The organism is Cohnella nanjingensis, from assembly GCF_014212125.1.
Taxonomy (GTDB): Bacteria; Bacillota; Bacilli; order Paenibacillales; family Paenibacillaceae; genus Cohnella; species Cohnella nanjingensis.
This window is the reverse complement of record NZ_JACJVP010000030.1, coordinates 57,672-115,342: the sequence shown is the minus strand read 5'-3', so window position 1 is coordinate 115,342 and position 57,671 is coordinate 57,672. Positions and strand designations below refer to the sequence as shown.

At 61.6% G+C, this 57,671-nt stretch carries 53 protein-coding genes (2 of these 53 cut by a window edge); 34 read left to right on the top strand and 19 right to left on the bottom strand.

Features of this window, described 5'->3' with window-relative positions; all coding sequences use genetic code 11:
• Both H7C19_RS18915 and H7C19_RS18910 read left to right on the top strand, forming a co-directional pair.
• Positions 1-106 carry the 3' portion of an NHL repeat-containing protein gene (locus H7C19_RS18915; protein ID WP_185670609.1) on the top strand. 803 nt of this gene lie to the left of the window's left edge, so 106 of the gene's 909 nt are visible here — the last part of the coding sequence; the start codon falls outside the window, past its left edge; its stop codon occupies positions 104-106.
• Between the two features lie 271 nt (positions 107-377).
• The gene (locus H7C19_RS18910) at positions 378-1,310 is read left to right on the top strand and encodes a manganese-dependent inorganic pyrophosphatase (RefSeq protein WP_185670608.1); all 933 of its coding nucleotides are present in this window, start codon (positions 378-380) and stop codon (positions 1,308-1,310) included.
• A 243-nt stretch (positions 1,311-1,553) separates the two neighbouring features.
• On the opposite strand, the gene H7C19_RS18905 is transcribed toward H7C19_RS18910, so the two are convergent.
• Complete coding sequence (locus H7C19_RS18905) at positions 1,554-2,558, bottom strand: LLM class flavin-dependent oxidoreductase (RefSeq protein WP_185670607.1); 1,005 nt, start codon at positions 2,556-2,558, stop codon at positions 1,554-1,556.
• 501 nt (positions 2,559-3,059) lie between these two features.
• Here H7C19_RS18905 and H7C19_RS18900 point away from each other — a divergent pair.
• The 9 genes from H7C19_RS18900 to H7C19_RS18865 all read left to right on the top strand — a co-directional run bounded on the left by H7C19_RS18900 (position 3,060) and on the right by H7C19_RS18865 (position 13,123).
• Entirely contained in the window at positions 3,060-3,608 is a 549-nt protein-coding gene (locus tag H7C19_RS18900; protein ID WP_185670606.1) for a GNAT family N-acetyltransferase, read from the top strand.
• An 82-nt stretch (positions 3,609-3,690) separates the two neighbouring features.
• Entirely contained in the window at positions 3,691-4,758 is a 1,068-nt protein-coding gene (locus H7C19_RS18895; protein WP_185670605.1) for a M42 family metallopeptidase, read from the top strand.
• Between the two features lie 228 nt (positions 4,759-4,986).
• Positions 4,987-5,169, top strand: coding sequence for a hypothetical protein (locus tag H7C19_RS34880; RefSeq protein WP_246469601.1), 183 nt, complete (start codon positions 4,987-4,989; stop codon positions 5,167-5,169).
• Positions 5,170-5,214: 45 nt separating this feature from the next.
• Positions 5,215-5,709: an amidohydrolase family protein gene (locus H7C19_RS18890; protein ID WP_246469600.1), complete on the top strand. Its 495-nt coding sequence runs from the start codon at positions 5,215-5,217 to the stop codon at positions 5,707-5,709.
• Positions 5,710-5,821: 112 nt separating this feature from the next.
• Positions 5,822-7,747: an LTA synthase family protein gene (locus tag H7C19_RS18885; protein WP_185670721.1), complete on the top strand. Its 1,926-nt coding sequence runs from the start codon at positions 5,822-5,824 to the stop codon at positions 7,745-7,747.
• Positions 7,748-7,968: 221 nt separating this feature from the next.
• Complete coding sequence (locus tag H7C19_RS18880; RefSeq protein WP_185670604.1) at positions 7,969-9,126, top strand: type III polyketide synthase; 1,158 nt, start codon at positions 7,969-7,971, stop codon at positions 9,124-9,126.
• Positions 9,119-9,880: a methyltransferase domain-containing protein gene (locus H7C19_RS18875; RefSeq protein ID WP_185670603.1), complete on the top strand. Its 762-nt coding sequence runs from the start codon at positions 9,119-9,121 to the stop codon at positions 9,878-9,880. Before H7C19_RS18880 ends, H7C19_RS18875 begins: the two co-directional genes overlap by 8 nt.
• Positions 9,864-11,012, top strand: coding sequence for an NAD(P)/FAD-dependent oxidoreductase (locus H7C19_RS18870; protein WP_185670602.1), 1,149 nt, complete (start codon positions 9,864-9,866; stop codon positions 11,010-11,012). The genes H7C19_RS18875 and H7C19_RS18870 overlap by 17 nt, the downstream gene beginning before the upstream one ends.
• Positions 11,009-13,123, top strand: coding sequence for an MMPL family transporter (locus H7C19_RS18865; RefSeq protein ID WP_185670601.1), 2,115 nt, complete (start codon positions 11,009-11,011; stop codon positions 13,121-13,123). The genes H7C19_RS18870 and H7C19_RS18865 overlap by 4 nt, the downstream gene beginning before the upstream one ends.
• 3 nt (positions 13,124-13,126) lie before the next feature.
• Here H7C19_RS18865 and H7C19_RS18860 read toward each other — a convergent pair whose 3' ends face one another.
• A complete protein-coding gene (locus H7C19_RS18860; RefSeq protein ID WP_185670600.1) occupies positions 13,127-13,774 on the bottom strand; it encodes a metal-dependent hydrolase in 648 nt (215 codons plus the stop codon).
• A gap of 151 nt (positions 13,775-13,925) precedes the next feature.
• On the opposite strand from H7C19_RS18860, the gene H7C19_RS18855 reads away from it, so the two are divergent.
• The 8 genes from H7C19_RS18855 to H7C19_RS18820 all read left to right on the top strand — a co-directional run bounded on the left by H7C19_RS18855 (position 13,926) and on the right by H7C19_RS18820 (position 20,661).
• Positions 13,926-14,189 carry a YqkE family protein gene (locus H7C19_RS18855; protein WP_185670599.1) on the top strand — a complete coding sequence of 88 codons (264 nt, stop codon included), beginning with the start codon at positions 13,926-13,928 and terminating at the stop codon, positions 14,187-14,189.
• A gap of 14 nt (positions 14,190-14,203) precedes the next feature.
• Complete coding sequence (locus H7C19_RS18850; protein ID WP_185670598.1) at positions 14,204-14,710, top strand: metallophosphoesterase family protein; 507 nt, start codon at positions 14,204-14,206, stop codon at positions 14,708-14,710.
• Between the two features lie 102 nt (positions 14,711-14,812).
• Positions 14,813-15,424, top strand: a complete 612-nt coding sequence (locus H7C19_RS18845; RefSeq protein WP_185670597.1) for a TVP38/TMEM64 family protein — start codon at positions 14,813-14,815, stop codon at positions 15,422-15,424.
• Positions 15,425-15,481: 57 nt separating this feature from the next.
• Positions 15,482-16,366, top strand: coding sequence for a radical SAM/SPASM domain-containing protein (locus H7C19_RS18840; RefSeq protein ID WP_185670596.1), 885 nt, complete (start codon positions 15,482-15,484; stop codon positions 16,364-16,366).
• 96 nt (positions 16,367-16,462) lie between these two features.
• Positions 16,463-17,155: a GntR family transcriptional regulator gene (locus tag H7C19_RS18835; protein WP_185670595.1), complete on the top strand. Its 693-nt coding sequence runs from the start codon at positions 16,463-16,465 to the stop codon at positions 17,153-17,155.
• Between the two features lie 199 nt (positions 17,156-17,354).
• Entirely contained in the window at positions 17,355-18,716 is a 1,362-nt protein-coding gene (locus tag H7C19_RS18830) for a GntP family permease (RefSeq protein ID WP_185670594.1), read from the top strand.
• 24 nt (positions 18,717-18,740) lie between these two features.
• Positions 18,741-20,279 (top strand): gluconokinase, encoded by a 1,539-nt coding sequence (gntK, locus tag H7C19_RS18825; protein WP_185670593.1) that lies wholly within the window; start codon positions 18,741-18,743, stop codon positions 20,277-20,279.
• Positions 20,280-20,304: 25 nt separating this feature from the next.
• Entirely contained in the window at positions 20,305-20,661 is a 357-nt protein-coding gene (locus tag H7C19_RS18820; protein WP_185670592.1) for an antibiotic biosynthesis monooxygenase, read from the top strand.
• A gap of 82 nt (positions 20,662-20,743) precedes the next feature.
• Here the strand turns inward: H7C19_RS18820 and H7C19_RS18815 are convergent, their stop codons facing one another.
• Positions 20,744-21,640 (bottom strand): AraC family transcriptional regulator, encoded by an 897-nt coding sequence (locus H7C19_RS18815; RefSeq protein ID WP_185670591.1) that lies wholly within the window; start codon positions 21,638-21,640, stop codon positions 20,744-20,746.
• A gap of 175 nt (positions 21,641-21,815) precedes the next feature.
• Here H7C19_RS18815 and H7C19_RS18810 point away from each other — a divergent pair, with 175 nt between their 5' ends.
• The 7 genes from H7C19_RS18810 (at position 21,816) to H7C19_RS18780 (ending at position 33,133) form a co-directional block, all read left to right on the top strand.
• On the top strand, positions 21,816-22,913 hold the full coding sequence (locus H7C19_RS18810; RefSeq protein WP_246469599.1) for a glycoside hydrolase family 88/105 protein: 1,098 nt from the start codon (positions 21,816-21,818) through the stop codon (positions 22,911-22,913).
• A 114-nt stretch (positions 22,914-23,027) separates the two neighbouring features.
• Entirely contained in the window at positions 23,028-23,996 is a 969-nt protein-coding gene (locus tag H7C19_RS18805) for an ABC transporter permease (protein WP_185670590.1), read from the top strand.
• A 1-nt stretch (position 23,997) separates the two neighbouring features.
• Complete coding sequence (locus H7C19_RS18800) at positions 23,998-24,870, top strand: carbohydrate ABC transporter permease (protein ID WP_185670589.1); 873 nt, start codon at positions 23,998-24,000, stop codon at positions 24,868-24,870.
• 73 nt (positions 24,871-24,943) lie between these two features.
• Complete coding sequence (locus H7C19_RS18795; protein WP_185670588.1) at positions 24,944-26,542, top strand: extracellular solute-binding protein; 1,599 nt, start codon at positions 24,944-24,946, stop codon at positions 26,540-26,542.
• A gap of 24 nt (positions 26,543-26,566) precedes the next feature.
• Entirely contained in the window at positions 26,567-28,924 is a 2,358-nt protein-coding gene (locus tag H7C19_RS18790; RefSeq protein WP_185670587.1) for a helix-turn-helix domain-containing protein, read from the top strand.
• Positions 28,925-28,941: 17 nt separating this feature from the next.
• Entirely contained in the window at positions 28,942-30,675 is a 1,734-nt protein-coding gene (locus H7C19_RS18785; protein ID WP_185670586.1) for a DUF8769 domain-containing protein, read from the top strand.
• Between the two features lie 487 nt (positions 30,676-31,162).
• Positions 31,163-33,133, top strand: a complete 1,971-nt coding sequence (locus tag H7C19_RS18780) for an acyltransferase family protein (RefSeq protein ID WP_185670585.1) — start codon at positions 31,163-31,165, stop codon at positions 33,131-33,133.
• A 69-nt stretch (positions 33,134-33,202) separates the two neighbouring features.
• Here the strand turns inward: H7C19_RS18780 and H7C19_RS18775 are convergent, their stop codons facing one another.
• From H7C19_RS18775 to H7C19_RS18735, 9 genes are all read right to left on the bottom strand, one after another.
• Positions 33,203-33,517: a winged helix-turn-helix domain-containing protein gene (locus tag H7C19_RS18775; protein ID WP_185670584.1), complete on the bottom strand. Its 315-nt coding sequence runs from the start codon at positions 33,515-33,517 to the stop codon at positions 33,203-33,205.
• Positions 33,510-34,133, bottom strand: a complete 624-nt coding sequence (locus H7C19_RS18770; protein ID WP_185670583.1) for a hypothetical protein — start codon at positions 34,131-34,133, stop codon at positions 33,510-33,512. The genes H7C19_RS18775 and H7C19_RS18770 overlap by 8 nt, the downstream gene beginning before the upstream one ends.
• Before the next feature lie 45 nt (positions 34,134-34,178).
• Positions 34,179-34,925 carry an ABC transporter permease gene (locus tag H7C19_RS18765; RefSeq protein ID WP_185670582.1) on the bottom strand — a complete coding sequence of 249 codons (747 nt, stop codon included), beginning with the start codon at positions 34,923-34,925 and terminating at the stop codon, positions 34,179-34,181.
• The gene (locus H7C19_RS18760) at positions 34,922-35,860 is read right to left on the bottom strand and encodes an ABC transporter ATP-binding protein (protein ID WP_313731800.1); all 939 of its coding nucleotides are present in this window, start codon (positions 35,858-35,860) and stop codon (positions 34,922-34,924) included. The genes H7C19_RS18765 and H7C19_RS18760 overlap by 4 nt, the downstream gene beginning before the upstream one ends.
• A 99-nt stretch (positions 35,861-35,959) precedes the next feature.
• A complete protein-coding gene (locus H7C19_RS18755; RefSeq protein WP_185670581.1) occupies positions 35,960-36,394 on the bottom strand; it encodes a Dps family protein in 435 nt (144 codons plus the stop codon).
• A gap of 266 nt (positions 36,395-36,660) precedes the next feature.
• The gene (locus H7C19_RS18750) at positions 36,661-37,797 is read right to left on the bottom strand and encodes an ROK family transcriptional regulator (protein ID WP_185670580.1); all 1,137 of its coding nucleotides are present in this window, start codon (positions 37,795-37,797) and stop codon (positions 36,661-36,663) included.
• A complete protein-coding gene (locus H7C19_RS18745; protein ID WP_185670579.1) occupies positions 37,794-38,996 on the bottom strand; it encodes an MFS transporter in 1,203 nt (400 codons plus the stop codon). The genes H7C19_RS18750 and H7C19_RS18745 overlap by 4 nt, the downstream gene beginning before the upstream one ends.
• A 36-nt stretch (positions 38,997-39,032) precedes the next feature.
• A complete protein-coding gene (locus tag H7C19_RS18740; protein ID WP_185670578.1) occupies positions 39,033-40,160 on the bottom strand; it encodes a Gfo/Idh/MocA family protein in 1,128 nt (375 codons plus the stop codon).
• A 4-nt stretch (positions 40,161-40,164) separates the two neighbouring features.
• Positions 40,165-40,989 (bottom strand): sugar phosphate isomerase/epimerase family protein, encoded by an 825-nt coding sequence (locus H7C19_RS18735; RefSeq protein WP_185670577.1) that lies wholly within the window; start codon positions 40,987-40,989, stop codon positions 40,165-40,167.
• Between the two features lie 281 nt (positions 40,990-41,270).
• On the opposite strand from H7C19_RS18735, the gene H7C19_RS18730 reads away from it, so the two are divergent.
• The 5 genes from H7C19_RS18730 to H7C19_RS18710 all read left to right on the top strand — a co-directional run bounded on the left by H7C19_RS18730 (position 41,271) and on the right by H7C19_RS18710 (position 47,191).
• Positions 41,271-42,698, top strand: coding sequence for an aldehyde dehydrogenase family protein (locus H7C19_RS18730; protein WP_185670576.1), 1,428 nt, complete (start codon positions 41,271-41,273; stop codon positions 42,696-42,698).
• A gap of 36 nt (positions 42,699-42,734) precedes the next feature.
• Positions 42,735-44,507, top strand: a complete 1,773-nt coding sequence (locus tag H7C19_RS18725; RefSeq protein ID WP_185670575.1) for an ABC transporter ATP-binding protein — start codon at positions 42,735-42,737, stop codon at positions 44,505-44,507.
• Positions 44,491-46,353 carry an ABC transporter ATP-binding protein gene (locus H7C19_RS18720; RefSeq protein WP_185670574.1) on the top strand — a complete coding sequence of 621 codons (1,863 nt, stop codon included), beginning with the start codon at positions 44,491-44,493 and terminating at the stop codon, positions 46,351-46,353. Before H7C19_RS18725 ends, H7C19_RS18720 begins: the two co-directional genes overlap by 17 nt.
• A 59-nt stretch (positions 46,354-46,412) precedes the next feature.
• A complete protein-coding gene (locus H7C19_RS18715; RefSeq protein WP_185670573.1) occupies positions 46,413-46,622 on the top strand; it encodes a cold-inducible protein YdjO-related protein in 210 nt (69 codons plus the stop codon).
• Between the two features lie 116 nt (positions 46,623-46,738).
• A complete protein-coding gene (locus H7C19_RS18710) occupies positions 46,739-47,191 on the top strand; it encodes a divergent PAP2 family protein (protein WP_185670572.1) in 453 nt (150 codons plus the stop codon).
• A gap of 104 nt (positions 47,192-47,295) precedes the next feature.
• Here the strand turns inward: H7C19_RS18710 and H7C19_RS18705 are convergent, their stop codons facing one another.
• From H7C19_RS18705 to H7C19_RS18680, 6 genes are all read right to left on the bottom strand, one after another.
• Positions 47,296-48,909: an S-layer homology domain-containing protein gene (locus H7C19_RS18705; RefSeq protein WP_185670571.1), complete on the bottom strand. Its 1,614-nt coding sequence runs from the start codon at positions 48,907-48,909 to the stop codon at positions 47,296-47,298.
• Between the two features lie 261 nt (positions 48,910-49,170).
• Positions 49,171-49,860, bottom strand: a complete 690-nt coding sequence (locus H7C19_RS18700; protein WP_185670570.1) for a metal-dependent hydrolase — start codon at positions 49,858-49,860, stop codon at positions 49,171-49,173.
• Between the two features lie 147 nt (positions 49,861-50,007).
• The gene (locus H7C19_RS18695; protein WP_185670718.1) at positions 50,008-50,676 is read right to left on the bottom strand and encodes a TetR/AcrR family transcriptional regulator; all 669 of its coding nucleotides are present in this window, start codon (positions 50,674-50,676) and stop codon (positions 50,008-50,010) included.
• A 176-nt stretch (positions 50,677-50,852) separates the two neighbouring features.
• Entirely contained in the window at positions 50,853-51,872 is a 1,020-nt protein-coding gene (locus H7C19_RS18690; RefSeq protein ID WP_185670569.1) for an ABC transporter permease, read from the bottom strand.
• A complete protein-coding gene (locus H7C19_RS18685; RefSeq protein ID WP_185670568.1) occupies positions 51,869-52,615 on the bottom strand; it encodes an ABC transporter ATP-binding protein in 747 nt (248 codons plus the stop codon). Before H7C19_RS18685 ends, H7C19_RS18690 begins: the two co-directional genes overlap by 4 nt.
• 318 nt (positions 52,616-52,933) lie before the next feature.
• Positions 52,934-53,821 (bottom strand): DMT family transporter, encoded by an 888-nt coding sequence (locus H7C19_RS18680; RefSeq protein ID WP_246469598.1) that lies wholly within the window; start codon positions 53,819-53,821, stop codon positions 52,934-52,936.
• A gap of 204 nt (positions 53,822-54,025) precedes the next feature.
• Here H7C19_RS18680 and H7C19_RS18675 point away from each other — a divergent pair, with 204 nt between their 5' ends.
• The 3 genes from H7C19_RS18675 (at position 54,026) to H7C19_RS18665 (ending at position 56,668) form a co-directional block, all read left to right on the top strand.
• The gene (locus H7C19_RS18675; protein ID WP_185670567.1) at positions 54,026-54,940 is read left to right on the top strand and encodes a permease; all 915 of its coding nucleotides are present in this window, start codon (positions 54,026-54,028) and stop codon (positions 54,938-54,940) included.
• The gene (locus H7C19_RS18670) at positions 54,937-55,980 is read left to right on the top strand and encodes a TIGR03943 family putative permease subunit (RefSeq protein ID WP_185670566.1); all 1,044 of its coding nucleotides are present in this window, start codon (positions 54,937-54,939) and stop codon (positions 55,978-55,980) included. Before H7C19_RS18675 ends, H7C19_RS18670 begins: the two co-directional genes overlap by 4 nt.
• A 61-nt stretch (positions 55,981-56,041) precedes the next feature.
• Positions 56,042-56,668 carry a polysaccharide lyase family protein gene (locus H7C19_RS18665; protein ID WP_185670565.1) on the top strand — a complete coding sequence of 209 codons (627 nt, stop codon included), beginning with the start codon at positions 56,042-56,044 and terminating at the stop codon, positions 56,666-56,668.
• An 81-nt stretch (positions 56,669-56,749) separates the two neighbouring features.
• On the opposite strand, the gene H7C19_RS18660 is transcribed toward H7C19_RS18665, so the two are convergent.
• Positions 56,750-57,671: the 3' end of a heavy metal translocating P-type ATPase gene (locus tag H7C19_RS18660; RefSeq protein WP_185670564.1), read on the bottom strand. It continues 1,376 nt past the right edge of the window; the window shows 922 of its 2,298 coding nt (coding positions 1,377-2,298); the start codon falls outside the window, past its right edge; it ends in the stop codon at positions 56,750-56,752.

The window sequence follows — 57,671 nt, the reverse complement described above, 5'->3', positions numbered from 1 at the left end:
GGACCGTTTCAGCTCGCCGCACGGCGTGTGCGCAGATGCAGCCGGCAATCTTTACGTGGCGGAGTGGACGCAGGACGGCCGGGTCACGAAGCTCGTTCGCGGCTGATTCGCGGTATATACGATCTGCGATATCCATCGGACGGCGGCCCGGTGGCCCGTTCGCAGCCGGAGCATGCTGCGCGAGCTTCGCAACCGGCGGATCGCTAGCGTGAAACAGGTGCTGTACGCGGAGTGGTGCGAGGGCGAAGGTCTTTTATTGCAATCGAAATAGCGGCTAGAGCGGATTAGAAAAAGCGCCCGCAGCCGCTATTTTTCTTGCTTGTCCGTTTCATTATACGGTATAATTTGAACGCCAATATATAATAAGGAGTATGAAGATGGGAAAAGTATTGATCTTCGGGCACAAGAACCCCGACACCGACACGATCTGTTCCGCGATCGCATACGCCGACTTGAAGACGAAGCTCGGCCAAGACGTTGAAGCCGTACGTCTCGGCAACGTGAGCGCCGAGACCCAATTCGCGCTCGACACGTTCAAGGCCGCAGCGCCGCGCCTCGTGGAGACGGTCGCGAACGAGGCGAAGGAAGTCATCCTCGTCGACCACAACGAGCGTCAACAAAGCGCGAGCGATATCGATCAAGTCCGCGTGATCGAAGTCATCGACCATCACCGGATCGCGAACTTCGAGACGAGCGGCCCGCTGTACTACCGCGCTGAACCGGTCGGCTGCACCGCGACGATCCTGAAGAAGCTGTACAAAGAGAACGGCGTCGAGATCGGCAAGGACATCGCCGGCCTGATGCTGTCCGCCATCATCTCCGACTCTCTGCTGTTCAAATCGCCGACCTGCACGCCTGAAGACGTAGCGGCCGCGCGCGAGCTCGCCGAGATCGCCGGCGTGAACGCCGACGCTTACGGTCTCGACATGCTCAAAGCCGGCGCGAACCTGAGCGACAAATCGATCGACGAGCTGGTCTCCCTGGACGCGAAGGAATTCTCGATGGGCAGCGCCAAAGTCGAGATCGCCCAAGTGAACGCCGTCGACGTGAACGACCTGCTGTCCCGCCAAGCGGAGCTCGAAGACAAGCTGAACGGCATCATCGCGAGCAAAGGCCTCGACCTGTTCCTGTTCGTCGTGACGGACATTCTGAACAACGACTCCGTCGGCGTCGCGCTCGGCAAGTCCGCGGCGGTCGTCGAGCAAGCTTACGGCGTGAAGCTGGAAGGCAACAAAGCCGTGCTCAAAGGCGTCGTCTCCCGCAAATCGCAGATCGTACCGATCTTGACGGATACGTTCAATAAACAGTAATCGTCTCTTCCGGACATCGATCGCCGCCCGCTGCCCAGCAGCAGGGCGGCGATCGTCGTCTCCGGGCAATAGCGGGATCGGCGAGCCGTCGTCGATTCGCGAACGGTCCGGATTCGGCATGCCGTGATTACCTCAAGCGGTGCAGGGGGTCGAAAAGAAACGGCTCCGAACGAATTGGCGCGTCAACGGACAAACGAAAAAAAGCGTACGCCCGGCAGCCCGGCCGGCGCGTACGCTTTGTCGTTAGTCTTGCAGGCCGAAGGCTTCGGCCACGAGTTGGTAAGACCGGAGCCTCGCCTCGAAGTCGTGCGTCACGGTGACGATCATAAACTCGTCGATGCCGAGCCGCTCCGACATCTCCTCGAGCTTCGCCTTCACTTGGTCGGGCGTGCCGACGATCCGGCGATGGCTGCCGGCTTGGAGACGCGCGAGATCGTAGTCGGTATACGGATAGGCTTCCGCCGTCTCGACCGAAGGGAAGCGGTCCAGCAGCCGGCCGTTCTCCAGCGACAGGAAGAACAGCTCGGTGCTCGAAGCCAGGCGCTTCGCCTCGGCTTCCGTCTCGGCGCAGACGACGTAGACGGCGGCGAGCAGGTTCGGCGCATCGTTCAGTGCGGAAGGCTTGAAGCGTTCCTTGTAGTGATGGACGGATACTTCGCTGTCGGGCACGCCGAAGAACTGCGCATAGGCGTACGATGCGCCGATCTCGGCAGCGATGACGGCGCTGCCGTAGCTCGAGCCGAGCAACCACAGCTCCGGCACGGTCGGGATGACGGGCGAAGCCGTCAGCCCCGCGAAGCGGTGACCGGAAGGCAGCGCGTCGTTCAAATATCCGATTAAGTCTGCCACCTGCTGCGGATAGTTGTCGATATGCGCGACTTTACCTTCCTGCAGCGCGCGGGTCGAGATTGGCATGCCGCCGGGCGCCCGTCCGAGTCCGACGTCGATCCGGCCGGGGTTCAGCGCTTCGAGCACGCGGAAGTTCTCGGCCACCTTGTATGCGCTGTAGTGGGGGAGCATGATCCCGCCGGAGCCGACTTTGATCCGCTCCGTCTTCGCGGCCAGATGCGCGATCAATACTTCGGGGCTGGAGGAAGCGAGCGCCATCGAAGCATGATGCTCCGCGACCCAATAGCGGTGATAGCCGAGCTTGTCCGCGGCCTGCGCCAGCTTCGTCGTCTCGCCGAGCGCGTCGGCGGCGGTGCGGCCTTCGGCAATCTGCGATTGGTCCAATATACTAAGTCTCATGAACACACCTCTTCATTCCGGCATCTAAATCTACCTGTACTCATCTACAATAGCAAAGGATGCCGGACCGCTCAAATCGGAACCGACCGCACGCGGACGCGTAAACGGCCGGTCCGAAGCGTTTAAGCCTTATCTGTGCGGGATAATCGCACATTTCCGAGCAAGCAGCTCGCTGCATGTCCCTTGAGGATAAAAGCTAAGCCGGACCAGAAGACGATTCGCAGCGGTCCGGCTTCGGCGAGGGCGCCGAAAGCGCCAGGATCATCTGCGGCATGCTGGCTGCCAATCCGCACGGGGCGGAGCCGACGAGGAGCAGCGCGAGACCGGTCAGATACTTCGCGCGCCTGCCCCATAGATCCGCGAGTTTGCCTTAGATCGGCATCGTCGCATAAAAAAATAGACTTTTTGTTGTCGCTGAGATACGATGTAGATGAGATGCGCCCCGCGGAGCTATTAAGCTTCGTTTTTTGTTTTTCGCGGGGGATTGCAGGAGGGAACGCTTTGCGGTTCGAGACCTACGACCGATTGGAAGAGCGCATATGGCCGGAAGCCCGCCGCCTGTATCACCAGGCCTTCCCGGAAGGGCGGAAGCCGGACGGCATCATCGAAGCGATGTTCGCGCGCAAGCTCAGTCTGCTGCATATCGGAGAGACGGACGGCCTGGTGGCGGCGATGGCGATCACCGGCGTCATTCGGCCGGCGAACGCGCTCTTGATCGATTACTTGGCGGTCCGCCCCGACCGGCAGGGCGAAGGGCTCGGCACCGCGTTCGTCGAGGCGATGAAGACCTGGGCGAAGGACGAGCAGGGCCTGGACGGCCTGATCCTCGAGGCGGAGAGCGATCCGACCCCGGCGAACGAACGCCGGATCCGCTTCTGGCGGCGCTGCGGGTTTATCGCCACCGCATACGTTCATCAATATATTTGGGTGCCCGAGCCTTACCGGGCGATGTACCTGCCGTTCGGGGAGGCGCCGAATCTCCCGAGAGACGGCGAGGCGCTGTTCCGGCATATCGGCGCTTTTCACCGCCGGTCGTTCCGCAAGCCGTAACCGGCGGAGCGGATGCCGCGTCCGAATCGCGAGTCCCTATCGATCATTCCATCCGCTGCATAGCGCAAAAGGAGCTTGCCCCATGACCGAACCCATTCGACCGAAGCTGAACCGCGACTATATCTTGAACTTCCTGGAGCGACTGCTGGCCACGCCTAGCCCGAGCGGCTACTGCATGGCGGCCGCGCAGCTCGTGCGCGAGGAAGCCGCCAAGCTGGGCTACGCTTGCGAGACGACGCCCAAGGGCAATGTGATCGTGACCGTCGCGGGGGCCGAGGCTGGCGGCGGGGCGCTGGGATTGTCCGCGCACGTCGATACGTTGGGCGCGATGGTCCGCGCGATCAAGCCGTCCGGCACGATCCGGATGACGCCGATCGGCGGCTACGCGATGCAGACCGTCGAGGGCGAATATTGTCTCGTCCATACGCGGGACGGCCGGACCTACGAAGGCACCGTGCTGTCCACCAAGCCGTCGGTCCACGTCTACCCGGACGCGCGGGAGTGGAAGCGCGACGAGGAGAACATGGAGATCCGCCTCGACGAGGATGTCCGTTCGAAGGCGGACGCCGAAGCGCTCGGCATCGGCGTCGGGGACTTTGTCTCCTGGGATCCGCGTACGCGCCTCTTGCCGAACGGCTGGATCAAGTCCCGCCACCTGGACGACAAGGCGAGCGTCGCCGCGTTATTCGGCCTGTTGGAATGGCTGAAGCGGGAAGGCCGCTCGCCGAAGCGCACCGTGAAGCTGGTCATCTCCACGTACGAGGAAGTCGGGCACGGCGCCTCGTATTTGCCGTCCGACATTACCGAACTGGTCGCCGTCGATATGGGCGCGCTAGGCGACGATCTGTCGGCGACGGAGCGGGACGTCTCGATCTGCGCCAAGGATTCGTCGGGACCTTACGACTATGCCATGACTTCGCGGCTGATCGCGTTGGCGAAGCGCGAACAGATCTCGCATGCGGTCGATATTTATCCGTTCTACGGTTCGGACGCTTCGGCCGCGCTGCGCGGCGGGAGCAACATCCGCGCGGCGCTCATCGGGCCCGGCGTTCACGCTTCGCACGGCATGGAGCGAACGCATGCCGACGCGGTCCTCGGGACGACGGCGCTGCTGTTGGCGTACGTATTGGATGAACAAGTAGACGCATAAGCGGTTGGACGGATCGAGGGCGAATGATTCGATTGTCCTCCTGACGGAATCTAATTCACGAATAAGCGGCAGGCCTCGGGACCGAGGACTGCTGCTTTTTTATGACGACGCTCTGGGCGCTCAAGACCGAACCCGGCATCACGTACCTGCAGGCCGGCTTCTCGTACGAGCGGTTCCGCGAGCAAGTCAGGGAGATCAAGACGCGAAACGCATCTCGACACCGCGCTCGTGGCAGGCGAGCCGGCGTGGAATCGCAGCGGCACGCTGCTCGAAGGCATCCGGCTCTGGCAGTCCCGCAAGCAGCGGCTGACCCGGGAGGACGTGATCGACCGGGCGATGCGGGTGCTGCGCCTGCTGCTGGCGATCGGGACGCTGCACGTGCGGACGCACGCGGACGTCTCCGATCCGTAGCTCACCGCCCTGAGGGCGCTGCTCGAGGTCCGGGAACGGCTGGGCTTGTTGGTTCAGTCGCGGGTGAACGTCGTCGCCTGCCCGCTGATCAACAGCGCCATGCAAGGACGTTACGACGCTTGGCCCAAGGGCCGAGGCATCGCGCGCGTGAAGGACCTCTGGCAGGCGGGGGTGAACGTCAGCGTCGCGCATGACGATATCGCATCGCCGTTCTATCCGCTCGGCTCGGGCAATCTGCTGCAGGCCGCATGGATGAACGCGCATCTCTCGCACATGACGGGCGAAGAAGAGATAGCGGAGAGCCTGCGCATGGTGACGACGCGGGCGGCGGAGACGCTGCGGCTCGGCGAGCGCTACGGCCTCGAGGTCGGCCGGCCGGCAAGCTTCGTTCTCTTCGAGGCGGCGAAGCCGCTGGAGCTGCTCCGCCTGCAGCCGCCGTGCCGCTACGTGTTCAGCCGAGGGCGGATCGTCGCCGAGACGCGGCCGGCGCGCACCGTCGTCGCGATGGACGAAGCGGAGCGCGAGGCGCCGACGGGATAAAGGCCGGGAAGGCGCGCACGGCCCCCGGGATGAACTTGACCGCCGGATCGTGTATACTGGACAACATGAATTTACACTGTCTTTACGAAAGAAGCTGAATACCATGGAACCGATGCGCGCCAGCGGAAACCCGCTGTTCTTCAAGCCGGTCCTGTCTCGCCGCGTACCTTATCTCTATGCTTATGCCGTGCTATTGCTGCTCAAGATGATGCTGCTTCGCCATTTCTTCTTTCAGCAGATCGCCTGGACCCGCCTCGCGGCGGATGCGGCAGCGGTCCTGGTCCTGCTCTGCCTGCTGGAGCTGGCCGTTCCTGCGCGTTGGAGAGGCACTGCCTATTGGACGCTGAATCTGATCGTATCGTTTATCCTATTCTCGTCCACGCTCTACTTCGCCCACTTCAGCTCGGTGCCGACGTACACGGCGCTACTGCAGCTGCATCAAGTGCTGCAGATCAAATCGAGCGTCCAATCGACGCTGGATTACCGCTATTACGCCTACTTCCTCGACCTGGCGGTTATCGTCGTCCTCGCCGTCGCGGCTCGCGTCCGGCACGGCAGCCTGGACCGCATCGCTTCGCGGACGCGCCGCCCGGTCCGTCCCGGGGTGCGCCGATCGGTCGCCGCCCTCGGCATCGTGCTCTGTCTCGGGATCTCGGCCGGCTACATCCGCAGCGGCATCCCGATCGACAACGAGCTTGTCGCCGCGGAGCAGGAGGGGTTCTTGAACTATCAAGTCGCGTCCGCCATCAAGGCCGGCAAGAGCGCGTCGGAGGGCGGCAATCTGGCCGACGCGGAGCAGGAGGCCGCTTCGCTGATGGCGACCTATCCCTACCGCTCCGCCAAGGCGGGGGCGGCGCCCGCTTACTTCGGCCGCGCGGCCGGCAAGAACGTGATCGTCCTGCAGCTGGAGGCGTTCCAGAACTTTCCGCTGCATCTGAACCTGAACGGACAAGCGCTCACGCCCAACCTGAACAAGCTGGCGGACGAAGGGTTCTACTTTCCGAACGTCTACCAGCAGATCGGGCAGGGCAACACGTCCGACGCGGAGTTTATGTCGAACACGTCGATCTACCCGACCGGGAAGATCGCCATGTCGACGGGCTTCGGAGACCGCGAGCTGCCCAGCCTGCCGAGGCTGTTGGAAGGACAAGGCTACGAAGCGATCACGCTTCACGTCAACGACGTCACGTTCTGGGACCGCAATCAGCTGTATCCGGCGATCGGCTTCGACCGTTATTACGACAAGCCGTCGTTCGACAACGACCACTTCAACGACTTCGGCGCGTCGGACGAGGAGCTGTACCGCGTCGGAGCGGAGAAGCTGACGGCGCTCGCGAAGGCGGGCACGCCGTTTTATGCACAGTTCGTCACCGCCTCGAGCCATTTTCCGTTCAAGGTGCCCGAAGGACGCCAGCGCATCGAAGTGCCGGAAGCGATCCGCGGCACCCAGCTCGGCGATTACTTGATCGCGGCGAACTATACGGATTACGCCATCGGCACGCTGATCGACCGCTTGAAAGCGGACGGCCTCTGGGACGACACCGTGATCGTCGTCTACGGCGACCATTACGGCCTGCAGCCGGACGACAACGATCCGGCGAAGGTGAGCGAAGCCCTCGGGATCGACTACGACTCCCGCATCTCGCGCTTTAACATCCCGTTCCTCGTCCACGTGCCGGGCATGGCCCAGGGCAAGCGGATCGAGCAGACCGGCGGACAAGTAGACATGATGCCGACGCTCGCCAATCTGCTCGGCGTGCCGCTGCAGGACGGAGATGCGCCGTTCACCGCCTTCGGCCACGATCTGCTCAATATCGACCGCAACGTGGTGGGCAGCCGCTACTATCTGCCGACCGGCTCGTTCTTCAACGACGACGTTCTGTTCGTGCCGGGCAAAGGCTTCGAAGACGGCACGGCGATCTCGCTGAAGACGCACAAGCCCGTCGCCGACATTTCGCCGTACAAGCAGGATTACGACTATATCATGCAGCTGATGGGCGTGTCGGACCGGTACGTCCGGCTGCTGCCGCGGCGATAAAGCATCTTCCTCTACAACCCCGTTTCTCGGCGTCGACGCCGAGGAGCGGGGTTTTTGCTCGGGCATGGCGGACTTCGCGCAACCCTCACCGTCGCAGCCGGAGCTCCCGTTCCGCCAAATTGTCGGCGTACATGCTACATAAGCGGTGGCCAAGCTACATATTTTGGTAGGAAGACCCGTAAGTAACGGGTCAAGCCTGGAACGTAAAGGGGGAGCCGGTTATGGGACGAGTGGAAGGGGAAATCGCGATCAGGGGCATCGGTACGGCGCTGCCGCCTCATCGGCTGGACCAAGAGGACGTGACCCGCCGGCTGGGAGACGCGCTGGCGGATCGGCCGGATGCGATCCGGTGGGCCCGGCGGATCTTCAAACAGTCCGGCGTCGAGACGCGATATACGTGCGAGCCGAATCTGCTGGAGGCGGCGGGATTGTGCCGGTACGTCGCCGGAGAGGGATCGGAGGTGCCGGCGACCTCCGATCGGATGCGGCTTTACCGGGAAGCCTCCGTGCCGCTCGCCTGGAAGGCCGCGGCCGAAGCGCTTCAAGACGGCGGCGTCGCGCCCTCCGAGGTGACGCACCTGATCGCGGTCAGCTGCACGGGGATGTTCTTGCCCGGCCTGGACGTCCTCTTGACGCAGCAGCTCGGCCTGCGGGCCGACGTGAAGCGCATCCCGCTTACTTTTCTCGGCTGCGCGGCGGGATTAAGCGGCATCCGCCTGGCGCGGGAGTTGTCGCAAGGCGATCCGTCGGCGGTCATCCTGGTCGTCTGCGTCGAGCTCTGCACGCTGCATATCCAGAGCTCGGCCGAACGGGAAGCGCTGTACGCGACCGCCTTTTTCGGGGACGGCGCCTCGGCTTGCCTTGTCGGCCGCGCGACCGGGAACCGCAGGGCGCTGTTCGCCTTGGGCGAAGGAGAGCCTGTCCTGCTGCCAGACAGCAACGGAGAGATGGTGTGGACGGTCGGGGACCGGGGCTTCGACTTGATCTTGTCGCCTCGCATTCCCGCGTTGATCGGCCAATCCGTCCCGCCGCTCCTTCGCCGGAACTATAGCAGCGCCTTGGCGGAGGACGCGCTGTGGGCGATTCATCCGGGCGGCCGGGGGATCGTCGACGCGATTCAGCAGGCGTGCGGCTTGACGGACGCCCAGACCGATGCGAGCCGCGAAGTGCTGCGCAGGTACGGCAACCTGTCGTCGGCTACGATCCTGTTCGTGCTGCAGGAGCTTCGCCACGCCTTGGATCGGGAGGCGGCCGGCCGCAGGGAAGGGATCGCGGTCGCCTTCGGCCCGGGCGTCTGCGCGGAGTTTCTCCCGATCGCGTACTTGCCGCTCGCGCGGCAGGAGGCCGGCGCGTCCGGCAGACGCGAAGCGCATGTTTGACCGGCTGCGCGAGCGGGCGACGGCGCCGGAGCTGATGGACGACCGCGCAGCCGGCGGCGCGGAGCTGCGCGAGGCGCTGCGCCATCTGCGGCGGCTCAATCGCATCTTCGGCGCGGCGGGGCCAACGCTTCATGGGGTGAAGCGGCTGTGGGCGGAGGCGGGGCAGCCCGCGCGGTGGACGCTCCTCGATGTCGGCGCCGGCTCGGGCGACGTCAACCGGCGCTTGCTGCGCTGGGCGGACCGGCGCGGCGTGGAGCTGCGCATCGTGCTGCTCGACGAGACGGCGGAGGCGTGCGACGAGGCGCGCCGCTACTATGGGCGGGAACCGCGCGTCGAGGTGCGGCGCGGCGATCTGTTCGCGCTGCCGCCCGGCGCCGCGGACGTGGTGACCGCGACGCAGGTGCTTCACCATTTCACCGGCGACGACATGCCGGCCGCGGTGTCGGCGATGCTGCGCGCGGCGCGCGTCGGCGTCGTCGTCGGCGACATCCACCGGCATTGGATCGCCTGGTCGGCAGTTTGGCTCGTCACCCGGATCGTCTCCCGCAACCGCTATATTCGCCACGACGGGCCGCTCTCCGTCGCGAAGGGCTTTCGCGGCGCCGATTGGGAGACGCTCGGCCGTCTGCCGTTCGCATCGATTCTCCATTACGATTGGCGGCCGTTGTTCCGCTATGCGGTGACGATCCGGCCGGCCGTGGGCAAGGATAATCAACCGATGAACGGAGCTGGTGATCATGGGCACCCCCTATGACGCGATCATCCTCGGCGCGGGCATCGCCGGCAGCGGCATGGCAGGCGCGCTGGCGGCGCGCGGTTGGCGCACGCTGCTGCTCGATCGCGGCACGTTCCCGAAGCATAAGGCTTGCGGCGAATTTCTGTCGCCGGAGTCCAAGATCAGCCTCGCCTGGCTGGGCTTCGATCCTTCGCTCGGCGTTCTGCGGCCGGCCGTCATCGATCAAGTCCGCTTGATCGCGGCGGGCGGCGCGCGCATGGCGTTCCCGCTGCCCGACTCTGCGCTCGGGCTGAGCCGGTTCGCTCTGGACGAGGCGTTGCGCGCTTCGGCGGCGGACAAAGGCGCGGAGATCCGTTCGGGCGTAACCGTCCACGGGATCAGCCGCGTGCCGGAAGGTTATCTCGTGGAGGCGACGGGCGGCGGAGGCCGGGAGATGCTATGTGGACGCGCGGCGATCGGCGCATGGGGGCGGCAGCGGCGAGTGGAACTGACGGGCGGCCGGCAGGCGGCGGGCGACGCGTGGCAAATCGGGAGAAAAACGCAGCTAGAGGGACTCGAAGCGACGACAGCCGTGGAACTGTATCTGTTCGCCGGCGGTTATGCCGGCGTCGCGCCCGTCGAAGACGGACGCGTGAACGTGGCCGCCGTGCTGAACGCGCGTCTGGCCCGAACGCTGGATCTGCGCGGCAGCGAATGGCTGCGTTCGGTCGCCGCGCTGCACCCCGCCCTGGCGGACAGGCTCTCGGGCGGCCGGCCGGTGCCCGGGACGGACCAGAGCGCATCGCCGGTGCGGCCGACGCGCGAGCCGGTCGCCTGGGGCATCGTGCCGCACGTCGGCGATGCCGCGATCGTCGTGCCGCCGCTGTGCGGGGACGGGATGGCGATGGCGCTGCGGTCGGTCGAGCGCTGCGCGCCGCTCGCGGACGACTACCTGCGCGGCGCCGTGAGCCTCGCGGGCTGGCGGGAAGCGTACGAGCGGGCGCTGCGCCGCGATTTCCGCGCGCCCGCACGTTGGGGCAGCCTGCTCCAGGCCGCGCTGACGCGGCCGCTGGTGTCCTCCGCTCTGCTGCGTCTCGGCGCGCGCGCGCCGGCTGCTGCCGTCCGACTGTTCCAGGCGACCCGACCGAGCGGCGCGATATCGCCGGGATGAGCGGTGCGCTTGCCCGGCTCGCGGTACGCCGCGGACGCGGAATCATCTTCGGCTGGCTGCTGCTGCTGGCCGTCTCCGGCTGGTTTGCCGTCAAGCTCCCCGAAGCGGCCAAGGAGCCCGGCTTATCGGCACCGGGCACCCATGCTCAGGTTCAGCGCGCGTTGGCGGAGCGCTTCGGCATCCCGGCGCGTCCCGTCCTTCTCTTGTTCGAGCGGGAGACGGGCGTCGCGCGCTCGCGCTTCGATGCGTTCATCCGAAGCGCCCTCGCGCGGGTTGAAGCCGCGGGCGGCTTCGGACGGATCGACGCGCCGAACGAGGGGGCGGGGAGAACGTCGGGCCGGTATGCCTATGCGACGCTGTCGTTCGATGCGCCCGGAGCCGATCGCGCGGCGAACATCAGGCGCTTGCGCGCGCTGCTGCCGGTCGGCGAGGGGATCTCCGTCCGCGTGACCGGCGAAGACGCCGTGCAGGCGGACGTGAACGCGACCAGCCAAGCGGATCTCCGGCAGGCGGAGCGGATCGGCCTGCCGATCGCGCTGCTCATCCTCTGGCTCGCCCTGGGCGGTCTCGTCCCCGCGCTCATTCCCATCGCGTCGGGCATGGTCGCGGTCGTCGGCGCGATGGGCGTCCTCTACGCCGTCGGCAGGCATTTGGCGCTGTCGGTGTTCGTGATCGACGTCCTCCCGATGGTCGGGCTCTCGCTCAGCATCGACTTCGCCCTGCTCATGGCGAGCCGCTTCCGATCGGAGCTCCGCCGGCGTCCGATCGAAGAGGCGCTCGCGCGGACGATCGCCTCATCGGGCGGCGCGGTCGCCGCATCGGGTCTCTGCATGCTGTTCGGGCTAATCGGCATTCTGTGGATCCGCATGCCGATCTTCCGCTCGGTCGCGCTCGGCGCGATGATCGCCGTGGCCTTGTCGGTATTGGCCGCGCTGACGCTCGTTCCCGCGCTGCTCGCTTCCATGGGAGACCGGTTCCGGACGCCGGAGGCCGGCACTGGCCCGAAGGGGCACTGGCTGGCCCTCAGCGGCTTCGTGATGAGGCGTCCGGCAGCCGTCGCGTGCGCCGCCGCTGCGCTGTTGGCCGTCTGCATCCTCCCGGCAGCGGGGATGCGGCTGGCAATTCCGACCGCCGCTTCCTTGCCTTCGGAGACGCCTTCCCGGCAGGCTGCGGCCTTGTGGGAGCAGCGCTTCGGGTGGCCGGGCGCGACGCAAGCGTGGCTTCTGGCGGAAAGCCGCGGAACGGCTTTCGGTCCGGAGGACTGGCGGGACGCGCGCGAAGCGGTGCGCCGGCTCGCGGCGAATCCGCACGTGCTCCGGGTGGACACGGCGCTGCAGGGCGATACGGTGACCGCCGGCGCGGTGCGGGACCTTCCGCGGCCGATGTTGGCCCGGTTGGCGGGGATGGAGACGTCGCACTCTTTCAATCAAGGGAATTTGCTGCTGATCTCCGTCATGGTTGGCGGAGAAGCGGGTTCGCGGGAAGCGCAGGAAGGGATACGTTCGCTGGATGCGCAAGTCGGCGGGCTGCGTCTGTATGCAAGCGGGGAAGCCAAGTACCATCAGGAAGTGCTGAGCGAGATCCGGGTTCGGCTTCTGGACGCGCTGTCGTTCATCTTCGCGGCGAACGGGGCGGCGCTCGTCTGGATGTTCCGTTCGCTCGTCGTGCCGCTCAAAGCGATCCTGTTGAACTTCGCCAGCATCGCGGCCTCGTTCGGCTTGACGACATGGCTCTTCGCTTCGGGGCGCCTAGGCGGCGGCGATTCGGATATCGCGGTGATGATTCCGGTATTCGTATTCGGCCTTACGTTCGGCATCAGCATGGATTACGGCGTCTTTCTCTTCGCGCGGATACGCGAGATCTATACGCGGACGGGCGACAACGAGCGGGCGGTGCGGGAAGGGCTGGCGCAGACCGGCCCGGTCATTACCGCCGCGGCGGCGATCATGCTCGCGGTGACGCTGCCGTTCGCCTTCGGCGGCGTGGCGGGCGTCCGGCAGCTCGGCATCGGGATCGCCGCCGCGGTATTCATCGATGCGACGATCGTCCGCCTGCTGCTCGTGCCTGCGCTGATGAAGCTGCTGGGCAGGTGGAATTGGTGGCTGCCCTGACCGTTAGAAGACGCGGAGCTTGATGGATTTGCCGTAGAGCGGGAAGAGCCATTTGACGCCGCTCGGCGTTAACGTATCGGCGACCAGGTGAGAAGCGTAGCCGACGACGGCGGTCATGGCGATGCCGGGAACGCCGAGATAACGCTCCAAACCGAGGCCGATCCAACCCCAGAGTGCGGTCGCCCAGATCGTATGGGTCATGCCGCGGTGAGCCAGCCACGGCGCCCAAGCGACGTAAATTCCGAAGCCGACGAGCCAATCGAGCTGATCGCGGAAGCCGGCATACAGCAGGCCGCCGCCGCAAAGGCTGACGAGGGCGTTGCGGATCGCGCCGTTCCCCGCGACGAGCATGAGGAGAAAGACCGGGACGGCGAAGAGGACGAGCTTCGGGTCCGCCTGCTTCCCGGCGATGAGCAGATAGGCGGCGACCGCCATGGCCAGCGCGCTCAGTCCGAGCGCGCCGCGGCGAATGAGGCGGGACAGCTTGCCCAGCTTGGCGCTGAGCAGATTGTTGCCGTCCAGATCGGGGCTGAGCGCGGAGAAACCGGCGACGGTCACGTAATAGGCGGCGTGTTTGAGATCGAACGGATAATAGCAGGCGGCAGCGGCGCCGATGACGACGCCGATCGCCAGATGTGTCGAACCTTTCATGCGGTTTCCTCCGATGACTGACGGGATAGCGGATAGGCGAACATTTGTTTGACTATTATAGCGCCCATTTCAGCCATTGCACAATCTCTTTTTTTCTAGATTGGTGAAGGCCGCCTCGCATCGGCTATAATGTTCATCGAGGTGATTCATCATGGCGAAGAGAAAAACGAACCCGCGGACCCCGACGCCTGCCGCGAAAGACGACAAGCCGGCGACGCTCAAGGATTTGCTCGACGGCGATACGCTAAGCAAGCTTAAAGCCCGCGCGGATGCGCTCAAAGTAGACGCGCAGAAGGAAGCCGAAGCGCGTCGCGCTCAGGAGGAAGCGGCGCGTAAGGCCGAGCAGAAACGGTTGGAGAACGACTTCGGGCACTTGCTCGACAACAGCGGCATGGACTGGCGGAAATATAAATAACGGAGGCGGGAGTTATGAAGCTCGTCGTGGTCGCGGATACGCATATGCCGAGAATGGCGAAGACGCTGCCGCCCCGTCTGGTCGCGGAACTCCGGACGGCGGACGCCATCCTGCACGCGGGAGACTGGACGGATCCCGGCGTAGCCGATCTTTTCTCGGCGTACGCGCCGTTGGAAGGCGTCGCCGGCAACAATGACGGACCGAAGATCGCGCAGCGGTTCGGCTACCGCAAAGTGCTGCATTACGGGAGCCGTCGCATCGGACTGGTTCACGGTCACGGCGACGGCGGCCGGGGTCACACCGAGACGCGCGCCATGGAGGCCTTTCAGGACACGCAAGTGGACGGCATCGTTTTCGGCCATTCGCACATTCCCTTGCTGAAGACCAAAAACGGAATTCTGCTGTTCAACCCCGGATCGCCCACGGACAAACGGCGCCAGCCCCGCTATTCGTTCGGCATCCTCACGCTCGGTCCGGAAGGGCTCCGGGCCCGGCACGTCTTCTATGACGCCAAAAGTTAGCCAGTCTTTAGCCTTTGCATCGCAAGACCGGTTCGTGGTAAGGTTAGTTTACATGGTACGACGATTCGTCGTAGGGTTGGCCGGGGATGGAGTGATTGCCGCGTGGGGGATATCATTAATCATGCGATCGACTGGCTCCTGGAGACGACGCAGCTGGAAGGCTTTTATCTGCTGCTCCTCACCATTCCGCTCGCGATCGTTCAGGGCTTTTTCGGCTTCTTTCCGTTCTCGACGCTGATCTTCCTGCAGATCTCTGCGCTCGGACTCGTCAACGGCCTGATTACGAGCTGGCTGATCGGCATTATCGCTTCGATCGTCGTTTATTATTGCTGCAAATTTCTGTTCGCGGACTGGTTCAACCGGAAGATGTCGAGGAACGTGGGCCGCTATGAGAAGTGGCAGAAGTACTTTCAGAACTATGGCGTCTGGTCGATCATTTTTCTGCGGACGCTGCCCATCATGCCGAACAACGTGATTTCGTTTATGGCTTCCATCTCGTCGATCAAGTCGTCCGCTTATTTCGTCTCGACGCTGGTCGGCAATTTGTCGCACATCTGGCTCTTCGGAATCATCAGTTCATCGATCCTGCTGCCCGATACCGATCTCCGGACACTGACCGTAAGCTATATCGCCTTCTGCTCGGCCATGGTCGTCCTGTTTGCGATCGAGCAGTGGAGACGTCGGCAAGCCCGTCAATCCGGACGCAGTCTCTGATGATCATTCTCCGATTCGCGTAATCGAGTCGGAATGACGGAAATGGAGCGTTACCCTTTGAAGCGATTCAAGAAATTTTATATCGAGATTACGAGCGTATGCAATCTGGCCTGCAGCTTCTGTCCGCCGACTGAGCGCAAGGCCAATTTTATTAAGATCGAGGACTTCAGCCACACGCTCGATCAGGTGAAGCCCTATACCGACCATATCTATCTCCACGTCAAGGGGGAGCCGCTGCTGCATCCGAAGCTCGACCAGTTGCTCGATATCAGCGCCGAGAAAGGCTTCAAGGTCAACCTGACGACGAACGGCACCCTGCTGCGCAAGGCGGGGCCGAAGCTGCTGGGCAAGCCGGCGCTGCGTCAGATCAACTTCTCCCTGCACAGCTTCGACGGTCACGAAGGGTCCAAGGACAAGGAAGGATACGTGTCGGGCGTTCTTGCTTTCGCGCGGGAGGCTGTCCGGCAGAGCGGGATTATCATCTCGCTTCGCCTCTGGAACCTGGATGAGAATAACGCGACCAACCAGGAGCGCAATCGCAACCGGGAGATTCTGTCGATGCTCGAACGGGAGTTCGGGCTCGAGCGGCCGATCGAAGACACCTTCGCGCGCGGGCGCGGCTTGAAGCTCGCCGACCGCATCTACCTCAATCAGGAGCATGAGTTCAAGTGGCCGGATCTGAAGGCGGAGGAGGACGAAGGGAAAGGCTTCTGCCATGGGCTGCGCAACCAAGCGGGCGTGCTCTCGGACGGCACGGTCATTCCTTGCTGCTTGGACGGCGAAGGCGTCATCAACTTGGGCAATATTCATCAGAAGCCGTTCGCCGAGATCATCGAAGGCGAGCGCGCGACGCGAATGTACGACGGATTCTCCCGCAGGGAAGTCGTCGAAGAGCTGTGCAAGAAGTGCGGCTACCGCCAAAGATTCGGAGCTTCCGGCTAATTCGGGGGCTCCGGTAGACAGATCGCATCTGCCGTAGTATATTACTTTAGAGTTGTCGACAAGTATACCGATAGCGGACGGAAGGACGTGCGAGCGATGGCAACGGCGACGAATCATTTTCCCGCAGCATGGCTCAAGAGTGCGGGCTTGGGCGAGACGATCGCTTGCGAGCTGCGGCTGGCCATCGTGAACGGGAGCATCCCGCACGGAGAGAAGCTGTCCGAGAATCGGATCGCCGCCGACTTCGGGACGAGCCGTTCCCCCGTTAGAGAAGCTTTGAAAACGCTGTCTAACGAAGGGCTCATCCGGTTGGAGCGCATGGGCGCGATCGTGTTGGGCATGGGCGCACGCGAGATTCAAGAGCTCTACGACGTGCGATATACGATCGAGAGCTTCGTGCAGGAGCGAATGGCGGAACGCGATACCGGCGCCCTTATCCGTTTGCTGGAGCAGATCATCGACAAGATGGAGCTGGCGGCCAAACATCGCGATATCGTGGAATTTTCCTATCGGGATTTCTCTTTCCACGAAGCGATCATCGCCGAAGCCAAGCACAATCGGATGATGCAGCTGTGGAAAAGCATTCGCCAGCTCGTCATGACGGTCATGCTCCTCACGACCGAAGAGGTATTCGCCCAAGGCGAATCCAAGGTCGCCGCCGTCATCGGCAAGCACCGGACGATCGTCGCCGCCTTGCGATCCAACGATTCCGCGCAGATTCAACAAGGGGTGCGCGAGTACTTTGCCGATTCGTACGTGACGCTTCGGAACAGCCTGCCCGAAGACTGAGCGCTGGGGAAGTTCGTCCAAACTGCGATGCATACTGCTGCACAAGTTCGCTCAACTTTAAGCTGCACACGCTTGCTTAGCTTGTAAGCAAGCTGTACCTCGATTAACTTGTCGACAAGTATACAATATTAACTTTGGCCGGTTAGGGTCACACTATGCCCAGCCATACATGAGAAGCTTTTCCATCAGGAGGGACATCATGAGCACGATTTTTGGTTTAAGCCATACGGCAACGCTGATGTTGTGGACGGTCGTCTCGATCGCATTCCTCATCGTGTTGATCTCGAAGTTCAAATGGAATCCGTTCGTCACGCTGCTGCTTGCCAGCATCATGCTCGGGCTGCTCGCCGGCATGGCGCCGGAAGACACGATCAAGTCCATCACCAAAGGGCTGGGCGGGACGCTCGGCACGATCGCGATCGTCATCGGTCTCGGGACGATGCTAGGCAAGATGATGGCCGAGTCCGGCGGGGCCGAGCGGATCGCGACGACGCTAATCGACCGATTCGGGGAGAAACGCGTCCACTGGGCGATGATGATCGTCGGCTTTCTCGTCGGGATTCCGGTCTTCTTCGAGGTGGGGGTCATTCTGTTGATTCCCATCGTCTTCATCGTGGCGCGCAAGACGAAGATGCCGATGCTGCAGATCGGCATTCCGATCCTGGCCGGTCTGTCTACGGTGCACGGCCTCGTGCCGCCGCATCCGGCGCCGATGATCGCCATCGACGCCTATCAAGCGAATCTGGGCAAGACGATTCTGTGGTCGCTCGTGATCGGACTGCCGACGGCCATCATCGCAGGTCCGCTTTTCGGCAAATGGATCGGCAAACGCATCGCGGTCGAGCCTTCCGCCGAACTGATGGAACAGTTCGCGGTCAAAGAAGAGCGAAAGCTGCCGGGGTTCGGCATCACGTTGTTCACGATCCTGCTGCCTGTTATTCTAATGTTGATCGGTTCGATCGCGACGATCGTCGATCCGGACGCGGCGAGCGGTTTCACGCGCTTTGCCGAATTTATCGGCCACGAGATTATCGCTTTGCTCATCTCGGTCGTGTTTGCTTTGTTCTCGTTAGGCTACGCCAGAGGCTTCACCAAAGACGAGCTATCCAAGTTCACGTCGGAATGCCTCGCTCCGATCGCGACCATCGTGCTTATCATCGGCGGAGGCGGCGCGTTCAAGCAAGTGCTGATCGACAGCGGCGTCGGTCAGGCGATCGCCGATGTCGCGACGAGCGCCCACGTCAACATTATTTTGTTCGCTTGGTTCGTCGCCGCGTTGATCCGCGTCGCGACCGGCTCCGCGACCGTCGCGATGACGACGTCGGCGGGGATCGTCGCACCGGTGCTGGCGCAGACGGTGGGAGCCAATGTGGAGCTGGTCGTTCTTGCGACCGGCGCGGGCTCGCTCGTGCTGTCGCACGTGAACGACGCCGGTTTTTGGATGGTCAAGGAATTTTTCAACATGACGGTCCCGCAGACGCTGAAGACGTGGACGGTCATGGAGACGCTGCTGTCCGTCATCGGTCTCGTCTTCATCTTCATCGCAAGTATGTTTGTTTAAGCTAAAGGTAGGTGTCGCATTTCCATGGATTACATGATTGGCATCGATATCGGCACGACCAGCACCAAAGCCGTCCTTTTCGAGGAGAGCGGCGTAGTCGTGGCTGTCGCGAACGAGGAATATCCGCTCTTTACCCCTACGCCATCCGTCGCCGAGCAGGATCCGGAACAGATTTTCGCGGCCGTCCTTGCCGCCGTGAAGCGCGTCGTGCGCCAGGGAGAGATTCCTCCCGAACGGATCCTGTTCGTATCCTGCAGCTCGGCGATGCACAGCGTCATCCCGGTGGATGCCGACGGCAAAGCGCTCATGAACAGCCTCACCTGGGCGGATAACCGCAGCGCGGACATCGCCAAGCGGCTGAGGCGGGATCCGGCAGGGCAAGCGGTCTATTCGCGGACCGGCACGCCGATCCATCCGATGTCCCCCTTGACCAAGCTGATGTGGTTGCATGAGGAAAAGCCCGAGCTCTGCGAGAAGGCGGCTAAGTTCGTCTCGATCAAGGAATATGTGTTGGCGAAGCTGTTCGGCACGTTCGTCGTCGATCATTCGATCGCTTCCTGCACGGGTCTCTTGAACTTGAACGCCCTGGAGTGGGACGAAGAAGCGCTGCGAATGGCCGGCGTCGCCAGAGAGAAGCTCTCCGAGCTCGTGCCGACCACCTATCGGCTCACCGGATTGAAAGCGGCGTATGCGCAGGAGATGGAACTCCTGCCCTCGACGCCTTTCGTCGTCGGCGCCAGCGACGGCGTCTTGTCGAACCTGGGCGTCGACGCGATCGATCCGGGTATCGTCGCCGTCACGATCGGCACGAGCGGAGCGATCCGCACGGTGATCGACAAGCCGGTCACGGACCCGAAGGGGCGCTATTTCTGCTACGCGCTCACCGAGCGGCATTGGGTCATCGGCGGCCCGGTCAACAACGGAGGCGTCATTTTCCGCTGGGTCCGAGATGAATTCGCCGCTCCCGAAGTCGAGACCGCCAAACGCCTGGGCATTAGCGCGTACGACGTGCTGACCAGGATCGCGGAGCGGGTGCGTCCGGGAGCGGAGGGGCTTCTGTTCCATCCGTATCTGACGGGGGAACGAGCGCCGCTTTGGAATCCGGACGCGAGGGGCTCCTTCTTCGGCCTGACGCTCCATCACCGCAAGGAGCATATGATTCGCGCTGTGCTCGAAGGCGTCATCTATAATTTATATACGGTATTGCTTGCCATGCAGGAGACGATCGGCGTGCCTCGTACGATTAAAGCCACGGGAGGATTCGCCCGATCGCCGCTATGGCGCCAAATGATGGCCGATATCTTCAATCAGAACGTCGTCGTGCCGGAGAGCATCGAGAGCTCCTGTCTCGGCGCCGCCGTGCTCGGTCTTTACGCTTACGGCAAGGCCGATTCGCTCTCGGCCGTGTCCCGCATGGTCGGGACGACCCACGAGCATGCCCCCGAACCGGAAGCGGCCGCGGTCTATCGGGAGTTACTGCCGATCTTCGTGCGGATCGCCCGCAAGATGGAAGAAGAATACGAGAGCCTTGCGAAATTTCAGGAGAAGTTGTTTAATCAGTAAGAGATTAGACAAGGAGGCGATAGGCATGATCGTGGCAACGAACACGATTAAGATCCAATCGGGTCATGTGGACGCGGTTGCGGAACGGTTCAAGAATCCCAAAGGCGTGCATCAGGCGCCGGGCTTCGTTCGTATGGAGCTGCTGAAGTCGCAGGAGGAAGGCTATGACGAGTTGAAAGTATGCACCACCTGGGAGTCACGCGAAGCGTTCGACGCCTGGGTGAACAGCGACGCTTTCAAGCAAGCGCACGCCCGTCCTTCGGGCGCGCAAGGCGGCGCTCATCCGGGCAGCGCCGGCCAGCCTGGCGGCACTGCGCCGCAAGGCTCGAGCGTCATGCTCGGCGCGAAGCTCAGCGTGCATGAGGTCCTCTTTTCTCTGTAATCGGCGCTCAACGTTTTATGGCACGGAACCGAATCTGCTCCGATGCGCTTTGCGCACGGAGCAGATTTTTTTTGCGGCCCGGTCACCTTGAACGATGTCGCATCCGGTATTGCCTTGGGGTTACGCCGCAGTGCCGCTTGAACATGTGGTGAAAATGCGATTCGTCGCCGAATCCGCATTGCTCTGCGATCAGCGTAACGGATAGGTCGACTCGTCGCAGCAGCAATTCTTTCGCTTTTTCCATTCGGTAATGAATGAGGAACTGTCGGATCGAATAACCTGTCGCTTCCTTGAACCGGATAAACAGTTGGGAACGCGACAGGTGGAACCTCTCGCACAGCGTTTCCGCCTCGATCGGTTCCCGGTAATGGTCCGCGATATATCGCAGTGCTCGTTGAACGACCGGGATCGCGGACGCATCGCCCTCCGTTTCGGGCTTCGCCGACAGACTGCCGCGCGCGAGCGATACGAACAAACGGATCAGCCATTGCCGCGCGGACATTCCGAAAAAGGCGCCGCGGTCGCGCAGCTCGCCTTCGATGGCGGTCAGCGCGGTTTCCGCCTCGGCGAGCAGGGACGGCGGCAAATGCCATTGCGATGAAGGCGCGCCCGGTATAACCACGCAAGACAAACATTCCGCGAACTGCGGCACGTTCGACGCCAGTTCGTCCATATAGGCTTCGCCGACCGCAAGCACGTAACGCTCGAGCGGATCGCGGGCGGGCATCTTCGGAACGTGCAGAGTGCGCGGACGGATGACCGTCAGGGTGCCGGCTTCCAGCGGGTAGACGATGTCGCCTACCCAATAGGAACCCGAGCCTTGCAGACAGAAGTAGAATTCGTATCCGTCGTGCGCGTGCATTTTTTGCCCGGGAAGCGTGATCCTCCGCGAACAAAGCAGAGGATAATCCCGTAGTATCCGGTTGGTGCTGTCATCGATCGCGAATGACGCGTGATCGGCTGAACGGCTTGCAGGCATGCCGGCTATCCTCCTACGCCATCGTTTTATCCTATCGTAACGTCTGACGACGCTATCGTAAAGAAGTTCGGTAGGACGTTTCCCCGGTTTTTTCAAGAGGAATCCCCATCTTTTGTTGGTTCGTATCGATTATAGTGGAGTCGTTCAAACAGAGTGTCGGGGAGGATGAATGAGAATGGGGATGGATGTACGGGATAAGGCGTCAAACGTGTATGCGTATATGAAGAGAGACCATTCGGGCCGTTGGGGACTCGATCTGAACGTGTGGGATTGGGCTCCGGGCGTCGGCGTCGCGGCGATCGCGGACTACGGCGCGAAGTCCAAGCGGCATGACGTGCTTGAATTCCTAGTCGATTGGGAGAAGAAAAACCGAGAGAAGTCGGAGTCGGCGAAAACGATCAACGCAATCGCGCCTTTCGCGATCTACGCCGATCTGCACCGGCTAACGGAGGATCCCTATTACGCGGACGTGTCGGTCCGCATCGCCGAATGGCTGCTGCGGGAGGCGCCGCGGACGCGGGAACGGGCGTTCGAGCACACGGTGACGGAAGATGCCGCGTTTCCCGAACAGGTCTGGGCGGACACCGTGTTCATGGCGGTGCTGTTTCTGGCCCGGACGGCAAAGCTGACCGGCAACGAGACTTACGCCGCCGAAGCGATCGATCAAACGCTCCTCCATCTGAGGCTGCTGCAGGATGAAGATACGAGCGTCTTGTTCCACGGTTGGAACTGCATCGCCGGCCATCATATGTCGGCGGCGCGCTGGACGCGGGCGAACGCCTGGATCGCGGTAGGCGTGCCTGAGATCGCGGCAGAGATCCGCGGGCTGACGGCGGTTCCGGCAGAGCTGTCCGAACGGTATGCGCGGATGATGGAAGGGCTGGTCCGCTGCCAAAACGACGACGGGTTATGGAGCACCGTTTTGGACCGTCCGGACTTTTATCGCGAGACGTCCGGAAGCGCAGGCATCGCATGCGGGATCATGCGCGGCATTCGCGAGCAACTGTTGGACGCCGCCATGCAGACAGCCGCCGACTGCGCCCTGCATGCCGTACTCGGCCTCATCGCTGAAGACGGCGAAGTGCTCGGCGTCTCGAGCGGGACGCCCGTGCTGGCATCGGTCGAAGCGTACGTTCGCGTTCCGTGCCATCCGACGCAGTACGGCCAAGGACTGACGCTTATGCTTCTGAGCAGCTGTTTGGAATCGAAGACGGAGGGCGCCATGCAAAAAAAGAGGGCCGCCGAAATAAAGAATGCCGCTCGCAACGAATAAAGGTGTGGATTCCAAAAAAATGAAGATAGGGTTTCCCAACGGCGTCTGATACCTTCAAGAAGTCGGCGCAACGCCGATCATCATGAAGACGACGATACCGAAAGGAGGGAGACTATGGCTTTGCCGGCCGATCCGCTCGCAGGCGTCGCCCCGTCCAAGGCCGAGGCTGCGGTTTGCAAGCCGCATAAGCGGAGAAGTTGGGGCAGGGACAAGTATTTGTATCTGATGCTCGTCCCGGTTGCGCTCTATTTTGCCATTTTCAAATACGCGCCGTTGTTCGGCGAAGTCATGGCATTCAAGAACTACCGGCTTTCCGAGGGAATATGGGGCAGTCCATGGGTAGGTCTCGACCAGTTCCGGAAGCTGTTCACGAGCCTCGACTTCCCGGAGATTCTCAGAAATACGCTGCTCCTGAACGTGTACGGCTTGGCGTTCGCTTTTCCGGTGCCGATCGTTCTCGCTTTGATGCTGAACGAGCTTCGGTCGGAGCGTTACAAGAGGATCCTCCAAAACCTGTTGTACATTCCGCATTTCATGTCGTGGATCGTGCTCGGGAGCATCGTCATCGCACTGCTGTCGCCCAGTACCGGCGTGGTTAACGCGGTTCTGAAGCTGCTGGGCATCGAACCGGTCTACTTCATGGCCAGCACGATCTGGTGGCCGGTCGTGTTCATCGGTTCGAGCATCTGGCGAGAAGCGGGATTCGGCACGATCCTGTATCTCGCCGCGATGGCGTCGGTCAATCCCCAGCTGTACGAGGCGGCCGCGATCGACGGTGCGGGAAAGTGGAGGCAAATCTGGCACGTGACGCTGCCGGGCATCCGCGGCACGGTCGCGATCCTGCTCGTCCTGCATATGGGACGCATGATGGACGTCGGCTTCGAGCAAGTATACGCGCTCCAAAACTCCGCCGTCGGAAGCGTTTCCGAAGTCATCAGCACATACGTATACGACAGGGGGATCGTCGGGCTTCAATACAGCTATACGACCGCGCTCGGCCTGTTTCAGTCGGTCGTGTCCCTGTTGCTCGTGGTGGCGGTCAACCGGCTGATCCGGGCCATGGGAGAACGGGGGTTATGGTAAGATGATCCGATCATCCGGGATTTTCCGCTGGATTAACGCCATACTGCTCGCTTGCTTTGCCTGCGCCACTTTGTTTCCGTTCGTCAACGTGCTCGCGGTTTCTTTCAGCAGCAGCGCCGCCATCAACGCGGGCGCAGTTTCCGTATGGCCCGTCGAGTTCAACTGGAGCGCTTACCGTAACCTCATCGAAGACGGACAGCTCGCCGTCGCGATGAAAAACACGGTCGTCATAACGGGCGTCGGCACGGCATTGAACATGCTTTTCACCGTGCTGGCCGCTTATCCCCTATCGAAGCGGCGCTTGCGGGGACGGAATGCGATGCTGATGGCCGTCCTGTTCACGATGCTTTTCGGAGGGGGGCTTATCCCGAACTTCTTGCTGGTCGGCGGGCTCGGGTTGATCGACTCGTATTGGGGGCTTTGGCTGCCCGCGCTCGTTAGCGCCTACAATATGTTCGTCATGAAGTCGTTTTTCGAAGGGTTGCCGGAAGAACTGGAAGAATCCGCTTCGATCGACGGGGCCAAGGACTTGACGATCTTGTGGAAGATCGTCCTTCCGTTGTCGATGCCCGTCATCGCGGCTTTGACGTTGTTCTATGCCGTCGGCTGGTGGAATTCCTACTTTAACGTTCTGATCTACATCAAGAGCACAGACAAGCTGTCCCTTACGGTCAAGCTTTATCAGATGCTGCAGAACGTCGGCTCGGAGCTGCTCCGGACGACGAACGGGGAAGGCGTCTCGGAAGCGACGATCACGCCCGAAGGGATCCGCGCCGCTTCGATCGTTATCGCGATATTGCCTATTCTCTGCGTTTATCCGTTTCTGCAGAAACATTTCGTCAAAGGCGTTCTGATGGGATCGGTCAAAGGGTAGGCCGTTGGCGCCATGCGCTATTGTTATCGATCGGCAATTCCATTAAGGTGAAATAAGGAGGAGTCACATGTATATGGCAAAGAAAAAGCGGACGGCTTCGATCTGGATGGGGTTCTTGGCGGCAGTTATCCTTCTCTCCGGCTGTTCGGGCGCCGGAGGCGAAGCAACCGAGACCGGAAGCGCCGCATCGCAGACCGGCGGCGATCAAGGGGATCCCTACGACAAGCTGCCCAAGAACGTCAGCATCTCCATGTTCGACCGGGGACAGGTATCGAGCGACGAGGGGACGTACGAGGATAACCGCTGGGTCAAATGGATCCGCGAACAATCGGGCATCAACCTAAGCGTCGTGCCCGTCCCGCGCAACCAGGCTCAGGATAAACTGAACGTTCTGATCGCGTCGAACCAGGCGCCGGATCTGATTTGGGAATATGATCGCAACTACATCGGAAATCTGGTCACGCAAGACGTCATTCAGCCGATCGACGATTATATCGAAAAATACAGCACGACTTACAAGAAATATTTGGAGGAGAATCCCGATCTTAAGCCATATATCACCTTCGACGGTAAAATCTACGCCATGGTCACCCGCAGAACGATCAGCACCGTCGCAAACCATGGTATTTGGATCCGGCAGGATTGGCTCGACAAGTTGAATTTGAAAGCGCCTACAACGATGGACGAATTCATCTCGGTCGCGCAAGCCTTCAAAGACGGAGATCCCGATGGCAACGGAAAACCGGACACCGTGCCGGTCATCGGCTATACGACGGGCGACGAATATGCCGCGATGTTCGGCACGGACTGGGTGGACTGGTATCTCGAGGACGGCCAAATGAAATACGGACCGACGCTCGACCGATACGGCGACGCGTTGGCAACGGAGAAAAAGATCTATGAGCTCGGGCTGGCCGACAAGGAGTACTTCACCGACAAAGACAACTCCAGGGCGAAGCAGCTGTGGACGACGGGCAAGGCCGGCATCTGCATGTGCCAATGGGGCGGGAACACGACGACCATGAACCGGGACCTGCTGACGAACGATCCGAACGCCAAGCCGGTGCCGCTGGAGCCGGTATCCACCAAATACGGCAAGTACGGAACTTATCAGGAGACGCCTGCCTACATTTACGTTACGTTCAACAAGAAGATGAAAAACCCGAAAGCCGCCATTCAATATTTAGACTGGATGATGGATAAAGGCTGGTTCCCGCTGACTTACGGGCTGGAAGACACGCATTACAAATTGGTGAACGGCATTCCCCAGAAGACGGACGCGGAGAAAGTGAAGAAGGAAGTGGCGTACGCCAGCGAGTATGCCGTCTTGAGGCCGCTCGAGGAGAAGCCGGAGGACCTGCCGATCAAAGCGGCGCAGGATCCGTTGTCCCAGCAGCTTGCCCAATTGGAGATGAATTCTCTCAATACCGTCATGAAAAACAAATTCCGGCGCGATATTCCGTATCAGCCGAACATTATCGAGATCAACGAGCTGAAAGCGTCCTTCCAGAAAACGGTCGACGAGCTCCGCGCGAAAACGGTCACCCAAAGCGGCTATTCCGCGGATCAAGCGCTAGCGGATATTCGGAAAGAGTGGAAGCGCTTGGGCGGAGACAAAGCCGAGCAGCTGGCGCAGGATTGGTACGAGAAGAACAAAGACAGCTTTAAGTAAATCCGCGAAACGGGGGAACAGGGCATGGGCATCTTTCGATACCGGTCGACGAAACGGACGGTTTTGGTGCTGATCTTGCTTCTGTTCCTCGTCGTTTCGGTCATTTCTTTTCTATCGTACGTGGTGGCCACGAATCGGTTGAAATACGAGTCGACGAATACGCACATGGCTTTGCTTAGTCAGATCGATCACAAAATGGAGCTCGTGTTGAAATCGATCGACAAGGAAACGATCCAAATGTTCCAGACCGAGGATGTCCAAACTTTTTTCGATTCCGATATGAACGAACAGCAAAGCCGAGTCAACGCCTACCGGCTCAGCAGCTATTTCACCCGGTTCGTCAATGCCGAGGAGTACATCTATTCGATCGATTTGTACTCGTACGTCCGCAAGCAGCTGTTTTCGGGAAGCTCCCTGCAGGAGGATCAAACGCCGAAGGATTACGATTGGATTCGCCAATTCGCAAGCTTCGACGGATATCTGAAATGGCTGCCCACCCGAAAGCTGTCTCTGAACGCCTCGAACTTTCCGATATACCGAAACGTCGTGACGCTGGTCCGCACCTATCCGCTCATTCATTCCCCGGGATATCGACGCGGCGCCATCGCGATCAATATCAAGGAAGAAGCGCTGTATCAACTGCTGACCGACGCGAACAACCGAAGCCTTGGCGAAACCTTCGTGCTGAATCCGGACGGATTCGTCGTATCGGCCGCCGACAAGAACCTGTTGGGTCAAGACATGAGCGGGGCCGATGTCGCGGCACGCGTAAGGAGAGGAACGGAGGAAGGACATTTCCAGATGGAGGTCGACGGCGAGAAGTGCTCCGTATTCTACGTCACATCGGCGTACACAGGCTGGAAAATCGTCAACGTCGTCCCGGAGATACAGTTGAACAAACCACTCATCAACGTACGAAACGCGCTGACCGTCATTGCCGTTATCTTGTTTACCGCAGCCGGCAGCCTGGCCGTATTGATCGGGCTATGGACGCTGAATCCGGTGAACCGGTTCGTCGCCAATCTATCCAAGAAACTGGGGACGCATCCGTTGTACGCGGGGGCCGATTGGAAGCAAGACAACGAGTTTGCCGTGTTCGAAAACGCGGTTCAGGATATTCTGACGGACAGCGAGCAGCTGCAGAAGCAAATTAAGGAGAGCAAGCCGATTATGAAATGGCGGCTTCTGACGGAGATTCTGACCAATTACCCGGCCCATTACGGGAAGATCGGGCAATATATGGAGCTGGTCGGCGTGCAGCTGCATCCGAACCATTTCATCGTCATGAGCGCGGACTTCGACGGGAAGCCGTTCGCAGGCTCCCCGCGCGATTTGCATCTTTATGCCTACGCTTTATGCAACGTGGCGGAGGAAGTGATGAATGCCGAAAGCAAGGGAGCGGCGATGGAGTGGGAGGATGGACAATGCGCGATCATTCTCAGCTTCGGCGACGATGACGTCGGGAAGCATGCGCTGCGCGCGGTAGCCGTCGCCGACATGCTCAAAAGCTTCGTTCGGGAGCAGTTCAAACAGACGATCACGATCGGGATCGGCGGGGAAGTTCAAGAAATGCGCGAAATCTACCAGTCCCATAAGCAATCGCTGGAAGCATTGAAATACAAGCTCGTCTTGGGCAACCATTCGACCATCGCGTGGGACGACATCCAGGATTACCGCACGGGCTCGGGCAAATTTCGGCGGTTGTTCGCTTTCACGGACAGCATGGTCGATACGATCAAGCTGCTCGACGAAGCGAAGCTGCAGGTCCAGTTACGAAGCTGGTTCGATTCGCTCGCGTCGACCGGCGTCCCTCCGGACATCATCAAACAACTCGTCGTACAGCTGCTGATGAAGGCGGTCGTCGTCGCGGGGGAGATCGGCGTGGAACAGGAGGACCTGATTCCCTCGCAGAACGTTCATGAGGCGCTGGAGCAGCACGAGAGCCTGGAACAAATTCGGACGTTCACGACCGGTCTCCTGACCGCGCTCATCGGCGGGATCCGCACCCGACGGAACAGCCGGGAGAAAAACGCCGCGATCGAAAACGTCTTGCGCTTTATCCGGCAGCATTACATGCGCGCAGATCTGTCGCTGAACTATTTGGCGGACGAATTCCGCATGAACGTCTCCCATCTGAGCAAAATTTTCAAAGACTATACCGGCACCAACTTTATCGACTACCTGATGGAGCTGCGGATTGAGACATCGAAAGAAAAGCTCGCGAGCGGCAACGTGAAAATCCGGGATATTGCCGAGTCGGTAGGCTATACGAACGTGAACAGCTTTACCCGGATTTTCAAAAAAATGACCGGCTTAACCCCGAGCGAATACCGGGAGCGGGAATGGCTGAACGGAGAGAACGAGAACACGGGAACGATATGAAAAGGGAGGAACGCGGGATGACAGAACATTTCCCGGATCAACGGCCGTTGCTGATCCGGCAGCTGCGTGCCTGGGAGGAATCATTCGACGAAGAGATCGGCTTGCTGAAGCTGCCCTTCCATAGTCCGGGCTATCACACCACGTTGACGGCGGAGGCGTATCCGCTCGTACATCCGACATACCCGTCGTCGCTCTATGCGGTAGCCCTGCTGGACAGCGGTCTGGAACAATACGAGCAGCGGGCGTTCGCCGTTATCGGCCGGCTTCTGACGCTGCAGGATCGCGATCGGGAAAAGGATACGTACGGCATTTGGCCCTGGTTCTACGAGGAGCCGCTTGCGCGGATGTCGCCGCCGGATTGGAACTGGGCGGATTTTATCGGCAAACAGCTGGTGCTGGCGGCATTGCGGCATGGGCGGAGGCTGCCGGACGAACTGAGGCAGCAGGTCCGCGAAGGCGTCATCTGTGCATGCGAGGCGATCGTCAAACGGGACGTCGGCCCGCATTATACGAACATCGCCATCATGGGCGCCTTCGTCACGCTAATCGCCGGGGAGCTTTACGATCGTCGGGATTTCGCCGATTATGGGCTACGGCGGTTGGAAAAACTGCACCGTTATACGGAACGACTCGGTACGTTCCAAGAGTTCAACAGCCCGCCGTATTCCGTCATCGCCATCGTGGAATTATCTAAAATCCAGGCGGCGACAGGCCATTCCCGCGCGAAGGAATTGGCGGCCGATTTGTTGGATGGCGTCTGGCGAATGGTGGCGGAGCATTTTCACCCCGCCTCGAAGCAATGGTCCGGCCCGCATAGCCGCAGCTACGGCACGGTGCTCACGGATAAGGCCAAATCGTTCCTGCAGCTCGCGACCGGCAACGAACTCGTCTTTTTCCCGGACGACGATCTCCCTTACGATGTCGATTGGTACGCGAGCGGATTCCGCTGTCCGGAGAAATACGCGCCTTTATTCGTCCGCCAAGAAGAACGGTCGCTGAAGACGAGGTATTTCCGGAACGAAGAAACCGGCTTCGAGAAATGGGCGGACACGTATATGACGCCAGGCTTCTCGATCGGCGTATTCCGTGAGGAGATCATGTGGAATCAGACGCGGGGGTTGATCGCCTTCTTCGATAACGGAGGAGAAGCGACGTACTTGCGGCTGAGGTGCCTCCATGACGGCTACGATTATTGTTCCGCGGTATTGTCGGCCGACGCCGACAACGGCCACTACCTGCTGGGCGTTCATTTCCTCGCGAACGGCGGGGATACGCACCCGGGACTCGACCGGATCGACGGCTTCATCGAAGCTTCGGATCTCCGCCTTCGCATGGAGATCGGCGGGGCGCTGGATCGCGTAGCCGCCGAATCGAACGGTAGGGCTTTAACCGCGGCGATCGGTCCGATTCCGATCAAGCTGCAGACGCTGTTCGCCTCATTTCACGAGCGCCTGGAGGATGTGGAAGGAGATGCGGATCGGAAGGGCTGGCGCTGGGAGATCGCGAGGGAAGAGGAGGCGTTATGCGCCGACCTGGTCTTGTATTCGGGCGTCCGGAAAACCATAGATTTTCGCGCGCTGCGCAAGGCCGCGTTTCTGTTCTCGTTCTCCGTCGGCGAGGCGTCGCCATGGCCGCAAATCGCTGTTGAAGAACAAGGGGAACGGGTAACGGCCATCGTATTGCCGGACGAGCGCAACGCCCTGCCCCGCCGATTGTCCGTCGTGCTGAGACCGAAGGAATTAACGCAATAGGTTTGCCGGCTGGTCATCCTGGACGTTCCTGCCGGCATAGGATAGAGGGAAGCCGATTCGCCTGCCGGATCGGAAGCCCGTCTATATTAATGGCGTTAAACAACCGCATATCGAAGGCTAGAAGCCCTGTTCTCCATCTGTGAAAAAATAGTTGGAGAAAAGGGCTGTTTTTTTCGATAAACCGTGAACATCTTCTCGTGGTGCGACGTCTAATTGGGTGTGAGTCGAAAATGCTCGAACGCTTGTCTGAAAAGGAGCAAAACCAAGGGAGGGATGCCCGCATTAGGCGTACGAATTGAGCGGTTAAAACGCAGCGCAAGATCTTGACACTTGCAAGAAAAGAAAATAGGAAAGGGCAGAAGAAATATGGATTTACGAGCATATGCGCATCCGCTGGGCATGCGCGATAAAAGAAAGACATCGGGGATTGTAACGCTGCAAGATCGTTGCTCGGAAAGTGTCAAGTGCTGCAAAGGAGACCGCTGGCATGCCTAAACCGAATCAACGACATTTTCGCTACATGCCGGGGTTGGATGGGCTCAGAGCGTTAGCCGTTATGGCGGTTATCGCGTATCATCTGGGCTTCGGATGGGCTTCTGGAGGCCTCCTGGGTGTAGGGATGTTCTTTGTGCTGTCCGGATATCTGATTACGGATCTGCTCGTTGCCGAATGGCAGCGGGACAAGGGAATTAATCTGCGTCAATTCTGGCTTCGCCGGGCGCGCAGATTGTTGCCTGCCATGCTGCTGGTGCTGGCAGCGGTCCTGATTGTACTGGCGTTATTCGATCGGTCCCGAATCCCCGCGCTGCAAGGCGACGTGTGGTCGGCCGTCACTTATACAAGCAACTGGTATTTGATCTTCCATCAAGTGTCTTACTTCGAGAGCTTCGGCCCGCCTTCTCCGTTCGGCCACCTTTGGTCGCTTGCGGTTGAGGAGCAGTTCTATCTATTGTGGCCGTTGCTGCTGCTCATAGGCTTGCGGTTTGCGCCGCGCCGCGGCCGTCTGGCGCTGATCATCCTCGGCGCCGCCGCGGTCTCCGCGATCGCGATGGTCTGGATCTACGAACCGGGCTCCGACCCGAGCCGGGTGTATTACGGGACGGACACGCGCGCTTTCGGGCTGCTCATCGGAGCCGCGCTGGCGCTGATCTGGCCGAGCGCTAAGCTGCAACCGACCCTGTCCCGCAGCGGCACGCTGCTGGTGGACCTGATCGGCGTCGGCGGCCTCGCGGCCGTGCTGCTGATGATGGTGCGAATCGACGAATACGATGCGTTCCTCTACCAAGGCGGCATGGTGCTGTTGTCCATCGCCACGGCGCTCGTCGTCGCCGCGCTCGCCCACCCGGGGGGCCGCATCGGCGGCTGGCTCGGATGGAAGCCGCTCCGCTGGATCGGGGTACGGTCATATGGCATCTATCTATGGCACTATCCGGTCATCGTCCTGACCAACCCGACGGTCGATACGAACGGACCGAGCATCTGGCGGACCGTACTCCAGATAGGCGTGACCGTCGCCCTCGCGGCGCTGTCATACAAATACGTGGAGGACCCGATTCGCCGCGGGGGATTGCGCAAACTCTGGGAGCGCGACGGGCAAGGCATTCGGCGTCCCTGGTCGGGACGCGTTCGCGCCAGACTGGCCGCGATCTTCTCGGTGGTCGCGCTCATTACGTTCTGCGTGTCGTGCACCGGGGATGCCGACAACCATCAGGTCAGTGCGAAGTCGCCGCCGGCCTCGCAAGAATCCGGCGGTCTGACGACCGTCGGCGCTTCGAAGCCGGCGCAACCGTCCCCGACGCCGAAGCCGTCGCCGGCTGGCAAAGGAGATACGGACGCGCCGTCCAAGGTTCCGACGGCTACGCCGCAACCCGATTCGAAGCCCGCGGAAGCCAAGCCGCCAGCGAAGGATCAAGGGACGAATCCGAAGGGCGGGGCGCACCCTCCCGCCAAGCCGGGCACGGCACAAGGCGCTGCCTCCGGGAAAGGCGTCACGGCGATCGGCGATTCCGTCATACTGGACATCGAGCCATATCTCGAGAAGCTGCTCCCGGGCATCGTCATCGACGGCAAGATCGGCCGCCAGATGTCGTCTGCGCTCGAAGTACTGGAGCAACTGCAATCGGATGACAAACTCGGAGAACGCGTTATTATCGAACTCGGGACGAACGGCTCCTTTACGAAGAAACAGCTCGTGAAGGTGCTTGATTCGCTGCAAGATAAACAGCAAGTCGTGCTCGTGAATACCCGCGTCCCCCGCAAATGGCAGGACACGGTGAACAAGATGTTGGCGGATGTCTCGAAGGATTATCCGAACGTGACGCTCGTGGACTGGTATGCGTTCAGCGAAGATCACGACGAGTACTTCGGGAAGGACGGCGTACATCTCGGCAAGACCGGATCTCAGGCTTATGCCGGTCTCGTCGCGGAGAACGTTCAAGCCGCCCGCAAAGAGGCATAGAACCATTTTATATCGCAACGAAAAAGGACCCTTCCGGGGTCCTTTTTCGTGGGAACGCATATGCGGCCTTTAGGACTTGGGCAGCTGCGTCATCCGAATGATTCGCTCCAACTGTTCGATATAATCGCGAAAGGCCTGGATGCCGAGCTCCGTCGCCGAGCAGAGGGTCTTGGGGCGCTTGCCGGTAAACGTCTTGGTCACTTGGATATAGCCGGCATTCTCCAATACCCGAATATGGTTGCCTAGATTGCCTTCGGTCAGCTGAAGCTCTTGCTTCAACGTCCCGAAGTCGCATTCGCCCTGAACGGTCAGCAGGCTCATGATCCCGAGTCGCGCCTTGGCATGGATCTTCTCGTCGATCGCGTCGAATAGATTGTCACCCATGCCGCCGTCTCCGTCTCTGCAGCATCCAGCCCGTGACGACGATACTCCCTCCGCCCAGGAGACCGAGGACCAAGTATTGGTAATCCATCCAGAACAGGCGCGTTAGAATGGCCAAGACGATAAACCATATGCCGAGCAACATGGCGCCTTGACCGACGAGCGCGCCCAGGAAGACGTAGGCGACCCCGATGAGCATAAACCAGAACAGCGCCGCATAGGTCATGTTCACGATATCCGTCGCCATCATGAAGCCGCCTGACAGCATGAGCATGAGGAACGGCAGTCCGAACGTCCAGCCGGCCGAACCTGCAGGCTCCGAGGCGTTCTTCCGGAAGCCCCGGGATTGCCTTATGCCGACCCAAGCGGACAAAGCTCCGCAAACGAGCGTGCCGAACGACCAAAACCACATGGGCCATTGCGTCTCGTCGATCTGCATGCCGATGAAACCGACGACGAGATAGGCGCCCCAGATCAACAGATAAGGGGCGGCGTTCGGCAGCTTGCGGCGATTCCGCTCGATCAGCTGCTTGATAAAATCAATGTCGCGCAGCGCTTGCACCGCTTGCGGCGAAGAGGGCGCTTGCGAACGGGGTGATTCCGAATCGTGATTCGGCATGGCGGCATTCCTCCGGTTGCGAAGATGAAGATAGAGACGTTGATGTTAGGATTCCCAGCGGAACAACAGAAAGGCAAGCGCGAGGCAAAGGACCGCGAAGCCGGCGAGGACCGCCCATTCCAGCCCGAACGAGAAGATCGAACCGCCCAACCATACGCCTTGCGCCAAGTTGACGAAGTACGTCATCGGGATCCATTCGGAGACGTGCTGCAGGAACGTCGGGAAGATGTCGAGCGGCATGGTGATGCCGGACAGGAACAGCATCGGGAAGAAGAAGATCATCGCGAGCCCGCTGGCCGCCCCGGGAGAATTGGACAGACCGGATAAGGCGAAGCCTAAGCTGAAGAACCCGATGCATCCGAATAGGATCGATACCAGCAGCTGGGCGATCCCGGCGGCGGTGACGTCGATGTTCCAGACCAGCTTGGAGACGATCAGGATCTCCGCCGCGCCCGCCAGCACGAGGCAGACGCCTTGAAGGGCATGGGAGGCCAGGACGTTCCATTTCTTGACGGGCGTGACGCGGAAGCGCCGCAGGATGCCGCTCCCCCGGTACGTCACCATGTTGATCTGCAGGGTGAAGACGGAGACGGACAGCACGTTCATGACGCAGAGCGCGGGAACGTACGAATCGATGTAACGCGTGCCTTCGATCGCGCCCGGCTGATTGCCGAAGATCTGGCCGAAGATGAGGAGCATGAGGATCGGATAGATCAAGATCCAGAACAGCGTAAGCCCATCCCTTAAATACAGCCGGAAGTCGAATGCCGCCAACTTCAGATAGGTGTTCATTGCGCTTGTCTCCTCTCCTGCAAAGTCAATTGGCTGAAGACGTCGTTCATCGTCGCATCGCCGAGCCGCAGTTCGCTCACGAGCCAATTCTCCGATTCCGCCAGCCGGAACAAGTGCTTGAGCGTCTGGTCGAGGTTGCTGGAATGGAGGACGATCTCTTCCCCGAGCCAGTCGGCCTGAACGACGTAGGGAAGCGAAGAGAGGCGATGCTGCGCGGCGGTTCCCGGGTTCCGAAAGCTGATCCGCCGGTTGCCGCCGAGGCGGGCGATGAGCTTGCGCGGCGTATCCAGCGCGACGAGCCGGCCCTTGTCGATGACGGCGATGCGGTCGCACAGCGCTTCGGCCTCTTCCATATAGTGCGTGGTGACGACGATCGTACGGCCTTCATTGCGCATCCGCACGATCATCTCCCACATCTCGCTGCGCGCGTTCGGGTCGAGGCCCATGCTCGGTTCGTCGAGGAAGACGATCTCCGGGTCGTTGATCAGCGCCAGCGCGAGCGAGACGCGCTGCTTCCAGCCCCCGGACAGCGACTTGTAAGCGGTTTGCTGTTTGTCGTCCAGCCGGAGGGAGCGGGAGAGCTGTTCGACGTCGGCCGTCTTGCGGTAGAACGAGGAGAAGAGCTGCAGGAGCTCCCTGACCTTGGCGCGGCCGGGAATCGAAGTGGACTGCAGAAGCACGCCGTAACGCTGCTTCAACGCTTCGCGGTGCTTGCCCACATCCAGTCCCAGCACTTCGATCTGCCCTCCGTCCGGCGTCCGCAACCCTTCGATCATCTCGATCAGCGTCGTCTTCCCGGCGCCGTTCGGACCGACGATGCCGAAGATCTCGCCTTGGCGGACGCCGAAGGTCATATCCTGCACGGCGATAGCGGAACCATATTGCTTGCGAACTTGCGTTAATTGAATGGCGTTCGCAACGTTCGTCGTCTCCACATGATCAGCCCCTGACTATAAATAAAAAACAGATTACTCTGTAATTCAGAGTAATCTGCGGAGGGGATAAAGTCAATAGGCCGGACTAAGCGATCCGTGTTAACCTAAGAAGGCGTTCAACATCCATACGCTCTTCTGGAGGTCGGCGACCATGCCGATAAACAGATCGGCGGTCGGTTCGTCATGGGCGGCTTCGGCCGCCGCGATGCCTTCATTCAGTTCCTCGACGAGGCGGCTGAAGTCTTGCGCTATCGCGGCTACCATCTGCTCGGCGCTCTCGCCGCCGGCCGCTTCCGAGATTGTCGCCAGCGACAGGCTCTCTTTCAACGAAGAGACCGGACGGCCGCCCAGCGCCAGCAGACGCTCCGCGAGAACGTCCATGCGCTCGGCCGCTTCGCCGTACAGCTCTTCGAATTTGGCATGCAGGGTGAAGAAGTGCGGGCCTTTGACGTTCCAGTGGAAATGATGCAGCTTCGTGTAAAGGACGGTCCAGTTGGCGATTTGTTGGTTGAAGACGTTGCTTAATGCAGTCATCGGTAAATCCTCCTCTAAATTTAAATTTAGACTTAATCTAAGTACTGAAACCATCATATCACGTCGTTCGTTTCCGATCATGAAGATTGGATGAAGATGGCCGATGGATTTTTACGCGTTGGGGATCGGGGGGTGCACGTTGGAACATGGGTGCGAAAGGGCTTGAATAGGGAGCGGAAAAGCAAACGCGCGCAACTAAAAAGGCCGATCGCTCGGCCTTTTATCATTGCAAGACGATTGGACAGTCTGTGAGCCGAGATGGCGAATCAATCGACGGCGACCGGCCGGAGGATCTCGTGCAAGCCCAGCGTCGCCGCGCCGATGGCGGCGCCCTGCTGCCCCCATCGCGCCGCTCGCACCGGCGTCGGCTCCTTCGACGCCCGCTCGCTGCGGGCGATCAGCCGGCACAGCCGCTCGAATACGTCGGGACGATCCGCCAGCCAGCCGTTCACGATCATCTGCTCGGGGGCCAAGAGCTGAAGCATCGCGCCGCATGCGTCCGCGACCCCTTGGAGGACGCGCTCCAGTTCCTCATAGAGCGGACCGCTCTCCGCGGCGCCGAGTTCGGCGAAGCGTCGCGCGGTCTCCTCCGGCGCCGCGCCTGCTGGGAAGAGGTCGGGATGGGCCGTCTTCAAGCGAGCGGACAGATCGACGGCGCCGTAAGGATACAGCGAGCCGGTGCGGCCGGCTCTGCCGTCGCTGCCCCGGTAGATCTGGTTGTCGATGACGATGCCCGCGCCGACCGTGCGGTCCAACAGCACGTAGAGGATCGTGCGATAACCTTGGGCGACGCCGTTGTATCGCTCGGCGAAGCCGGCAGCCTCCAGGTCGTTGACCAGCCGGACGGGGACGCCGTAGATGATCTCGAGCTGTTCGCCGAGCGGCATGTCTTCAAGCTGCAGCGGGATCGCGCTGACGATCCGGCGCTGCGCGCCGTCGATCCGTCCCGGTACGGAGACGCCGATCCGGCGGAGAAGCGGGAGATCGATCCGCTGTTCGTCCAGGAATCCGTTCACGAAGGCCGGCAGCCGTTCGGCGATCGCTGATTTGCCGACGAGCCGGGGAAGATCTCGAGCGGCTACCACGCTGCCGCGCAGGTCGAGCAGCACGCAGCGCGCATGAGCCAGATCGATGCCGAGGACGTAGCCGCCGTCGGCTTTGATCCCCAGCATCGTCATCCGCCGTCCGACGCCCGTGCCGGATATGCCGGTCTCATGGACGAGGCCCTCTCGGAGCGATTCATCGACCAAGCTGGAGACGGTGGAGGGGCTCAGCTTGGTGAGCCGCGAGAGCTCCACCCGCGAGATCGGCTCGTGCTGATCGATGAGGTGGAGCAGCAGCGACTTGTTGATCTGACGCAGCATCTGCTTGCTGCCGGTCTTGGCGTTGCCGGTCTTGGTCATGCGGCAGTCTCCTGTTCGCGCGCGGGCACGCTTCGCATCATCAGCAGGAAGCCGATCGCGCCGAGAAGCGCGACGCCGGCGCTGATCCGATAGAGCGCGTGGGGGCCGAGATGCTCGAACATCCAGCCGCCCGCCACGCCCGCGATGATGCCGGAGACGCCGCCCCAGCTTAGGGCGTACACCGCTTGTCCGGTCGACCGGTAGGCGGCGGGGATGAGCCTAACGGTCAACTGCGTGCCGATATAGTAGTATCCGCCAAAAGTCACGCAATGAAGCAGTTGAATCCAAATAATGCTCCAGGCCGTATCCGCGACGCCCATGAGCAGCCAGCGCAGGGCGTATAGCGCGCTGACGGTCGCAAGGCAAGCGATCATATGGCGCATGCGGCCCGGCATGTAGCGATCGAGCAGCAGGTAGACGGGCGCCTCCAGAATGGTGGTCGCGAACGTCGACCAGCCTACGATCGAAGCGGATCCGCCGAGATCTTGAATATAGATGCCGATGAAGGTCTGGTTGAACGAATTCGGCACCGAGACCAGGACGCCGAGACCGAGCAGGAGGAGAAACGGCCGATTCATCAGGACCTGCGACAGCTTGCCGCCCGCGAAGGCGGACGGCTTCGCCGCCTTTGCGACTTTTGCCCCGCCGCGGGGCAGGAAGAACGCGCTGACGATCGCGATGAGGATCATCGCGTCGAAGACGATCCAGAGCCGGCCGATGCCGAGCTTGCCGATAAGCGGCCCCGCCGCGGCTGCCGTCAGCGCCCAGCCGAGGGAGCCCCAGAGCCGGAAGGCGCCGAATTTGTGCCGGGTCCCGTCGATGACGTTCAGCACGAGGCTGCTGCTCTGGGTGAACAGGGGACTCTGGAACAGGAAGAAGACGAGCATGCCCGCGTAGATGAGCGCCTCCTCGCGCAGCGAGAAGACGATCTGCATGACCGCGAAGTTCCCGATCAGCGCGATGACGAGGATGCGGCGGTTGTCGCGCAGCCGGTCGGCCCAGTAGCCCCAGATCGGATTGGCCACGAGCGCGACCACCGGACCGCCGGCCAAGAGCGCGCCGATCTCGACGTTCGACCAGCCCAGATCCCGCAGATAGATGGCAAAGAAAGTGCTGTAAACCGCCAGTGCGCCGTACATGACAAAATTGAAGATCTGCAAAATGCGCACCGTGGACGGCTGAACCGTATGTTCGCCCATCGTGGATGACCGGTCCTTTCAAGTAGGGTTGGGCGTTTAGAGCCGGACGGAACGCGAGACGGAAAACTCGCGCACCTCGTCGGCCGTCACTTCGCGGCCTTTTTCGTGAGACAGATACAAGCCTTCGCTGATGAGCATCGTATGCAGGGCGATCTCCGCCGTATTCAGCAGCGGCACCTCGCCGCGCAGCGCGGCGACCCAATGATGCTGGGAGGATTCGTAGGCGTCCGGGAATTCGCTGAGCCGGCGGCGGCGCAGATCGGCCAAGTCGAGATCGATCTTGCCGTCGACGTCGAGATCGGCGGTCGTCGCGTGAAAGGAGAAGCCGTGCCGTTCGCCGTTCGAGATCGAACCGGGGAAGCGGATGCCGCCTTCCGAGCCGACGATGGCGCTGCCCTCGAAGCCGCCCAGGCTGATCGCCCAGGATTCCGCGATATCGAGCGTGATGCCGCCTTCCAGCTTCACGAAGCCGGCGGCGAATTCCTCGACGTCGAAGCCGCTGTTCGCGCGTCTCGCTTCATCCATCGCCATCTCCTGGTAGAGCTGCCCCGAGATGCGCAGCGGGAGCGGGTTGCCGAGCAGGTAGAGCAGCTGGGAGATATGGTAGACGCCCATGTCGAACAGGGCGCCTCCGCCGGCGATCTCCTTGCGCGTGAAGGCAGGCGTGCCGTACCCGTCCACGTAGGGGCGATTGCGGCGGCGGAAGCCCGTCGAGCGGGCATGATACAGCTTGCCGAGCTTGCCGGCGTCGATCAATTGCTTGGCGGTCTTGGTCTCCTTGGTATACAGCTGCCCGAGCTGGATGTGCAGCATGCGGCCGGCGCGCTTGGCCGTCTCCACCATCTTGAGGCCGTCCGCGTAGGCGCCCGCAATCGGCTTCTCGCAATAGACGTGCTTGCCGGCCAAGAGCGCTTCGGTCGAGACGGGTTCGTGGAAGTTATTGTGCAGGCAGACGTCTACGGCATCGATGTCAGGCTGCGCGAGCAGCTCGCGAAAGTCGGAGCAGACCTGCGGAATGCCGTATTGTTGCGCCACCCGATTCGCTTCCTCGGCGTTCAGGTCGCAAACCGCCGCGATCTCCGCGCCGGGAATCGACGCATATCGCTCCAGATGCTGCTTGCCGATTTGTCCGGCGCCGATCAGGCCGATCTTGATCGTCTTCATGGGGTCAGGCTCCTCTCGTTGCGGCTTCGTCCGCGGCTTGCGCTTCGGATAGCCGGACTTTCACTTGCGCGAGCAGATGCTCGATCTCCGTATAAGCGGTAGGGGCGGGCGCATTGTACTCGACGCCCCAGTAGCCGCGATAGCCCGCGTCCCGCAAGCGGCGAATGACGTTCGGCGCGTCTTCGGCGGCAGCCGTCTTGGCGTCGAAATGCGTATGTACGACCCATGGGGCGACTTGCGCGTCGCCGGCCTCGCGGTCTTCGTTCCAGCGGCCGATGTGCAGCAGGATGCCGTAGGCGGGATCGTCGACCGCCTTCGCGAGCCTGGCCATCTCGCTCGGCACGAGGGAAGGACCCATATGGTTCTCCGGCCCGATCTTCATGCCGTGGTCGCTCGCGAACCGGCAGTACGATTGGTACTGGCGAACGATCCATTCGAACGCCTCCTCCGAGAACGCCTGATCGCCGTATCCGCCGGTATCGATCCGGACCGTCTCCGCTCCGAGCAGGACGGCCGCCCGAAGGTGGGCTTCCGCGTTGCGCCGCAGCGCCTCGCGCGCGTCGGGATCCGGATCCCAGAGATGGGCCGTATCGACGGCGATATTGACGAGGCGAAGCTCGCGTTCGTCCAGCGCCTCGCGGACTTTGCGGAGGACCGATTCGTCGAAGAGCGTCAGATAGGGCTGCGTCCGCTCCGCGATCTGGGCGTTCCACAGATCCACCGCGTTCAGCCGGTACCGGTGCTTGACCGTCTCCAAGTAGCCGAAGACGTCCATCTTGCCGTCCAGGAACAGGTTGTTGAAGGAATAGCCGCCAAGCGAGATTTGCATGAGATCGTACCCTCCGCTTCGATTAATTATTTCGATGAGAAAAATAATTCGGAACTACTATGAATATAGGAGGGACCTGCCGGGAAGTCAACGCTTTTTTTAGTCATACGGAATGGTTAAGTTTTACGCCTAACTATCTCTGTATGACCTCCGATAAAAACGTGTCGCCCTTTTCCGAAAAGACGGCAGACCGTTTTTACTTGGTACGTCAGGCGCGCAAGTGCTATTCTGTTTATATTCGAAAGGTTTAGTGCTTAAGTATACGGAGGAGGTTGGCGCACATGCAGCGCAAGTGGTTGTGGATCGAAGGTCGGAAGGCGGAGACCGAGGCGTACGAGACGCTGTCCGCGCCTTACGGAGGGGCGCCGCTCGCCGAAGTCGCGCTGGCGTCCGAAGCGGACGCGGATCGGGCTATCGCGGCAGCCGTGGCGGCGAAGCCGGCGATGCGCGCGCTGCCTGCGCACGCGCGGTCTGCCATCCTGGAGCGGCTCGCGGAACTGTTGGACGGCCGGCGGGAGGAGGCCGCGCGGCTCATCGCGCTGGAGGCGGGGAAGCCGCTGAAGGCGGCTTACGCGGAGGTAGACCGCACGGTGCAGACCTACAAGTTCTCCGCGGAAGAGGCGAAGCGCATTCACGGCGAGACGATCCCGCTCGACGCGGCGCCCGGCGGGGAAGGGCGGCTGGCGTTCACGCAGCGGGAGCCCGTCGGCGTCGTCGGCGCGATCACCCCGTTCAACTTTCCGATGAATCTGGTCGCGCACAAGCTCGGACCCGCGCTGGCCGCCGGCAATACGGTCATCCTGAAGCCCGCGCCGCAGACGCCGCTGACGGCGTTGTTCGTCGCGGAGCTGCTGGCCGAGGCCGGGCTGCCGGACGGCGCGCTGAACGTCCTTACCGGGGACGGCAAGCTGCTCGGCGAGAAGCTCGTGGCCGACCCGCGCGTCGACGCCCTCTCGTTCACGGGGAGCGTCGGGGTCGGGACCCGCATTCGCGCGCAAGCGGGGCTGAAGCGGGTGACGCTGGAGCTGGGCTCGAACAGCGCCGTCATCGTCGACCGGGACGCGAACGTGGACGCCGTCGCCGAGCGTTGCGCCGCGGGCGCTTTTTCCTATCAGGGGCAAGTCTGCATCTCGCTGCAGCGAATCTACGTGATGCCGGAGATCCGGGACGCGTTCGTGGAGAAATTGAAGGAAGCCGCGAGCCGCCTGCGCATCGGCGATCCGCTGGATCCGGAGACGGACGTCTCGGCCATGATCTCGCCGCGCGAATCGGAACGGGCGCTGGACTGGATCGAGGAAGCGGTCGGGCGCGGCGCGAAGCTTGCGGCCGGCGGCACGCTGACGGACGGGGTATTGGCGCCGACGATCCTGCTGGACGTGCCGCATGATGCGCGCATCTCTTGCCGGGAAGCGTTCGCTCCGGTCGTCCTCGTCAACCTGGCGGAGTCGATCGAAGAAGCGATCGCGCGCGTGAACGATTCGGCGTACGGCCTGCAGGCGGGGATCTACACGAACCGGCTCGACACGGCGCTGCAAGCCGCCGAAGCGCTGCGCGCCGGAGGCGTACTCATCAACGATATCCCGACCTTCCGCGTCGACCATATGCCCTATGGCGGCATCAAAGAGAGCGGTATCGGCCGGGAAGGCGTCCGGTACGCGATCGAAGAGCTGACGGAGACGAAGCTCGTCATCTTCAACCGGAACGCGTAACCGGGTGCAGGTCATCCTGGAGAGGGGGCTCGCCGCTTGCGTTATATGACCAAATACATTCGAAAGTACGGTTTCTCCTTCGTTATCGCTTTTCTGCTGGTCTCGGGAGAAGCCGTATGCGATCTGCTGCTGCCGACGCTGATGGCGCACATGATCGATCAAGGCGTCAGCGCGGGCGACATGAACGTCGTGCTCCGCTACGGCGGATGGATGCTGCTCATCACCGGGTTCGGGGCGTTGTCCGCCTCCGGCCGCAACATCGTCTCCAGTCACGTCTCCCAGCGGTTCGGAGCGGAGCTGCGGGGAGATCTGTTCCGCAAGATCCAATCGCTCCCGTTCGCGAACGTCAACCGGTTCGACCGCGCGTCGCTCGTCACGCGGCTGACGAACGACATCACCCAGGTTCAGAACTTCGTCAACGGCATGATGCGCATCTTCGCCAAGGCGCCGCTGCTCTGCATCGGCGGACTCATCATGGCCGTCCGGCTGAATCCGCATCTGTCGGTCGTGCTGGCGATCGTCGTGCCTCTCGTAGCCGCGCTCATCGCGCTGAACATGAAGGTCGGCTTCCCGCTCTTCATGAAGGTGCAGCGGTCGCTCGACCGGCTCAACGGCATCATGCGGGAGTACCTGTCCGGCGTTCGGGTCGTTAAGGCGTTCAACCGCTTCGCCTACGAGACCGACAAGTTCGAGCGGGTCAACGAGGCGTATCAGCGCCAGTCGATCACGACGATGCGGTCGATGGCGCCGTTCAGCCCGGCCATCACCCTCACGGTGAACTTGGGCATCGTCGCGGTGGTCTGGCTGGGCGGCATCCGCGTGAACGCGGGCCACATGCAGGTCGGCCACATTATCGCCTTCGTGAACTACATGACGCAGATTCTGTTCTCGCTCATGACGATCTCGATGGTGTTCAACATGTTCGTGCGCGCGAAGGCGTCGACCGGACGCATCGTGGAAGTGTTCGCAGAGGAAAGCGCGATGACATGGGACGCGTCCGCGCCCACGCCTGGCGCCGAGCCTACGGCCGATCCGTCCGAGGCGCCGCGGCCGCGCATCGCGTTCGAAGGCGTCGGCTTCTCTTATGACGGTCCGGACGGCGAGCCGGTGCTGAAGGACATCGCCTTCGCTTGCCGGCCGGGCGAGACGATCGGCATCATCGGTTCGACCGGAGCGGGGAAAAGCACGCTGGTCGGCCTGATTCCGCGGTTCTACGATGCGACGCGGGGGACGGTGCGCATCGACGGCGCCGACGTCCGGCGGTTGAACCCGGAGGCCATCCGCGAACGGGTCGCGATCGTGCCGCAGCAGACCGTGCTGTTCTCCGGTACGATCGCGGACAACATCCGCTGGGGCAGCGAACGCGCGACCGGGCGGGAGATCGAAGCCGCCGCGCGGGCGGCTTCGGCGCACGGCTTCGTCACCGCGCTGCCGGAGGGCTACGAAGCCAAGCTGGGGCAGGGCGGGATCAACCTGTCCGGCGGGCAGAAGCAGCGCTTGTCCATCGCGCGAGCGCTCGTCCGCCAGCCCGACATTCTCATCCTCGACGATTGCACGAGCGCGCTGGACGCGGTGACCGAAGCGGCGATCAAGGATGCGCTGAAGTCCTACGAAGGCAGGCTCACCTGTCTCTTGATCGCCCAGCGCATCTCGTCCGTCATCGACGCGGATCAGATCGTCGTCATGGACGACGGCGAGATCGCGGGCATCGGCACGCATGCCTCCCTGCTGCGGGAATGCCGCGTGTATCAAGAGATTTACCGATCCCAGATGGGACAGGAGGCGATGACGAATGCCACAGGCCCATGAGCGGCCTCCCGCGCCGCAGCCCATGCCGGCCGGCATCCAGCGGGGACCGGGAGGCGGCTTCGGCGTGAGAGGGAGAGGTCCCGTGCAGAAGCCGAAGCAGTTCAAGGGAACGCTGGGCCGCCTCTGGCGGGACCTGGGGAGCGAGCGCCGCTCGCTGACCTTCGTCTTCGCGTTCATCTTGGTCAGCGCCGCCTTGGGGCTGGTCGGTCCGTACCTGATCGGCGTCGCCGTCGACGGGATGGACGGCGGGAAGGGCGCGGTGAAGTTCGGCTTGCTGTACGCGGTGCTGTATGGACTCGCGGCCGCTTACGTGCTGGACGCCGTATTGTCCTTCGCGCAAGGGTGGGTCATGGCGGGCGTCTCGCAGAAGGTCGTCCGGCGGATGCGCGGCGCGCTGTTCGCCAAGCTGCAAAAGCTGCCGCTCGCCTTCTTCGACACCCGCAAGCACGGGGAGATCATGAGCCGCCTGTCGAACGACATCGACAACGTCAGCACGAGCATCTCGCAGACGACGACGCAGCTCATGTCCGGCGTCATCGCGATTATCGGATCGCTGGTCATGATGCTCGTGCTCAGTCCGCTGCTGACGCTGGCCAGCATGATTACCGTGCCGCTCGTCTATCTGCTCGCGCGGACGGTGACCCGTCAGACGAGCAAGCTGTTCAAGCGGCAGCAGGACGATCTGGGCAAGATGAACGGGCACATCGAGGAGACGATCTCGGGGCTGCTGGTCGTCAAGGCGTTCAACCGCGAACGCAAAGCCGTGGAGGAGTTCGAGGAAGTGAACGCGCAGCTCCGCGAGATCGGCACGAAGGCGCAGATCTGGTCCGGCTTCCTCATGCCGCTGCTCAGCGTCATCAACAACATCGGGCTGACGACGGTGGCGATCGTCGGCGGCGTTCTGGCGGTCAAGGGCTCGATCACCGTCGGCGTCATCGCCAGCTTCCTGAGCTACTCCCGTCAGTTCGCGCGGCCGCTCAACGATCTGGCGAACGTGTTCAACGTCCTCCAATCGGGCGTCGCCGGCGCGGAGCGGGTCTTCGAAGTGCTGGACGAGCAAGAGGAGCCGGACGATCCGCCGGGCGCGATCGCGCTGGAGAAGCCGGTCGGCCAGGTGGTGTTCGAGAACGTGAGCTTCGGCTACCGCCCGGACGTCCCGGTCCTGACGGACGTCAGCTTCGTCGCGGAGGCCGGCAGCAGCATCGCGCTGGTCGGACCGACCGGGGCGGGCAAGACGACGATCGTCCAACTGCTCACCCGGTTTTACGACGTGACCGGAGGCCGCATCCTGATCGACGGCCGGGATATCCGCGAATATACGCGAGACAGCCTCCGGCGCTGCTTCGGGGTGGTCCTTCAGGATACGTATTTGTTCTCGGGCACGATCAAGGAGAACATCAAGTACGGCAGTCCGGAAGCTTCGGACGAGGAGATCCGGGCCGCCGCCAGGATGGCGAACGCCGACGGCTTCATCCGGCGGCTGCCGCGGCAGTACGGGACGATGCTGACCGAGAACGGCGGGAACCTGAGCCAGGGGCAGCGGCAATTGCTCGCGATCGCGCGGGTGATGCTTGCGAAGCCGTCGATCCTGATCCTCGACGAGGCGACGAGCAGCATCGATACCCGGACCGAGCTGCACATCCAGGATGCGCTTCTGCAGGTCATGAAGGGCCGCACGAGCTTCGTTATCGCGCACCGGCTCAATACGATCCGCGACGCCGACACGATCCTCGTCGTCGACAAGGGCGGCATCGCCGAGCGCGGCACGCACGAATCGCTCATCCGCGCAGAAGGGATCTACAGCCGGATGTTCCTCAGCCAATTCAAGAATGCGGCTTCGACTTGACTTGAAGGGCCCGGAAGGACTATATTATTCCGGTTGTCTCTAACGATCGTTCGAAAGGAATGCGCTTGAATTTGACCACCAACGAAGAAGACAAACCGAAGCTCAGCCTCACGAAAATCTGGAAATGCAAAAACGAAACCTGCAAGGCTTGGGTGCGCGAAGAGTTCGCCACCGAGGACCAGCAATGCCCGATGTGCAAAGGACCGATGCTGCGGACGATGAAGCATCTGCCGCCGCTGCAGAAGAAAGCGAAGTCCCGGGCCCGCTAATTCCATGGGGGAAACAAGAGAAGCAAGACCCGACCGGAGTCGGATGGCAAGCCCGACCCGCGTTCGGCCGAAATAAGGTATAATGGGGAGACGACCATGGGAACGGAGGTGTCGGTTTGCCCATTCTGCACAACTTTCCGCTGATCGCGGCCATCGTCGCGATCCTGTCCGCCCAGGCGGTCAAAGTTCCGATCCGTTACTTCGGAGGCCGTTCCTGGCAGACCGGCATGGCCTTCAGCACGGGAGGCATGCCCAGCTCGCATTCGGCGGCGATGGCGGGCCTCGCTACGGCGATCGGTATCGGTGAAGGCGTTCAGTCGACCGCTTTCGCCATCGCGGCCGTCGTCGGCTCCATCATCATGTTCGACGCGGCGGGCATCCGCAGGCACGCGGGGATGCACGCGTCGATCATCAACCGGTTCCTGAAGAAGATGCCGGACCTGCACGGCGAGGTCCATCCGGTCAAGGAACTGAAGGAACTGCTCGGCCACCGGCCGATCGAAGTATTCGTCGGTGCGCTGTGGGGCATCGGCGTCAGCGTGGTATTATACTTCTTGTTCTACGCATGAATAGGCCCTGGCGAAAAACCGCCGTCTCCTTGGGGAGACGGCGGTTTTTCGGCGTTCGCGGCTTTTGCGCCGATCCAGTGACGGAAGATCAGCCACGCGCGCATCTAATCGAACGTATATGCGCCGAACCGGGCCGCATTGCGCAGGCTATTCCAGACATCCGCGCTCTCGCCGCCCATATACCAATAAGCGTAGCCGGCGATGCCCAGCGCCTGACCGGCTTGCATTTTCCGCGTCAGCGAGCGCCCGTCTTCCAGCCAGAGCGCATGCCGCACCCCGGCTTGGACATACTGCGCCGTGTATTGGCCCAGCGAAGCGTCCCACGCCGGCTTCAGCCCGAGGGCGCGCACGGTCTCGTTCTGCTGCACCAGGCTGCGTTCGGTCGAGCCCGCCGCCGCCGCGCCCCCGATCGTCCAGTCGCGATTGTAGAACGGCAGGGCGAGGACGGTCTTCGAGGCTGGCACCGCCGCGAGCAGCTTCTCGAGGCCGCGGCGCAGCCACGGAAGCGAGGAGACGGAGCCTGCCGCCCCGCCGCTCCAATGCTCGTCGTACGCCATCAGCACCACATAGTCCGCTTGGCGGCCGATCGCGGCGTAATCGAAAGCCTCGGTCCAATCCGAGCCGAGGTCCGGTGAGACGTTGACGGACAGCACTTTATTCTCGCTATGCAGCGCGTCGGCCAGCGCGGCGACGAAGCGGGTCAGATCGGCGCGATCGGCCGGCGCGACGTTCTCGAAGTCGAGATTGAGCCCGTCGATGCCATATTGCTTCGCAAGCGCCGTTAGCGCGTCGATCGCGGCATCCCGCTGCGACGATTGGGACAAGATCTGATGCGTCAAAGCCTGATCCGAGCGGTTGCCGACCATCGCCCACACTTGCTTGCCGCGGCCGTGCGCCCAGGCGACCAGCGACGCATCGACGTTCGAGGTCACCCCGGTCTTGCTCAAGAAAAACCAGCGCGGCGAGAGCCGGTTGACGTTGGACGAAGCGACCTGCTTCTCGTATTGCGCGGTCGTCTGGCCATACTGCCAGCCGATCTGGATGCGGTCCGCCGGCTCCCGGTCGATCTGCGCCAGCCAGTCCGGCCGCTGCAACACGCGGTCCAGCAGGACGGCGGCCTCCTGACGGGTGATCGGATCCGCCGGACGGAAGGCGCCGCCGTCGCCCTGCATCAGGCCGAGCTGGCCGAGCCGCAGGACGGCTGGCGCCGCCCAAACGGCGATGCGGGAGGCGTCCGCGTATCCGTATGTATCGGCGGCGTTCGCGGGCAGCGTCAGCTTCAACGCGCGGGCTAGGAGAACGGCGGCTTCCTGCCGGGTCACTTGGCGGTTCGGCTCGAAGCGGTCCGCGGACGTGCCCCGCGCGATATCCAGCTGAACCGCCGCTTGCAGTTCCGCGTAGAACCAGGCCGTCTTCGGCGCATCCGCGTAGGCCGGGATGACGGCGTTCGCCGGGGCCAGCCGCAGCAGCCGCTCGATCATCACGACGAATTCGGCGCGGGTGATGGGCGCCAGCGGGGCGAATTGGCGTTCGGCTTTGCCATGAACGACATCCCGATCGGAAAGGCGCACGATCGCCGAACGGGCGTAACTCGACGCTATATCGTCATAGGGCAGCGACGCAGTTGCGGCCGATGCCGGGAGCGGCAGTCGGCTCCCGACGCCGACGAGCAGCGCGGCGGCCGCGAGTCCGCGCAGGAAGGCGCGACTGTTGAACATAAGTGCTATCACTCGTTTCCATAGACTAGAATTGCACGCACTCTTCTATTCTAATGAAAATTCGCGCGGCGACCTATGCTTAAATGTTGGGAATGGGGCAGCGGTTGACAGATCCAGGAAGTCGTTTGAAAGATAGGGTCGTGGTAGAAAGGAATCTCTATACCATAGATTGCTAGGTTAGGAGGGAGGTTCCTCCCGCACAACAAAGGCTGCCTCCGCGCGATTGCTCGCGGGAGGCAGCCTTTGTCATGGACGATTCGATTAGAGCTTCAATGTGTCCCCAGGCCGCATCGCCGTGCCGCGGATGCCCTTGTCGCCAAGCGCGCGCACGAACGCCTCGCCGTCCTGGGCGATTAGCGGGAACGTATCGTAATGGATCGGGACGACGTGGCTCGCGCCGAGCCATTCGGCTGCGAGCAGGGCGTCTTCGGGGCCCATCGTGAAGTGACCTCCGATCGGCAGGAAAGCGAGATCGATACGATTGCGCTCGCCGATCAGCTTCATATCTCCGAATAGGCCGGTATCTCCGGTATGCATGATCGAATGACCGTTCCATTCTACGATCAAGCCGGTCGGCATGCCCATGTAGACGATCCGGCGCTCTTCCTGCAGGACGTAGCCGGAGCTGTGGAAGGCTTGGACCATCTTCACCTTCGCGTAGCCCAGGTCGAAGGTGCCGCCGATGTTCATGCCGACCGCGCGAACGTCCTGCCAGCCCATGAAGGCGGCGACTTCCGGCGTCGAGACGACGGTCGCTCCGGTTTTCTTGGCGATCTGCGCCGTGTCGCCGACATGGTCGTTATGCCCGTGCGTCACCAGGATATGATCGGCGCGGATCTCGTCCGCCGTCGCCTGCGCCTTGGGGTTGCCGGACAGGAAGGGGTCGATGATCAGCGTATGGCTCCCGTCGCTGATCTCGAGGCAGGAGTGGCCCAGATATCGAATGTTCATCATGCGTTCCTCGCTTTCGGGATTCGGATGGGTAGGACGTCTTTTCCATTCTTATTATAAAGATTCGAGATCGCGCGATTCAACCCGAGCGCTCGCGCCTCATCCGGACAACCGGACCGCCAGGAAAAGAAAAAGAGAGGAAGGCGCCTAGGGCGTCAATCCTCTCATGATGAACGCGATCGTCGCTTCCCGTTCCGCTTCGTCGTCCCATTCGCTCTGATCTTGAATGAACGTCCGGGCGAGCACGTACCCCATCACAGCCGAGACGCTTAGCCGGATGACCGTCGTCGAAGGCAGGTCTATGAGGAGGCCGTCGGCCTTGAACTTGTCGATGACGAGCTTCAGCCGTTCGATGACATGGGACAAGACGTACTTCTTGAACTGCTCCTGCAGGTCCGGCTGAAAAGGAAACTCCTGCACGATGATCTTGAACAGCCGCCTATTCTTGTTCAGGAAAGCGATCCGGTTCTCGATCATCGCCCGCAAAAATTGCTCGTAAGAGGCGTATTCGGTCTTCAGCACGTCCCCGAACTCGCGCAGGACGAACGGCGCCATGATCCGGACCATCGCCGGGGTCACGATCGAGAAGAGAAGGTCCTTCTTCGTCTTGTAGTGGCGGAAGATGGTGCCTTCCGCGACGCCGGCCCGCTGCGCAATCTCGCTCGTGGACGAGCCGGAGTAGCCCTTCTCGGCGAAGAGCTCGACGGCCGCCGCGATAATGCGGGACTGCTTCTCCGTCATGCGGGGCGCCCCGTCTTCCTGGGCCAGCAGTTCCCGCATCCAAGGTTCCAGTTGCTCGTCGTTCTCTCTCAACATGTCCACTCCCAATCCCTTCATTGCCCGTTCCCAAGCCGCGTTTCCTTAGTCATGCATAATGTATAAATTTTACGCCTATCCATCTCTGTATGACCTCCGATAAAAACGCGGCGCCCTTTTTCGAGAAGATGGCGAAACCGTTTTTACTTGAATCATAGCACGAAAGGAGGAGAGCGTTAAATCGCCCGCTGCTTCTTCAAGGCGAAGACGTTCAGAACCGCGAAGGCGACGGAGAAGCCGAGCAGCACGTAGACGTCCGTCTGGATATCCGCGAAGCCTTCGCCGCGGAGCATAACGCTCCTCATCGCATCCGCGCCGTAATAGAGCGGCATCGCGTAGCTGAGCTTCTGCAGCCACGGGTTCATCGCGTCCAGGTTGAACAAGCCCGAGAAGAAGACCTGCGGCACGATGACGAGCGGAATGAACTGAATGATCTGGAACTCGCTGCCGGCGAAGGAAGAGAGCAGCGTGCCCAGCGTTAAGGCCGTCAGCGACAGGAGCAGGTTCAGCAGCAGCACCAGCCAGATGGAGCCGTCCATATAGAGCCCCAGGACGCCGATCGCATACCAGGCGATCAAGGCGGCCTGCAGCAGGGTGAAGAGTCCGAACCCGCTCAGATAGCCCGCGACGACTTCGGATCGGCGGATGGGCGTGGCCAGCAGGCGCTCCAACGTGCCCGTCGTACGCTCGCGCAGGAAGGCGACGCCCGCGAGCAGGAAGACGAAGAAGAAGGAGAAGAAGCCGATCAGCACCGGACCGAACGAATCGAACGACGTGAGATCCGCTTTGCCGTGCAGATAGGAGATCTGCAGCTGCACGCCGGGAACTTCCGCCTGCATCGCCTGCTGCAGCAGGAGCAGAACGGCTCTGTTCGTCGAAGGATCGCTGCCTTCGAGGCGCAGCGCGGGCTGGCCGTTCGCGAACGTCAGCACTGCGTCGAGATCTCCGTCCGCCAGCGCGCGCTCGGCCTGATCCGGGTTCGGATAGGCGACGATATGCGCGTCCAGACGGGCGAGCCGTTCGGCGAACGGAGCAGGCGCGTTAACGATGCCCAGATCGGGCTTCACTTCCTGTCCGTTGAAGACGAAGTACATCAACGAGAGAACGAGGAGCGGCGCGAGGAAAAGCAGGGCCAGCGTCCGTTTGTCGCGGACGAACTGGCGGATGATCCGAATCGCCAAAGCGCGTACCCTCATGCCCGCGCACCTCCCCCGAGCGCGATGAATGCGTCTTCGATCGTATCGGTGCCGGTCTGCGCCTTCAGCGCCGACGGGCTGCCCACGGCGGTCAGGCGGCCTTCGCGGATGAGGCCGATCCGGTCGCACTTGTCGGCTTCGTCCATGACGTGCGTCGTGAGGATGAGCGTCGTACCGCGGTCGCGCATGGCGAGGAGCTCCCGCCAGATCGACTGGCGCAGCACCGGATCGATGCCGACGGTCGGCTCGTCGAGGAGGAGCAGCTCCGGCTCGTGCAGCAGGGCGATAGCGAGCGACAGGCGCCGCTTCATGCCCCCGGAGTACGCGTTCACCGGTTTGTTCAGATGTTCGAGCAAGTCCACGACGCCCATCGCGGCGCGGATCCGTTCGTCGCGCCGCGTGCCGGAGAGACCGAAGAGCGACGCGAAAAACTGCAGATTTTCCTTGGCGGTCAGCTCGCCGTACAGCGCGTCGGATTGCGCTAAATAGCCGAAGCGCTGGAACATCGAGAGCTTCGGCATTCGTTCGCCCAGGAGGCGAACCGTGCCGCTGTCGGCGGCGTCGATGCCCGTGATCAGCTTGATCAGCGTCGTCTTGCCGGAGCCGGAAGGGCCGAGCAGGCCGAACAGCTCGCCGCGCGCGACCTGCAGCGTCACGCCTTCGAGGACGGTGCGGCTTCCGAAGCTTCGGGCGACCGCTTCGAGCTCTACGGCCGGAACGGCAGGAGAGGGATAATCGTTCATGGCACACGCTCCTTGTCTCAAAAAAGCGAGTAATCACTCATTTCAAACTTGATTATATGCCGATGACGCGTAAATTGGAAGTGAGCAATCACTTTTATTTTCTTTTGAAGCCGGCTTTTCAACCTGATATAGTGATCTGAAATTAAGCGAAGGGGAGATCCTGACCGTCTACTTGAACGGCTTCGAGACGCCTGCAGGAGAAGGAGAGACGTCTTGGGGCAGCAACGGGGAGGCCCAATGCCGGAAACCTAAAAAGGCAGCCCGAACGTTCATTGCCGAACGTTCGGGCTGCCTGATCGGCGTCGCGGTCCGTGCGGGTCAGCCGGCTGTCCGGTCGGCGGCGATCGGCGACTCGATCTGCGGAGCGGGCGCGGCATGCTCGAACCGCATGTAGAGAATTAAGCCGAGGATGACGGCTGCGCCTCCGATCAGTTGGAAGCCGGTGATCATCTCGCGGAAGATCAGCATGCCGAGGATGCTGGCGCCGACCGGTTCGGCCAGCACCGTCATGGAGACGGTGGCGGCTTTGACGTAGGACAGCAGCCAGTTGAAGATCATGTGGCCGAACACCGTCGGCACGATGGCCAAGAGCGCGAAGACAAGCCACTCCCTCCCCGCATATCCGAACATCGGATAACCGAGCGCGACGTTATACGCGGCGAAGCACAAACCGGTTACCGCGAACACGATCATGCTGTACAGATAAGAGGAGACGCGCGTCAGGATCCGTTTGGCGATCAGCATGTTGACGGCGACGGCCAGCGTGCCGAGGAGCGAGAGGACATCTCCCCGAATGGCGTCCGCAGAGACGCCCGAATCGCCCGAGCCGACGCATACCGCGCCGACGAGCGCGAGCGCCATGCCGAGCAAGGCCCACTTGTTCGTGCGGTCTTTGAAGACGAAGTAGGCGCCGAACATGACGAATACGGGCTCTAAAGACAGAATGATCGTGGAACTCGCGATCGACGTGTAGTCCAGCGAAGCCATCCAGAGCAGGAAGTGCAGCGCGAGGAAAAAGCCGGCCGCAAGCAGCAGCAGCCAATCCCGGCGCGCGATGCGGCGAACCGATCCAAGCTGGCTCCGTCCGAACGGGAGCATGACGACGAGCGTGAACAGCATGCGCCACATCCCCTGAACGGAGACGGGCGCATGCGAGTACCGGACGAGAATCGGCGAGAACGAGATGGCGATCATGCCGACGATCAACGGGATGATAGGAGCGATAGGCGGTTTTTTCTGCGATTCTTGCACGATGATGTTCCTTCCCGATCGAAATAAGCTTCAATATCTTACAGCCTGCCGTGCAAAAAAGCAATGGAGAAATCAGGAGCCCCTGCGATTTGCGATTTCGTTCAAAACGTCCATAATGAGAGATAGCGATAGCCATATTACGAAACGGAAGGGAAAGCCATGAACGCTTTTTTGCAGTTGAACACCATCTTCATCAGCATGGTGATGGAGGCTATACCGTTCGTGCTGGTCGGCGTTCTCGTGTCCGGGCTGATCCAGATGTTCCTGACCGAGCAATGGATCGCGCGAGTCATGCCGAAGAATCGCCTCCTGTCCACGGTCCTCGGATGCGGGGTCGGCGTTTTGTTCCCCGCTTGCGAATGCGGGATCGTGCCGATCACCCGCAGACTGCTGCGCAAAGGCGTGCCGCTGCATGCGGGCATCGCCTTCATGCTCACCGGCCCGATCATCAATCCGATCGTGCTCTTCGCGACCTATATCGCCTTCGGCAACGATTGGCGCATGGTCGGCATCCGCTCGGGACTCGCCATCGCGGTCGCGTTCTGCGTCGCGCTGATTCTGTCGTTCGCGTTCCCGAAGCTGCCGATGCGCGAGTACGAAGCGCCGGTCGCCGCGGCGCTGGAGCCGGGGCTTGAGATGCCGTCGGCGGCACCGGCGAGGCCGCTCTCGGCCAAGCTCGGCGAGGTCGTCTCGCATGCGATCGAGGAATTCTTCTCGGTCGGCAAGTACCTCGTGATCGGCGCCTTCCTCGCGGCCAGCATGCAGACGTTCGTGCCGACCGCGACGCTGCTGCATCTCGGCAGCGATCCGCTGCGTTCTTCGCTCGTCATGATCGCGCTCGCCTTCGTCATGTCGCTCTGCTCGGAAGCGGATGCGTTCATCGCCTCTTCATTCCGCAGCAGCTTCACGATCGGCTCGCTGTCCGCCTTTCTCGTATTCGGTCCGATGATCGATATCAAGAACACGCTGATGCTGCTCGCGACCTTCCGCGCGAAGTTCGTCGCGACGCTGATCGGTCTCGTCGTCGTCTTCACCTTGCTCGGATCCCTGCTCGTAGGGAGGTTGTTCGGATGATCCGCTTCGCCATTCTGTTCGGATTCGCGTTCATGTTCCTGCTGCTGCACCGGACCGGGGACATCGACAAATACATCAATACCAAGTACGCCTACCTGTCGATCAGCGCCATCGTCCTGCTCGGCTTTCTCGGCCTGTACCAATTCATCCAAGTCTACCGCGAGGAAAAGCGGACGGAGAAGGCCAAGCTAGCAAGGGAAGCGACGGCCTCCGAGGCGGGAGAAATACCGGGCGAGTCGTCTGCCAAGTCATCGGATGCTTCGGACAATCACGATCGGCATCATCGCGACCATGAGCACGTCCACAGCCACAGCCGCGATCATAGCCATGAACACGATCAAAGGCATGGTCACCCGCATGTTCACAGCCAAGATCATAGCCACGGCCACGATCACGACGCCTTCGGCCATTCGCACGGGACTTCCTCGAAGCTTGGCCGGCTGTTCACGTACGCGGTGCTCGCGTTTCCGATCCTGACGGGGATTTTCCTGCCGGTCGCGACGCTCGATTCCAGCTTCGTGGCCGCCAAGGGCTTCTCTTTTCCGTCGATGGAGGAGCGCCAGAAGGACCCCGGCAATCATCAGTTCCTGCGGCCCGACACGAGCGTCTTTTACGGGGCGGAAGGCTACGACAAAGTGAAGAACAAAGAGCTTGCCGAGTTCGCGGATGTCAAGGACATCGCTCTGACGGACGCGAATTACTTGAAAGGCATGGAGGTCGTCTACAACTACGCGGCTTCGTTCATGGACCGGAACCTGTCGTTCGACGGCTTTGCCTACAAAGGACAGCAGGTAAGCGGAGAGCAATACTTCGTGTTCCGGTTCGGCTTCATTCATTGCGTCGCGGATTCGGGCGTATTCGGCATGCTGGTCGAATTTCCCAAGGGCACCGTGCTGAGCAACGACGATTGGGTGCACGTCAGCGGCAAGCTCTCCTCCGAGCTGTACCAGCCGTTCAAGCAGACGATTCCCGTCCTGAAGGTGACGTCCTGGAACCGCATCGAGCCGCCCAAAGACCCTTACGTCTACCGCACGTTCTGACAAAGAGCGCTTTCACTTCGGGCGCTGGGATGCTATGATGAGAGGCAGGGTGATGATAACGATGACAACTGACAACCAACAGCCGGACGGGCAAGCCGCCGCGCCGGATCAAGAGAAAACGAACGAACTCATAGCCGCGCTCTATTGGAACGGCCTGCAAGCGCTCAAGGTCCGGTTCGAGGACCACGAGGTGGAAGGGCAGGTGCTGAACCACGACGTCTACGGCCCGATCTTCAGCTACCAGGTCAAGGTGCCGGACGGACAAGCCTACGTCAGCGGCTTTTTCCTGCGCGAGATGCTCGCGACTTTCCAGCAGAAGCAGGACCCGTCGCTCTGGCTCTCCTCATTCTTCGTCGATCTCATGAAGTCGCCGGAGAGCGTGCTGCTGCCGCGTCCGCCGCAATCCGAAGACGAAGCCAAAGCGCTCATCGATAAGCAGATCGTACCGCACTGCGCCCAAGCCGTGCGCGAGGAGTTCGCCCCCGAGCCGGTGCACGTCGACCTGGATCTCCACGAGGAGCACGGGCCGGTTCTCGAAGCGGGCTTCCCGTCCATCAAGGAAGGGAACAACGTCTGCGCCATGCCGCTCCATATCCTGATGGCGCACTTCCTTCTGAACCGCGATCCGGCCGATCTGCTGATCCAAGGGCTGTACCGGATCCGCGAGGAGCACGGACTCGAATCTTAAATCGCACTCGTTTCACGAAAAAAGCGCCCCTCCCGCATTCGCGGAGAGGGGCGTTTTGCCGTATGCGTATCGCGTTCCAGCTTAGCTGCGGTTGCGCTGGATCAGCACGGTTAGGCTTACCAGCGTCACGAAGATCGTCGCGCCCATATCGGAGAGGATCGCGATCCACAGCGTCAGCCAGCCGGGAATGGTGAGGAGCAGGGCGAGAAGCTTCAGTCCCATCGCGACGCCGATGTTGAAGCGGATGATGCCGTTCACGCGGCGTCCGATGCGGATCGCTTCGGGAAGCTTGCCGAGATGATCCTGCATGAGCACGACATCCGCGGTCTCGATGGCGCTGTCGGTGCCCTTGCCCATCGCGATGCCGAGATCGGCGGAAGCGAGCGCCGGCGCGTCGTTGATGCCGTCGCCGATCATGCCGATCGTGCCGCCTGCCGCGAGCTCTTTCACCTTGGCTACCTTGTCCTCCGGCATCAAGCCGGCATAGTACTCGCTTACGCCGGCGGCGGCCGCCACCTGCTCCGCCGTCTTCGCGTGGTCGCCGGTCAGCATGACGGTTCGCCGAATGCCGCTGCGGTACAGCTCTTGAACGACCGAACGGCTCTCCTCCCGGATGCGGTCCGCGATGCCGAACATGCCGAGCAGGCCTTGGTCGTCGGAGAGGAGCACCAGCGTGAGCCCCTTGTCCTTCAGCGAACGGATCGCCTCGAGCGCTTGCCCGTCCAGCGACAGCTCCGCGGCGCTCTGCTCGTTGCCCAGCCGGTAACGCCGATCTCCGATCCGCGCCTCGACGCCGCGGCCGGGAATCGTGACGAGTTCCGCCGCTTCCGGCAGCGAGAGGCCGAGGCTGCCGATCTCCCGCATGACTGCTCTTGCCAGCGGGTGCGCGGAGCCTTGCTCGATCGCGCCGGCCACGGCGAAGAAACGGTTCTCGTCATAGACGACGGTCTCGACCACGTAAGGCTCGCCTTCGGTCAACGTGCCGGTCTTGTCGAACGCCAGC

Excerpts from the sequence above, each read along its gene's own strand:
- H7C19_RS18910 (WP_185670608.1), top strand. The coding sequence starts at position 378 with ATGGGAAAAGTATTGATCTTCGGGCACAAGAACCCCGACACCGACACG.
- H7C19_RS18905 (WP_185670607.1), bottom strand. The coding sequence starts at position 2,558 with ATGAGACTTAGTATATTGGACCAATCGCAGATTGCCGAAGGCCGCACC.
- H7C19_RS18895 (WP_185670605.1), top strand. The coding sequence starts at position 3,691 with ATGACCGAACCCATTCGACCGAAGCTGAACCGCGACTATATCTTGAAC.
- H7C19_RS18885 (WP_185670721.1), top strand. The coding sequence starts at position 5,822 with ATGCGCGCCAGCGGAAACCCGCTGTTCTTCAAGCCGGTCCTGTCTCGC.
- H7C19_RS18880 (WP_185670604.1), top strand. The coding sequence starts at position 7,969 with ATGGGACGAGTGGAAGGGGAAATCGCGATCAGGGGCATCGGTACGGCG.
- H7C19_RS18875 (WP_185670603.1), top strand. The coding sequence starts at position 9,119 with ATGTTTGACCGGCTGCGCGAGCGGGCGACGGCGCCGGAGCTGATGGAC.
- H7C19_RS18870 (WP_185670602.1), top strand. The coding sequence starts at position 9,864 with ATGGGCACCCCCTATGACGCGATCATCCTCGGCGCGGGCATCGCCGGC.
- H7C19_RS18865 (WP_185670601.1), top strand. The coding sequence starts at position 11,009 with ATGAGCGGTGCGCTTGCCCGGCTCGCGGTACGCCGCGGACGCGGAATC.
- H7C19_RS18860 (WP_185670600.1), bottom strand. The coding sequence starts at position 13,774 with ATGAAAGGTTCGACACATCTGGCGATCGGCGTCGTCATCGGCGCCGCT.
- H7C19_RS18855 (WP_185670599.1), top strand. The coding sequence starts at position 13,926 with ATGGCGAAGAGAAAAACGAACCCGCGGACCCCGACGCCTGCCGCGAAA.
- H7C19_RS18850 (WP_185670598.1), top strand. The coding sequence starts at position 14,204 with ATGAAGCTCGTCGTGGTCGCGGATACGCATATGCCGAGAATGGCGAAG.
- H7C19_RS18835 (WP_185670595.1), top strand. The coding sequence starts at position 16,463 with ATGGCAACGGCGACGAATCATTTTCCCGCAGCATGGCTCAAGAGTGCG.
- H7C19_RS18830 (WP_185670594.1), top strand. The coding sequence starts at position 17,355 with ATGAGCACGATTTTTGGTTTAAGCCATACGGCAACGCTGATGTTGTGG.
- gntK (WP_185670593.1), top strand. The coding sequence starts at position 18,741 with ATGGATTACATGATTGGCATCGATATCGGCACGACCAGCACCAAAGCC.
- H7C19_RS18820 (WP_185670592.1), top strand. The coding sequence starts at position 20,305 with ATGATCGTGGCAACGAACACGATTAAGATCCAATCGGGTCATGTGGAC.
- H7C19_RS18815 (WP_185670591.1), bottom strand. The coding sequence starts at position 21,640 with ATGCCTGCAAGCCGTTCAGCCGATCACGCGTCATTCGCGATCGATGAC.
- H7C19_RS18810 (WP_246469599.1), top strand. The coding sequence starts at position 21,816 with ATGGGGATGGATGTACGGGATAAGGCGTCAAACGTGTATGCGTATATG.
- H7C19_RS18805 (WP_185670590.1), top strand. The coding sequence starts at position 23,028 with ATGGCTTTGCCGGCCGATCCGCTCGCAGGCGTCGCCCCGTCCAAGGCC.
- H7C19_RS18800 (WP_185670589.1), top strand. The coding sequence starts at position 23,998 with ATGATCCGATCATCCGGGATTTTCCGCTGGATTAACGCCATACTGCTC.
- H7C19_RS18795 (WP_185670588.1), top strand. The coding sequence starts at position 24,944 with ATGGCAAAGAAAAAGCGGACGGCTTCGATCTGGATGGGGTTCTTGGCG.
- H7C19_RS18790 (WP_185670587.1), top strand. The coding sequence starts at position 26,567 with ATGGGCATCTTTCGATACCGGTCGACGAAACGGACGGTTTTGGTGCTG.
- H7C19_RS18785 (WP_185670586.1), top strand. The coding sequence starts at position 28,942 with ATGACAGAACATTTCCCGGATCAACGGCCGTTGCTGATCCGGCAGCTG.
- H7C19_RS18780 (WP_185670585.1), top strand. The coding sequence starts at position 31,163 with ATGCCTAAACCGAATCAACGACATTTTCGCTACATGCCGGGGTTGGAT.
- H7C19_RS18775 (WP_185670584.1), bottom strand. The coding sequence starts at position 33,517 with ATGGGTGACAATCTATTCGACGCGATCGACGAGAAGATCCATGCCAAG.
- H7C19_RS18770 (WP_185670583.1), bottom strand. The coding sequence starts at position 34,133 with ATGCCGAATCACGATTCGGAATCACCCCGTTCGCAAGCGCCCTCTTCG.
- H7C19_RS18765 (WP_185670582.1), bottom strand. The coding sequence starts at position 34,925 with ATGAACACCTATCTGAAGTTGGCGGCATTCGACTTCCGGCTGTATTTA.
- H7C19_RS18755 (WP_185670581.1), bottom strand. The coding sequence starts at position 36,394 with ATGACTGCATTAAGCAACGTCTTCAACCAACAAATCGCCAACTGGACC.
- H7C19_RS18750 (WP_185670580.1), bottom strand. The coding sequence starts at position 37,797 with ATGACCAAGACCGGCAACGCCAAGACCGGCAGCAAGCAGATGCTGCGT.
- H7C19_RS18745 (WP_185670579.1), bottom strand. The coding sequence starts at position 38,996 with ATGGGCGAACATACGGTTCAGCCGTCCACGGTGCGCATTTTGCAGATC.
- H7C19_RS18740 (WP_185670578.1), bottom strand. The coding sequence starts at position 40,160 with ATGAAGACGATCAAGATCGGCCTGATCGGCGCCGGACAAATCGGCAAG.
- H7C19_RS18735 (WP_185670577.1), bottom strand. The coding sequence starts at position 40,989 with ATGCAAATCTCGCTTGGCGGCTATTCCTTCAACAACCTGTTCCTGGAC.
- H7C19_RS18730 (WP_185670576.1), top strand. The coding sequence starts at position 41,271 with ATGCAGCGCAAGTGGTTGTGGATCGAAGGTCGGAAGGCGGAGACCGAG.
- H7C19_RS18720 (WP_185670574.1), top strand. The coding sequence starts at position 44,491 with ATGCCACAGGCCCATGAGCGGCCTCCCGCGCCGCAGCCCATGCCGGCC.
- H7C19_RS18715 (WP_185670573.1), top strand. The coding sequence starts at position 46,413 with ATGCGCTTGAATTTGACCACCAACGAAGAAGACAAACCGAAGCTCAGC.
- H7C19_RS18705 (WP_185670571.1), bottom strand. The coding sequence starts at position 48,909 with ATGTTCAACAGTCGCGCCTTCCTGCGCGGACTCGCGGCCGCCGCGCTG.
- H7C19_RS18700 (WP_185670570.1), bottom strand. The coding sequence starts at position 49,860 with ATGAACATTCGATATCTGGGCCACTCCTGCCTCGAGATCAGCGACGGG.
- H7C19_RS18695 (WP_185670718.1), bottom strand. The coding sequence starts at position 50,676 with ATGTTGAGAGAGAACGACGAGCAACTGGAACCTTGGATGCGGGAACTG.
- H7C19_RS18690 (WP_185670569.1), bottom strand. The coding sequence starts at position 51,872 with ATGAGGGTACGCGCTTTGGCGATTCGGATCATCCGCCAGTTCGTCCGC.
- H7C19_RS18685 (WP_185670568.1), bottom strand. The coding sequence starts at position 52,615 with ATGAACGATTATCCCTCTCCTGCCGTTCCGGCCGTAGAGCTCGAAGCG.
- H7C19_RS18675 (WP_185670567.1), top strand. The coding sequence starts at position 54,026 with ATGAACGCTTTTTTGCAGTTGAACACCATCTTCATCAGCATGGTGATG.
- H7C19_RS18670 (WP_185670566.1), top strand. The coding sequence starts at position 54,937 with ATGATCCGCTTCGCCATTCTGTTCGGATTCGCGTTCATGTTCCTGCTG.
- H7C19_RS18665 (WP_185670565.1), top strand. The coding sequence starts at position 56,042 with ATGACAACTGACAACCAACAGCCGGACGGGCAAGCCGCCGCGCCGGAT.